The 57,671-nt window shown below is 66.3% G+C and carries 50 protein-coding genes, 1 tRNA gene and 1 rRNA gene (1 of these 52 running past the window's edge); 18 read left to right on the top strand and 34 right to left on the bottom strand.

The annotated features are described in order from the left end of the window. Window positions 1–539, top strand: the final stretch of a protein-coding gene (locus GD628_RS07230; RefSeq protein WP_152274285.1) for a lytic transglycosylase domain-containing protein. Its footprint begins 829 nt before the window's first position; the window shows 539 of its 1,368 coding nt (coding positions 830–1,368); its start codon lies off the left edge, out of view; its stop codon occupies window positions 537–539. 89 nt (window positions 540–628) lie between these two features. After that, window positions 629–2,710: a Stk1 family PASTA domain-containing Ser/Thr kinase gene (pknB, locus tag GD628_RS07225; RefSeq protein WP_226802395.1), complete on the top strand. Its 2,082-nt coding sequence runs from the start codon at window positions 629–631 to the stop codon at window positions 2,708–2,710. Window positions 2,711–2,768: 58 nt separating this feature from the next. Here pknB and GD628_RS07220 read toward each other — a convergent pair whose 3' ends face one another. After that, a complete protein-coding gene (locus GD628_RS07220; protein ID WP_091605690.1) occupies window positions 2,769–4,157 on the bottom strand; it encodes a class II 3-deoxy-7-phosphoheptulonate synthase in 1,389 nt (462 codons plus the stop codon). Window positions 4,158–4,236: 79 nt separating this feature from the next. Further along, a complete protein-coding gene (locus GD628_RS07215; protein ID WP_226802394.1) occupies window positions 4,237–5,157 on the bottom strand; it encodes a lysophospholipid acyltransferase family protein in 921 nt (306 codons plus the stop codon). A gap of 201 nt (window positions 5,158–5,358) precedes the next feature. Here GD628_RS07215 and GD628_RS07210 point away from each other — a divergent pair, with 201 nt between their 5' ends. Continuing rightward, window positions 5,359–6,123 (top strand): alpha/beta hydrolase, encoded by a 765-nt coding sequence (locus GD628_RS07210; RefSeq protein WP_091605692.1) that lies wholly within the window; start codon window positions 5,359–5,361, stop codon window positions 6,121–6,123. Continuing rightward, window positions 6,120–6,638 (top strand): hypothetical protein, encoded by a 519-nt coding sequence (locus GD628_RS07205; RefSeq protein ID WP_091605695.1) that lies wholly within the window; start codon window positions 6,120–6,122, stop codon window positions 6,636–6,638. Before GD628_RS07210 ends, GD628_RS07205 begins: the two co-directional genes overlap by 4 nt. 7 nt (window positions 6,639–6,645) lie before the next feature. Here the strand turns inward: GD628_RS07205 and GD628_RS07200 are convergent, their stop codons facing one another. Beyond that, window positions 6,646–7,719: an ROK family glucokinase gene (locus GD628_RS07200; protein ID WP_091605698.1), complete on the bottom strand. Its 1,074-nt coding sequence runs from the start codon at window positions 7,717–7,719 to the stop codon at window positions 6,646–6,648. Between the two features lie 140 nt (window positions 7,720–7,859). Between GD628_RS07200 and GD628_RS07195 the strand changes: the two genes are divergently transcribed. Next, window positions 7,860–9,668 (top strand): AMP-dependent synthetase/ligase, encoded by a 1,809-nt coding sequence (locus GD628_RS07195; RefSeq protein WP_091605700.1) that lies wholly within the window; start codon window positions 7,860–7,862, stop codon window positions 9,666–9,668. 79 nt (window positions 9,669–9,747) lie between these two features. Here GD628_RS07195 and GD628_RS07190 read toward each other — a convergent pair whose 3' ends face one another. Further along, window positions 9,748–11,175, bottom strand: a complete 1,428-nt coding sequence (locus GD628_RS07190) for a mycothione reductase (protein ID WP_091605994.1) — start codon at window positions 11,173–11,175, stop codon at window positions 9,748–9,750. Window positions 11,176–11,227: 52 nt separating this feature from the next. Further along, complete coding sequence (locus GD628_RS07185) at window positions 11,228–14,626, bottom strand: pyruvate carboxylase (protein WP_152274283.1); 3,399 nt, start codon at window positions 14,624–14,626, stop codon at window positions 11,228–11,230. 246 nt (window positions 14,627–14,872) lie between these two features. Between GD628_RS07185 and GD628_RS07180 the strand changes: the two genes are divergently transcribed. Continuing rightward, window positions 14,873–15,715 (top strand): ParA family protein, encoded by an 843-nt coding sequence (locus tag GD628_RS07180; protein ID WP_152274282.1) that lies wholly within the window; start codon window positions 14,873–14,875, stop codon window positions 15,713–15,715. A 92-nt stretch (window positions 15,716–15,807) separates the two neighbouring features. Here GD628_RS07180 and GD628_RS07175 read toward each other — a convergent pair whose 3' ends face one another. The 5 genes from GD628_RS07175 to GD628_RS07155 form a co-directional block, all read right to left on the bottom strand. Then, entirely contained in the window at window positions 15,808–16,398 is a 591-nt protein-coding gene (locus GD628_RS07175; RefSeq protein WP_091605709.1) for a MerR family transcriptional regulator, read from the bottom strand. A 233-nt stretch (window positions 16,399–16,631) separates the two neighbouring features. Further along, window positions 16,632–17,129 (bottom strand): bifunctional nuclease family protein, encoded by a 498-nt coding sequence (locus GD628_RS07170; RefSeq protein WP_091605997.1) that lies wholly within the window; start codon window positions 17,127–17,129, stop codon window positions 16,632–16,634. 5 nt (window positions 17,130–17,134) lie between these two features. Further along, entirely contained in the window at window positions 17,135–17,890 is a 756-nt protein-coding gene (gene ftsR / locus GD628_RS07165; RefSeq protein ID WP_152274281.1) for a transcriptional regulator FtsR, read from the bottom strand. 13 nt (window positions 17,891–17,903) lie between these two features. After that, the gene (locus GD628_RS07160; RefSeq protein WP_091605714.1) at window positions 17,904–18,374 is read right to left on the bottom strand and encodes an FHA domain-containing protein; all 471 of its coding nucleotides are present in this window, start codon (window positions 18,372–18,374) and stop codon (window positions 17,904–17,906) included. A gap of 218 nt (window positions 18,375–18,592) precedes the next feature. Further along, complete coding sequence (locus GD628_RS07155; RefSeq protein WP_152274280.1) at window positions 18,593–20,080, bottom strand: FAD-dependent monooxygenase; 1,488 nt, start codon at window positions 20,078–20,080, stop codon at window positions 18,593–18,595. Between the two features lie 345 nt (window positions 20,081–20,425). Here GD628_RS07155 and GD628_RS07150 point away from each other — a divergent pair, with 345 nt between their 5' ends. Continuing rightward, window positions 20,426–20,947 carry an alpha/beta fold hydrolase gene (locus GD628_RS07150; protein ID WP_338083409.1) on the top strand — a complete coding sequence of 174 codons (522 nt, stop codon included), beginning with the start codon at window positions 20,426–20,428 and terminating at the stop codon, window positions 20,945–20,947. Here GD628_RS07150 and GD628_RS07145 read toward each other — a convergent pair. After that, entirely contained in the window at window positions 20,944–21,504 is a 561-nt protein-coding gene (locus tag GD628_RS07145; protein WP_152274278.1) for a small multidrug efflux protein, read from the bottom strand. The two genes, GD628_RS07150 and GD628_RS07145, sit on opposite strands and share 4 nt — an antisense overlap. A 238-nt stretch (window positions 21,505–21,742) precedes the next feature. On the opposite strand from GD628_RS07145, the gene bsh reads away from it, so the two are divergent. Continuing rightward, the gene (bsh, locus tag GD628_RS07140; protein WP_152274277.1) at window positions 21,743–22,690 is read left to right on the top strand and encodes a choloylglycine hydrolase; all 948 of its coding nucleotides are present in this window, start codon (window positions 21,743–21,745) and stop codon (window positions 22,688–22,690) included. Between the two features lie 41 nt (window positions 22,691–22,731). Here the strand turns inward: bsh and GD628_RS07135 are convergent, their stop codons facing one another. Then, window positions 22,732–23,499: a MerR family transcriptional regulator gene (locus GD628_RS07135; protein ID WP_152274276.1), complete on the bottom strand. Its 768-nt coding sequence runs from the start codon at window positions 23,497–23,499 to the stop codon at window positions 22,732–22,734. 119 nt (window positions 23,500–23,618) lie between these two features. On the opposite strand from GD628_RS07135, the gene GD628_RS07130 reads away from it, so the two are divergent. Further along, window positions 23,619–24,767 (top strand): NAD(P)-binding domain-containing protein, encoded by a 1,149-nt coding sequence (locus GD628_RS07130; RefSeq protein WP_152274275.1) that lies wholly within the window; start codon window positions 23,619–23,621, stop codon window positions 24,765–24,767. A gap of 25 nt (window positions 24,768–24,792) precedes the next feature. On the opposite strand, the gene GD628_RS07125 is transcribed toward GD628_RS07130, so the two are convergent. The 9 genes from GD628_RS07125 to GD628_RS07085 all read right to left on the bottom strand — a co-directional run bounded on the left by GD628_RS07125 (window position 24,793) and on the right by GD628_RS07085 (window position 33,078). After that, window positions 24,793–25,542, bottom strand: a complete 750-nt coding sequence (locus GD628_RS07125) for an SDR family oxidoreductase (RefSeq protein ID WP_152274274.1) — start codon at window positions 25,540–25,542, stop codon at window positions 24,793–24,795. 268 nt (window positions 25,543–25,810) lie between these two features. Beyond that, window positions 25,811–25,884 (bottom strand) — tRNA-Pro (locus tag GD628_RS07120). A 137-nt stretch (window positions 25,885–26,021) separates the two neighbouring features. Further along, window positions 26,022–27,566 carry a ribosome biogenesis GTPase Der gene (gene der, locus GD628_RS07115; RefSeq protein WP_091605737.1) on the bottom strand — a complete coding sequence of 515 codons (1,545 nt, stop codon included), beginning with the start codon at window positions 27,564–27,566 and terminating at the stop codon, window positions 26,022–26,024. A gap of 182 nt (window positions 27,567–27,748) precedes the next feature. Further along, the gene (cmk, locus tag GD628_RS07110; RefSeq protein ID WP_152274273.1) at window positions 27,749–28,447 is read right to left on the bottom strand and encodes a (d)CMP kinase; all 699 of its coding nucleotides are present in this window, start codon (window positions 28,445–28,447) and stop codon (window positions 27,749–27,751) included. Then, the gene (locus GD628_RS07105; RefSeq protein WP_377956281.1) at window positions 28,447–29,550 is read right to left on the bottom strand and encodes a prephenate dehydrogenase; all 1,104 of its coding nucleotides are present in this window, start codon (window positions 29,548–29,550) and stop codon (window positions 28,447–28,449) included. Before GD628_RS07105 ends, cmk begins: the two co-directional genes overlap by 1 nt. Window positions 29,551–29,560: 10 nt before the next feature. Next, a complete protein-coding gene (locus tag GD628_RS07100) occupies window positions 29,561–30,667 on the bottom strand; it encodes a pseudouridine synthase (protein ID WP_091605745.1) in 1,107 nt (368 codons plus the stop codon). Window positions 30,668–30,691: 24 nt separating this feature from the next. Then, window positions 30,692–31,348 (bottom strand): SMC-Scp complex subunit ScpB, encoded by a 657-nt coding sequence (gene scpB, locus GD628_RS07095; RefSeq protein WP_152274271.1) that lies wholly within the window; start codon window positions 31,346–31,348, stop codon window positions 30,692–30,694. Beyond that, complete coding sequence (locus GD628_RS07090; protein WP_152274270.1) at window positions 31,317–32,201, bottom strand: segregation and condensation protein A; 885 nt, start codon at window positions 32,199–32,201, stop codon at window positions 31,317–31,319. Before GD628_RS07090 ends, scpB begins: the two co-directional genes overlap by 32 nt. After that, on the bottom strand, window positions 32,179–33,078 hold the full coding sequence (locus GD628_RS07085; protein ID WP_425546168.1) for a ParA family protein: 900 nt from the start codon (window positions 33,076–33,078) through the stop codon (window positions 32,179–32,181). Before GD628_RS07085 ends, GD628_RS07090 begins: the two co-directional genes overlap by 23 nt. Window positions 33,079–33,426: 348 nt before the next feature. Between GD628_RS07085 and GD628_RS07080 the strand changes: the two genes are divergently transcribed. Then, complete coding sequence (locus tag GD628_RS07080) at window positions 33,427–34,917, top strand: sodium:solute symporter family protein (RefSeq protein WP_226802467.1); 1,491 nt, start codon at window positions 33,427–33,429, stop codon at window positions 34,915–34,917. A gap of 89 nt (window positions 34,918–35,006) precedes the next feature. Here GD628_RS07080 and GD628_RS07075 read toward each other — a convergent pair whose 3' ends face one another. Next, window positions 35,007–36,407, bottom strand: coding sequence for a cation:dicarboxylate symporter family transporter (locus GD628_RS07075; RefSeq protein ID WP_091605755.1), 1,401 nt, complete (start codon window positions 36,405–36,407; stop codon window positions 35,007–35,009). Between the two features lie 189 nt (window positions 36,408–36,596). Between GD628_RS07075 and GD628_RS07070 the strand changes: the two genes are divergently transcribed. Further along, window positions 36,597–38,255 carry a sensor histidine kinase gene (locus tag GD628_RS07070; RefSeq protein ID WP_152274268.1) on the top strand — a complete coding sequence of 553 codons (1,659 nt, stop codon included), beginning with the start codon at window positions 36,597–36,599 and terminating at the stop codon, window positions 38,253–38,255. Next, window positions 38,252–38,947: a response regulator gene (locus GD628_RS07065; protein ID WP_338083408.1), complete on the top strand. Its 696-nt coding sequence runs from the start codon at window positions 38,252–38,254 to the stop codon at window positions 38,945–38,947. The genes GD628_RS07070 and GD628_RS07065 overlap by 4 nt, the downstream gene beginning before the upstream one ends. 81 nt (window positions 38,948–39,028) lie before the next feature. Here the strand turns inward: GD628_RS07065 and GD628_RS07060 are convergent, their stop codons facing one another. Then, the gene (locus tag GD628_RS07060) at window positions 39,029–40,945 is read right to left on the bottom strand and encodes an AMP-binding protein (protein WP_152274267.1); all 1,917 of its coding nucleotides are present in this window, start codon (window positions 40,943–40,945) and stop codon (window positions 39,029–39,031) included. 207 nt (window positions 40,946–41,152) lie between these two features. On the opposite strand from GD628_RS07060, the gene GD628_RS07055 reads away from it, so the two are divergent. The 5 genes from GD628_RS07055 (at window position 41,153) to GD628_RS07035 (ending at window position 45,969) form a co-directional block, all read left to right on the top strand. After that, the gene (locus GD628_RS07055) at window positions 41,153–41,800 is read left to right on the top strand and encodes a GntR family transcriptional regulator (protein ID WP_091605763.1); all 648 of its coding nucleotides are present in this window, start codon (window positions 41,153–41,155) and stop codon (window positions 41,798–41,800) included. Window positions 41,801–41,826: 26 nt separating this feature from the next. Beyond that, on the top strand, window positions 41,827–43,344 hold the full coding sequence (locus GD628_RS07050) for an MmgE/PrpD family protein (RefSeq protein WP_152274266.1): 1,518 nt from the start codon (window positions 41,827–41,829) through the stop codon (window positions 43,342–43,344). Next, window positions 43,345–44,259, top strand: coding sequence for a methylisocitrate lyase (gene prpB, locus GD628_RS07045; protein WP_152274265.1), 915 nt, complete (start codon window positions 43,345–43,347; stop codon window positions 44,257–44,259). Between the two features lie 82 nt (window positions 44,260–44,341). Continuing rightward, entirely contained in the window at window positions 44,342–45,478 is a 1,137-nt protein-coding gene (locus GD628_RS07040; protein ID WP_152274264.1) for a bifunctional 2-methylcitrate synthase/citrate synthase, read from the top strand. 20 nt (window positions 45,479–45,498) lie between these two features. Beyond that, a complete protein-coding gene (locus tag GD628_RS07035) occupies window positions 45,499–45,969 on the top strand; it encodes a DUF4188 domain-containing protein (RefSeq protein WP_152274263.1) in 471 nt (156 codons plus the stop codon). Between the two features lie 21 nt (window positions 45,970–45,990). On the opposite strand, the gene GD628_RS07030 is transcribed toward GD628_RS07035, so the two are convergent. The 10 genes from GD628_RS07030 to GD628_RS06985 form a co-directional block, all read right to left on the bottom strand. Then, window positions 45,991–46,458: an 8-oxo-dGTP diphosphatase gene (locus GD628_RS07030; RefSeq protein WP_338083415.1), complete on the bottom strand. Its 468-nt coding sequence runs from the start codon at window positions 46,456–46,458 to the stop codon at window positions 45,991–45,993. A gap of 35 nt (window positions 46,459–46,493) precedes the next feature. Then, window positions 46,494–47,489, bottom strand: a complete 996-nt coding sequence (xerD, locus tag GD628_RS07025) for a site-specific tyrosine recombinase XerD (RefSeq protein WP_152274578.1) — start codon at window positions 47,487–47,489, stop codon at window positions 46,494–46,496. Window positions 47,490–47,651: 162 nt separating this feature from the next. Next, window positions 47,652–48,320 (bottom strand): NUDIX domain-containing protein, encoded by a 669-nt coding sequence (locus tag GD628_RS07020; RefSeq protein WP_091605776.1) that lies wholly within the window; start codon window positions 48,318–48,320, stop codon window positions 47,652–47,654. 4 nt (window positions 48,321–48,324) lie between these two features. Continuing rightward, window positions 48,325–50,019, bottom strand: a complete 1,695-nt coding sequence (locus GD628_RS07015) for a CTP synthase (RefSeq protein WP_091605779.1) — start codon at window positions 50,017–50,019, stop codon at window positions 48,325–48,327. An 18-nt stretch (window positions 50,020–50,037) separates the two neighbouring features. Further along, on the bottom strand, window positions 50,038–51,762 hold the full coding sequence (gene recN, locus GD628_RS07010; protein WP_152274262.1) for a DNA repair protein RecN: 1,725 nt from the start codon (window positions 51,760–51,762) through the stop codon (window positions 50,038–50,040). Further along, window positions 51,759–52,703, bottom strand: coding sequence for an NAD kinase (locus tag GD628_RS07005; protein ID WP_091605784.1), 945 nt, complete (start codon window positions 52,701–52,703; stop codon window positions 51,759–51,761). The genes recN and GD628_RS07005 overlap by 4 nt, the downstream gene beginning before the upstream one ends. 24 nt (window positions 52,704–52,727) lie before the next feature. Beyond that, complete coding sequence (locus GD628_RS07000) at window positions 52,728–53,600, bottom strand: TlyA family RNA methyltransferase (protein WP_091605787.1); 873 nt, start codon at window positions 53,598–53,600, stop codon at window positions 52,728–52,730. Window position 53,601: 1 nt separating this feature from the next. Beyond that, on the bottom strand, window positions 53,602–53,865 hold the full coding sequence (locus GD628_RS06995) for a hypothetical protein (RefSeq protein WP_091605790.1): 264 nt from the start codon (window positions 53,863–53,865) through the stop codon (window positions 53,602–53,604). 9 nt (window positions 53,866–53,874) lie between these two features. After that, the gene (locus GD628_RS06990) at window positions 53,875–54,870 is read right to left on the bottom strand and encodes an HAD-IIA family hydrolase (RefSeq protein ID WP_152274261.1); all 996 of its coding nucleotides are present in this window, start codon (window positions 54,868–54,870) and stop codon (window positions 53,875–53,877) included. Next, the gene (locus GD628_RS06985; protein ID WP_091605796.1) at window positions 54,863–55,684 is read right to left on the bottom strand and encodes a tetratricopeptide repeat protein; all 822 of its coding nucleotides are present in this window, start codon (window positions 55,682–55,684) and stop codon (window positions 54,863–54,865) included. The genes GD628_RS06990 and GD628_RS06985 overlap by 8 nt, the downstream gene beginning before the upstream one ends. A 6-nt stretch (window positions 55,685–55,690) precedes the next feature. Here GD628_RS06985 and GD628_RS06980 point away from each other — a divergent pair, with 6 nt between their 5' ends. Further along, window positions 55,691–56,269 (top strand): hypothetical protein, encoded by a 579-nt coding sequence (locus GD628_RS06980; protein ID WP_152274260.1) that lies wholly within the window; start codon window positions 55,691–55,693, stop codon window positions 56,267–56,269. Between the two features lie 1,300 nt (window positions 56,270–57,569). Here the strand turns inward: GD628_RS06980 and rrf are convergent. Next, a 5S ribosomal RNA gene (rrf, locus tag GD628_RS06975) occupies window positions 57,570–57,671 on the bottom strand; the annotation flags it as partial.

Raw genomic sequence — 57,671 nt, 5'->3', positions numbered from 1 at the left:
CGACCGTCACCACGGCTTCCTCGGCGCCGGCAGCTCCCGCGGCCGCACCCACGGACCTGGTGCCGAGCACTTTCCTGCACTACACCTACCCGCAGCACGTTGTGGCCAACGCCAACCTGAACAAGCAGGCGCTGAACTCCGTGGCGGTGCCTTCGCGGGCACAGATGCAGCAGATGGTTGCCGACACCGCCGCCTCCATGGGCGTTGATCCGGCACTGGCCCAGGCCTTCGCGCTGCAGGAATCCGGTTTTGACCAGCGTGCCGTGTCCCCGGCAAACGCCATCGGCACCATGCAGGTCATCCCCTCCTCCGGCGAATGGGCCTCCGGACTGGTGGGCCGCGAGCTCAACCTGCTTGACCCGCAGGACAACGTCACCGCCGGCGTGGCGATCATCCGGGCGCTGGTCCGCACCAGCCCCAGCCTGGAGGTTGCCATTGCGTCCTATTACCAGGGCCAGTACTCGGTGACCACCCAGGGAATGTACGAGGACACCAAGGCATACGTGGCGTCCGTCCTGGCCCACCGGGCCGGGTTCTAGCACGCACGGAACTGGAGCCGGGAGGCGGATCGGGTGTCGATCCGCCTCCCGGCTCCTTCCGCTTATAGGATCAAAGGGTGCATGAGCCCGTGAGTGACCCTCTCCTGGAAACCCTGGTAGACAACCGCTACCTGGTGCGGTCCCGCATCGCGCGCGGCGGAATGTCCACTGTCTATCTGGCAACCGATACCCGGCTGGACCGCGACGTCGCCCTGAAGGTCCTGTACCCCCACCTCGCGGCGGACCGCGGATTCCTCGACCGTTTTGAGCGGGAGGCCAAGTCCGCTGCCCGCCTGTCCCACCCGCACGTCGTCGGCGTCCTGGACCAGGGCGTCACCGACTCGCTGTCCTATCTGGTCATGGAATACGTTCCCGGCCGCACGCTGCGTGACGTCCTCAACGAGCGGCACAGGCTCTCCCCCCGCCTGGCGCTGGCCATGATGGATGCCGTGGTGGACGGGCTCGCCGCCGCACACGAAGCGGGGCTTGTGCACCGCGACGTCAAGCCCGAAAACGTGCTGCTGGCCAGCAGCGGTGCCATCAAAATAGCGGACTTCGGCCTGGCCCGTGCCGTGACTACCAGCACGAACACGGGCACGCTGGTGGGCACCGTCGCTTACCTGGCCCCTGAACTTGTCACCGGTGCCGGCGCTGACGCACGCAGCGACATCTATTCCGCCGGCATCATGCTCTACGAGATGCTCACGGGTTCCCAGCCCTTCACCGGCGAAGTGCCAATCCAGGTGGCATTCGCCCACGTGCACTCCTCGGTCCCGGCGCCTTCCGCCGCCTGCCCCGGACTGGCTGAGGACCTGGACGAGCTGGTGCTCTGGTGCACCTCGCAGGACCCGGAGGGCCGGCCGGTGGACGGCCGCGCCCTGCTGGGGGAACTGCGCCACATCCGCACGTCCCTCACCGACGAACAGCTGGACTTCCATGCCCCGGGCAGTCCCCCGGCACAGCATCCGGGCCAGGGCGACCGGACAACCGTCATGACACCGACGCCTTCCGGCGCCACGGAAGTGATCAGCCAGGCGCAGCCCCACGCCACCGAAGTCCTGCAGCGCACGGACAACGCCACCACCGTCCTGGGGCACCCGCTCACCGCGGAGGGCTACCAGGACGACGATGGTTATGACGGGCACGGCGACGACGACGACGGCGACTACCCTGAGCTCTCCCCACGGGCAGGCCGGCGGCTTGCCAAGAAAGACTTTAAGGCAAGCCAGAAAGAGGCCAGCCGGGCAGCGCAGCGTCCTGAGGTATCCCTGCGTCCGGGCCGTCCGCGCAGGCGGGGCGTCCTGCTGGCGCTCCTGGTTACCCTGCTGGTTGCCGCGGCTGCCTTCGCCGGCTGGTTCTTCGGAGCCGGTCCCGGAGCACTGGTGTCCATCCCGGAGGTCTCCAACACATCGGTCGAGGCCGCTGGAAGCAGGCTTGGCGAGGAAGGACTCCGCTATACCACCAGCGAGGTGTATGACGAGGTGATCTCGGCCGGAATGGTGGTGGGAACCGATCCCGCCGCCGCGCAGCAAATCCGCCGGTTCCAGCCGGTGACGCTGCTGGTGTCCCGCGGACCGGAACTCTTCAGCGTCCCCAACGTCATCCAGCGTTCGCTGGAGGACGCCCGGGAGAAGATCACCGAGGCCGGTCTCGCCACCGGAACCGTCACCGAGGAATTCAGCGAGGATGTTCCCGCAGGGCAGGTCCTCGCGCAGGTACCCGCAGCGGACGCTGACCTTCGCCGCGGCACTCCCGTGGACCTTACGGTGTCCAAGGGCCCGGCACCTGTCGAGGTCCCGGTGGTGGCCGGGAAGACCGAGCAGGAGGCGGTACGGCTAATCCAGGAGGCCGGATTGTCAGCCACCGTCTCCCCCGAGCGCATCAACAGCGTGGATGTTCCCAAGGGATCCGTGGCAGTGCAGACGCCGTCCTCCGGGCTGGTGGAGCGGGGCGGAACGGTGACACTGACCATTTCCGACGGGCCGCGCATGGTCCAGGTGCCCAGCTATGTGGGCAAGCAGGCGGACACCGCACGCGAGGAACTTGAACGCCTGGGCTTCCGCGTCGAGGTCAACGAAATCCTGGGCGGTTTCTTCGGAACGGTCCGGGCCCAGGATCCGGCGGGCGGCACGGCCCCGGAGGGTTCGGTCATCAAGCTGACCGTCGTCTGACAGGACGCCGGCACAGGAACGGGGACTGCCCAGGCAGTCCCCGTTCCTGTTTGGAAGGTCAGCTCTTTTCCGCGAGGGCTCCTGCCACCAGGAATGCCATCTCCAGGGACTGCATGTGGTTCAGGCGGGGGTCGCAGACCGACTCGTAGCCTTCCACGAAGGCCTCCTGGTCCACGGGATCTGCTCCGCCCAGGCATTCGGACACGTCATCGCCCGTCATCTCGACGTGCAGGCCGCCCGGGAAGGTGCCCAGCTCGTTGTGGACCTCGAAGAAGCCGCGGACCTCGTCCATGACGTCGTCGAAGTTGCGGGTCTTGTATCCGTTGGGGGACGTTACCGTGTTGCCGTGCATGGGATCGGTTACCCAGAGTACCTGGGCACCGGAGGCGGTCACCTTCTCCACCAGGGTGGGGAGCTTTTCGCGGATGTTGCCGGCACCCATGCGCGTGATGAAGGTCAGGCGCCCCGGTTCGCGTTCGGGATCCAGTTTCTCGATCAGGGCCAGTGCGTCCTCAGCCGTGCTGTTGGGGCCGAGCTTCACGCCAATGGGGTTGCGGACGCGGGACAGGAAGTCCACGTGCGCCGAATCCAGGTCGCGGGTACGCTCACCGATCCACAGGAAGTGGGCGGACGTGTCATAGGGCTGGCCGGTCCGCGAATCGATCCGGGTCAGCGCCCGCTCATAGTCCAGCAGCAAAGCTTCGTGACTGGCGAAGAACTCAACGCGTTTCAGGGCCTCGAAGTCGGCGCCGCAGACGTCCATGAAGCGCACTGCGCGGTCGATGTCCCGGGCGAGGGACTCATAGCGGGAGTGCGCCGGGTTGGCGGTGAAGCCCCGGTTCCAGTGGTGGACCAGCCTAAGGTCTGCGAAGCCGCCCTGGGTGAAGGCACGGATCAGGTTCAGGGTGGATGCGGAGGTGTGGTAGGCCCGCACCATGCGTGCCGGGTCATGCCGGCGGGACTCGGGGGTGAACTCGAAGCCGTTGACCATGTCTCCCCGATACGCCGGGAGCGTCACACCGCCACGCGTTTCATCATTCGAGGAACGCGGCTTGGCAAACTGGCCGGCCATGCGTCCCATCTTGATCACGGGCAGGGACGCCCCGTAGGTCAGCACCACGGACATCTGAAGGATGGTGCGGACTCGTGCGCTGATCTTGTCCGCCGTCGCAGCCTCGAATGTCTCCGCGCAGTCGCCTCCCTGCAGGAGGAATGCCTTTCCCTGGGCAGCCTGGGCAAGCCGTTCACGCAGGATGTCCACCTCGCCGGCGAATACCAGCGGAGGGACCATGGAGAGTTCCGCTACGGCGGCCTCATAGCCGGGGTCTTGGTGCCAGGTGGGCTGCTGGGAGATGGGCAGCGAACGCCAGTCATCGAGGCCGGGATATACGGCGGCACCCGAGGACGGCGGGAAACTGGGATCAAGGTCAGCAGGTTTTTGGGTCACCCCTTAACCCTACGTCGCGGCGTCCGCCCTCAGCGATCCAATATGTCCTGTTACGCAGGAATCGGGTGCGGCAGGGCCCTCAGGCACCCCGCGGGGACTGCTGCGACCCGCCGGAGCTATTGTCTCCGCTGCCGCCGTCCGCAGGGGTCTGCCCTTCCGCCTGCTTGGCCTTGTCCGGGGAACCGATGACGGTAACCTCGCCGGGTTCCTTGTGGCCCTTTCGGCGGCCGGTACCCGGACCTACCCCGGTGTCAGGAGTATCGGCATGCGCCAGGCGGACAGCCGCGCTGCGGGACTCTGCCGACTTTGACGCCTTGCGTGCCGCCGCCATCTGGTCCTTAACGGTGCTGGCGTACACGTCCACGTACTCCTGGCCGGAAAGGCGCATGAGCTCGTACATGATTTCGTCAGTGACCGAACGCTGCACAAAGCGGTCGTTTTCCATGCCCGCATAGCGGGAGAAATCCAGCGGCTCACCGACAATAATGCCGATCCGGCGGATATTCGGGATGCGCCGCCCGATGGGCTGGACCTTATCGGTTCCGATCATTGCCACGGGGATGACGGGCACACCGGTCTGCAGTGCCATCTTCGCCACACCGGTCTTGCCGCGGTACAGCCGGCCGTCGGGGCTGCGGGTGCCTTCCGGGTAAATGCCCAGGAGGTTGCCGCTCTCCAGCACCTTCACGCCGGCACGCAGCGCCGCCTCGGAGGCAGCACCGCCCGAACGGTCGATGGGCAGCTGGTTGGAAAGGCGGAAGAACGCTGCAGTGAGTTTGCCCTTCAGGCCCCGGCCCGTGAAGTATTCCGACTTGGCCAGGAAGCTCACCGGACGCGGTACGGCCAGCGGCAGGAAGATGGAGTCCGAGAAGGAGAGATGGTTGCTGACGAGGATCGCCGGCCCAGTGGCGGGAACATTGTCCATACCTTTGACCCACGGCCTGAACAGGAGATTCACCACCGGTCCGATGAAAATCGTCTTCATCACCCAATAGAACACGCGGCCAGCTCTCCCGTCGGACAAGACAATTAAGGAACCAATCAAGGAACCAATTGAGGAACACAGTGGGGAACCCGAATGGCACCCCCTGGTACTACTGTAAGCGCCGCGGCGGCAGCGTAGAATTTCTGCCGCTCCTGACACGGCCGACTTTGTTTCCGGCGGGGTGGAAAAACGCGCGCCTAATGCAACCATAGAGACATGACTTCCCCCGGGGGCCCGGCACCATTTTCAAGCGCCGGAGAAGGCCCGAACGCATCCACCGGCGTGCTCCTCAGCCATGGCTTCACCGGTTCAACGGTGAGCATGCTGGGCTGGGCCCGCTATCTGGCCGAGGCCGGGTATGCCGTCAGCCTTCCCCTGCTGCCCGGCCACGGAACCACCTGGCAGGAGCTGGCACGCACACCCTGGCAGCACTGGTACCGGGGCTATGAGGACGCGTACACGGAACTGGCCGCGCGGACAGACCGGGTATTCGCCGCCGGACTGTCCATGGGCGGCGCCCTGGCGCTGCGCCTTGCTGCCCGGCAGCCGGTAGCCGGAGTCGCCGTCGTCAATCCCGGCCTGACCGTCGCCGACCCCCGGGCCCGTTACGCCCACCTGCTGAAGTATGTGTTGCCCTCCGTTCCCGCGATCGGGAACAGCATCCGCCTGCCGGGACAGGACGAGGGAGCGTATTCCCGCACTCCGGTGGGGGCCGTGGCCCAGCTCCTTCGGCTCTTCAAGGACACCGCAGAGCACCTGCCCGAGGTGAAGGTGCCTGTGATCGCCTTCCGGTCGACCGTGGATCCGGTGGTGCCGGAGTCCAGCATGGACCTGGTGCGCAGGCAGCTTGGCACCACGGAGCTTGAAGTAGTGCCCCTCCCCAACAGCTATCATGTGGCCACGATGGACCATGATGCACCGCTGATCTTTGACCGTTCCCACGAATTCATCCAACGGGTGAGTGCAGGTGCCGCAGCATGAATGAACGCGAACCGGACCGTAACGAGTCCACGGACGAGGCCACCTGGCTGGACCTGGTCGCCCGCCTGCAGGAAACTCCGGACACTGATCCCCGGCAGCCTTCCCCCGAGCGCCAGGCTCCCGACGGCGACTCCGCCCAGGCGCCTGGCCCCGCCGCCCCGCCCGCGGGGCCGCGCTCCGCGGCGGACCGCACCCGGGCCATTTTCGAGAACCAGCCGCTGCGTGCGACCCCACCCGCCGGACCCCGTGACTACAGCCCGGAAGAGGACGAGTCAGACGGCTCATTCGTCCCGGAGGAACCGCCGCCGCTGGGAAGCGGCGAACCGCTGGTGATTTTGGCCTGGCTGGGTGCCGCGGGAGGACCGCTGCTGCTGCTCCTGTTTGCCATGTTCTGGCGCGGCGCACCAATGGCCGTGGTGCTGGGCGTCGTCGCCATTTTCGTCACCTGCGCCGGCTACCTGCTGTTCCGGCTCCCCCAATCGAGGGATGAGGGCGACGACGGCGCAGCGGTCTAGCGGTGAATCACCGCCGGGCGGCAACCCGGGAAAGGTCTGCTGCGCCGATCAGCCCGGCTGCCGGCCCGAGCGCCGCCTTTTCGATGCGGGCTTCCGGACGGAAACCACGGCCCGTGAGGTTCCGCGAGTAGGCCCTGCGGGCCGGTTCCAGCAGCAGCTCACCGGCGTCGCTCAGACCCCCGCCAATCACGAACATCCCCGGGTCCAGGGCCGCAGCGAGGTTGGACAGTCCCAGTCCCAGCCATTCGCCAACCTCTCCTACCAGCTCAATGGCAGTGCGGTCCCCTTCGAGCGCCAGCCTGGTCACTACGGCACCGGTAATGTCCGGGATGTTGCCGCCTACACTGCCCAGGATCTCCTGCGCCACCGGCGAATTGGCGGCAGCGAGCTCACGGGCTTCGCGTCCCAGGGCGTTGCCCGAAGCGTACTGTTCCCAGCAGCCGCGGTTGCCGCACTCACAGCGCTGCCCCTGCGGCATGATGATTTGGTGGCCGAACTCCCCCGCAACGCCGAAGCGTCCGCGTTCCAGGCGGCCGTCCATGATCATCGCGCCGCCGATTCCGGTGCCGAGCGTGATGCAGACGAGCCTGCTCTCTCCCCTGCCTGCCCCGAAGCGCCACTCAGCCCAGGCGGCGCCGTCGGCGTCGTTGGCGAGATACACCCGGCGGCGCAGCAGCCGTTCCAGGTTCTCCTGGAGGGGCTCGTTGCGCCAGGCCAGGTGCGGACTGAAAAGCACCGTGCTGCCGGAGAGGTCCATCCAGCCGGCGGCACCGATGCCCACCGACCACACGTGCTTGTGCGCGGAAAGTTCCCGGACCAGTTCAACGATGACGTTCTCGACCTCTCGCGGGTCCTGTCCGGGCGTGGACCGGCGGAGGACTTCCAGTACCCGTCCGCTGGCATCAACCAGTCCGGCTGCCACCTTGGTTCCGCCAATGTCGATCCCGATGGCCAGGCCGCGCCGTCGCATCGGAGACGAAAGCCGCACGCTCCGCCGCGGACGCAGGGGGTCTGAGGGCCTGCGGGACCACCGCGCGGCAGGAGCGGAAAAAGGAATCGGAGCTGGGTTAGGGGCATGCATCAAAGACCCATTGTAGGCAACGGGCAGCCGGCGAGGACGCAAGCGTTATGCATTCGAAAGTTACCCGCGAGTATAAAATGTGATCTAGGTTATAGGCTTAGGAGCAACCCGCCGTCCAAACAGATACCAAAGGAGCTATCGTGCGCGAATACAGCGTTCCGGTCCTGGTGGAAACCGCACCGGAAACGAACACTACGGACCTGCTTCTGGAACAGGCTGCCAAGCCCTCCAATCCGGCCCTCTTCGCCGTGCGCTCCACCGGTGACGAGTGGAAGAACATCACCGCCACGGAGTTCCTTGCCGATGTCTCCCGCATTGCCAAGGGCCTCATCGCCAGCGGAATCGGACAGGGCGACCGCGTAGGCATCATGGCCCGTACCCGCTACGAATGGACCCTCGTCGATTTCGCGATCTGGTTTGCCGGAGCAGTCTCCGTTCCGGTCTACGAGACGTCCTCCCCCGCGCAGGTTGCCTGGATTCTCGGCGACTCCGAGGCTGTCGGCGTAGTGGTGGAGGCCGCACGCCACGAAAACGTGGTCCGCCAGGCAGGTGCGGATGAGGATCTCTCCGCCGTCAAGAACGTCTGGCAAATCGACGGCGGCGGGCTGGACGCGCTGCGCGAGGCCGGGGCGAAGGTTCCGGACGAAGAACTCGAAGCCCGCCGTTCCTCGGCCGGGCTGGCGGACACGGCCACGATCATCTACACCTCGGGCACCACCGGAAAACCCAAGGGCTGCGAGCTGACCCACGGCAACTTCGTCAACCTCTCCCGCAACTCGACGGCAGCGCTGCCGGAGGTTGCCAAGGAGGGCGCCCAGACCATCATGTTCCTGCCCCTGGCCCACGTCTTTGCACGGTTCATCTCCGTCCTCGCCGTCGCGGCCGGTTCCACCGTGGCCCATACCCCGGATGTGAAGAACCTGCTCCCGGACCTGCAGAGCTACAAGCCCACCTTCCTGCTGGTGGTCCCCCGCGTCTTTGAAAAGGTCTACAACTCCTCGATGCTGAAGGCCGAGGACGGCGGCAAGGGCAAGATCTTCCATGCCGGCGCCAAGACGGCCATCGAGTACTCCAAAGCCAAGGAAACCGGCAAGGTGCCCCTGGGACTGAAGCTCCGCCACGCCCTGTTCGACAAGCTGCTCTACTCGAAGATCCGCACCGCCATGGGCGGACGGGTTCAGTACGCGATTTCCGGCGGCGCACCGCTGGGAGACCGGCTGGGACACTTCTTCGACGGGATCGGTGTGATGGTCCTGGAAGGCTACGGCCTGACCGAAACCACGGCACCGATCAGCGTCAACACTCCGCAGCTGATCAAGATCGGCACCGTAGGCGCACCGCTGCCGGGCAACGCGGTGAAGATCGCGGAGGACGGCGAAATCCTGACCAAGGGCATCAGCGTCATGAAGGGCTACTTCAAGCGCCCTGACCTCACCGAGGAAAACTTCGCCGACGGATGGTTCCGCACCGGCGACATCGGCCAGCTCGACTCTGACGGCTTCCTGCGGATCACAGGGCGGAAGAAGGAGATCATTGTCACCGCCAGCGGCAAGAACGTCATCCCGGCCCTGTTGGAAGACTCGATCCGCGCGGATGCGATCGTCTCCCAGTGCGTGGTTGTGGGTGACCAGCGGCCGTTCATCTCCGCCCTGATCACCATCGACGAGGAAGCTCTGCCCGGCTGGCTGGAACGGCACGGCATGCCCGCGTCAACCACCGTGGCCGAGGCAGCACAGTCCCGGCAGCTCCAGGATGAGCTTCAGGCCCTGGTGGACCAGGCCAACAAGGCGGTTTCCCAGGCTGAGGCCATCAAGGTGTTCAGGGTAGTCAGCACCGACTTCACTGAATCCAGCGGCCACCTCACTCCGTCCCTGAAGATCAAGCGGGCCCAGGTGCTCAAGGACTTCTCCGACGTGGTCGAGGATATTTATTCAGGCCAGAAGGTCTAGCCGGCGCCACACTGCCGGCTGGCACAAAGGCAGGAGCCCCGGATGTTCCGGGGCTCCTGCCTTTTTGGCGCTCGGCGCCTTAGGGCCGCAGCGCTGTGTCCTGGGGGTTTGTTCCGAGGGAAAGGAGCGCATTCTCCACTACCTCGGTCAGTGCCGGATGGATCCAGTACTGGCCGCGCGCCATGGAGGCGGCGTCGAGTCCGAAAGCCATGGCCTGGATCAGCGGCTGGATCAGCATGGAGGCCTCGTGGCCCATGATGTGGGCACCGAGCAGCTGCCCGGTGGTGCGGTCAGCGAGCAGCTTGACGAAGCCGGTGCTGTCCTCCATGGCCCAGCCGTACGCCGTCGACCCGTATTCCTGCACCGCCATCACCAGGTCCATGCCGTTGGCCAGGGCGTAATCCCGTGCCTCGGCTTCGGTCAGGCCCACCGAGGCGATCTGCGGATGGCTGAACACGGCGGAGGGAACAAAACGATGGGAGGAAGCCTGCAGGTCATCACGGTGGACGAGGTTGTGGGCCACCGTGCGTGCTTCAAGGTTGGCGACGTGCTTGAGCTGATCGGCACCGCTCACGTCTCCCAGCGCCCAGAGCCCTGGAACCGGCTGGCCGCCGCTGAGTACCCGCTGGTATTCGTCCACGGCCAGGCGGCCGTCGGGCTCCACGTCAAGGCCTGCCGCCGCGGGGTCCAGCCGGTCCGTGTTCGGGACCCGGCCGGTGGCAACCAGGACCAGGTCGACGTCGAGCTCCGACGTTCCGGCGGGTCCCTCCAGGACGGCGCGGACTGATCCGTCCGCGTTCTCGGCCAGGGAGGCAAGCTGTGTGTTCAGCCGGACGTCCCACTGTCCTGATGCTGCGGCAGTGAAACGCTCGGAGACAGTTTCGTCCTGCGCACGGAGCAGCGCTCCGGACCGCACGGCCATGGTTACTTCTGATCCGAAGGCCGAGAAAACGAAACCGAATTCGGCGGCAATGTAGCCGCCACCGAGGATGAGCACCCGGTCCGGCAGCTCGTCCACGCGCATGACAGTGTCAGAGGTGTGCACCTGGGGCAGGCCAATACCCGGAATGTCCGGGAGGACCGGCCGGGAACCGGCTGCAACCACAATCTGGTCCGCGGTGATTTCCTTCCCCGATGCGGTCTCCAGCCGGTGCGGGGAGGTGAATCGCACGTACTCGCTGTAGAGGGTGACGTTCTCCAGCTCTTCCGCCCGGTAGCGCCGGCCGCCCTCGGAGATCGCATCGATCCGGCTGAAGATGCGGTCCCGGATTTCGCGCCAGCGGACTTTTTCCACCCGCTGGTCCACTCCCAGCCGGGCCGCTTCGGCTGCCGAAGCGGCGAGCTGGGCGGGATAAACGAACATCTTCGTAGGAATGCAGCCAACGTTCAGGCAGGTGCCGCCGAAAGTGCCGCCGTCAATGACGGCTACCTTGCGGTTGTCCCAGTCGGGAGTGATAAGGGAATTGCCGGAGCCGGAGCCGATGATGGCGAGATCGTAATGGGTCACCATCCCAGTCTATCGGCGCCGGTTCCGGCATCCCCGGGTGTTCTCTGCTGCCTTAACCCTGCTCGATAACCACCAGCAGGTCACCGCCGTCCACCTGCTGCACGCCGCTGACGGCGAGGCGCTTGACGGTACCGGCAACGGGTGCCGTAATGGATGCTTCCATCTTCATGGCTTCGATCGTCGCCACCGTCTCGCCGGCGCCCACCTGGGCACCTTCCTTCACCGTCACGGTCACTGCCCCGGCAAACGGTGCTGCGACGTGGCCCGGCTGGGCGGGGTCCGCCCGTTCGGAAACCTTTGCGTCCGTCGTGACGCTGCGGTCCCGGACCATGACCGGACGCATCTGGCCGTTGAGGGTGGTCATGACCGTGCGCATGCCCTTCTCATCCGGCTCGGACACGGCCTCCAGGGTGGCAATGAGCCGCACGCCCTTTTCGAGTTCCACCACGTGTTCTTCCCCGGGGCGCAGCCCGAACAGGTAGTCCCGGGTGTCCAGCACGGAGAGGTCTCCGTAGGTTTCCCGGACGGTGGCGAACTCCCGGGCCGGCCCGGCAAACAGGAGCCGGTTCAGGGTGTCCCGCCGCGTGGCGGAGTCCCCGGCCAGGCCCTGACTGTCCACCTCGGTCAGTTCCACCTGGCGGGCCTTGGGCTTGCGGCCCTGCAGCGCCTTGGTACGGAAGGGCTCCGGCCAGCCTCCGGGAGGATCGCCCAGCTCTCCGCTGAGGAAGCCGATCACTGAATCCGGGATGTCATAGTTCTGCGGGTTTTCTTCGAAATCCTCCGGAGCGACATTGCTGCCCACTAGCTGCAGTGCAAGGTCGCCCACCACCTTGGAGGACGGGGTGACCTTGACCAGCCGGCCCAGGATCTTGTCTGCTGCCGTGTACATGTCCTCGATCGCTTCGAAGCGCTCCCCCAGACCCAGGGCAATGGCCTGCTGGCGGAGGTTCGAGAGCTGTCCGCCGGGAATTTCGTGGCGGTAGACCCGCCCGGTGGGCCCGGCCAGCCCGGATTCGAAGGGCGCATAGACCCGGCGCACGGCTTCCCAGTACGGTTCCAGCGAGCTCACGGCTGCCAGGTCCAGGCCGGTGTCCCGTTCGGTGTGCGCCAGCGCCGCCACCAGCGAGGATGCCGACGGCTGGCTGGTGGTGCCGGCCAGCGTTGCGCTGGCTACGTCGACGGCGTCGACGCCGGCTTCCGCGGCGGCGAGGAGCGTCGCGAGCTGGCCCCCGGCCGTGTCATGCGTATGCAGGTGGACCGGCAGGTCGAACCGTTCCCGCAGGGCCGCTACGAGTTTCGCGGCCGCCGCGGGACGAAGCAGTCCTGCCATGTCCTTAATGGCCAGGATGTGCGCGCCGGCGTCCACCATCTGCTGGGCCAGGTCCAGGTAGTAGTCCAGCGTGTAGAGCTTCTCCTGGGGATCGAGCATGTCCGAGGTGTAGCAGAGCGCTACCTCGGCCACGGCGGTCCCGGTGCGGCGGACGGCTTCGATGGCCGGGGCCATCTGGGACACGTCGTTGAGCGCGTCGAAGATGCGGAAAATGTCGACGCCGGCAGCGGCGGCCTCCTCGACGAACGCATCAGTGACTTCGGTGGGGTATGGCGTGTATCCCACCGTGTTCCGGCCGCGCAGCAGCATCTGGATGCAGATGTTGGGCAGCGCCTGGCGCAGCGTGTCCAGCCGTTCCCACGGGTCCTCGCCCAGGAAACGGAGTGCGACATCGTAAGTGGCACCGCCCCAGGCTTCGACAGAGAGCAGTTCGGGTGTCAGCGCCGCGACAGCCGGAGCTGCTCCGGCCAGGTCGCGGGTGCGTACCCGGGTGGCGAGCAGGGACTGGTGTGCGTCGCGGAAGGTGGTGTCAGTGACAGCCAGTGCCTGCTGCTCGCGCAGTGCGGCCGCAAATTTCTCCGGGCCCAGTTCCAGCAGCCGCTGGCGGGACCCCGGTTTCACTTCAGGGAGGTCCGTCGGCAGTTTTTCCCGCGGGTCGATCTGGGCCGGCAGTTCACCGTTGGGCTTATGGACGGTGACGTCGGCGAGCCAGTTCAGCAGTTTCGTGCCCCGGTCCGCGGGACCGCGGGCATTGAGCAGTTCGGGACGCTCTTCAATAAATGAGGTGGCAACATCTCCGGCGACGAAGTCCGGATCCTCGAGGACTGCCTGCAGGAAGGAGATGTTGCTGGAGACTCCACGGATGCGGAATTCTGCCAGCGCCCGCCGTGCCCGGTTGACGGCCGCCGGGTAGTTGCGCCCGCGGCAGGTGAGCTTCACCAGCATCGAGTCGAAGTGCGGGCTGATGTCCGCGCCGGCGTAGACGGTGCCGCCGTCCAGCCGTACGCCTGCACCGCCGGCGGACCGGTAGGCGCTGATCTTCCCTACGTCCGGCCGGAACCCGTTGGCCGGATCCTCGGTGGTGATACGGCACTGCAGGGCCGCCCCGCGGATCTGCAGCTCCTCCTGCACCAGGCCAAGGTCAGAGAGATTCTCGCCGGCAGCAATGCGCATCTGGGACTGGACCAGGTCAACGTCGGTGATTTCCTCGGTGACCGTGTGCTCTACCTGGATGCGCGGGTTCATCTCAATGAAGACGTGCTGTCCGGCACGTTCCCCAATGGTGTCCACGAGGAACTCCACGGTTCCGGCATTGACGTACTTCAGCGACTTGGCGAAGGCCACGGCGTCACGGTAGAGCGCCTCGCGGATGCTTTCATCCAGGTTCGGCGCAGGCGCAATTTCAATGACCTTCTGGTGCCGGCGCTGCAGGGAGCAGTCACGCTCAAAGAGGTGGATCACGTTACCGTCATTGTCCGCGAGGATCTGCACCTCGATGTGGCGGGGGCGCAGCACAGCCTGCTCCAGGAAAACCGTGGGGTCACCGAATGCGGAATCGGCTTCCCGCATGGCAGCCTTCAGAGCTTCAGGGAGGTCATGCGCGGTGTCCACCCGCCGCATGCCGCGTCCGCCGCCGCCGGCAACCGCCTTGACGAAGATGGGGAACCCGATTTCCTCCGCTTCAGCCAGCAGGGCTTCGGCGTCAGCGCTGGGAGCGGTTGAGCGCAGTACGGGGATGCCCGCCTCGCGGGCGGCGTTGATGGCATGGACCTTGTGGCCGGCCAGTTCCAGGACGTCTGCATCCGGGCCGATGAACGTGATGCCGTTGGCCTTGGCGGCACGTGCCAGCTGCGGATTTTCGGACAGGAAGCCGTAGCCCGGGTAGATCGCATCGCAGCCGGATTCCTTGGCCACGCGGATGATCTCGTCCACGTCCAGGTATGCGCGGACCGGATGCCCCTCACTGCCGATCAAATACGCCTCGTCAGCCTTCTGGCGGTGGATTGAATTGCGGTCCTCATAGGGAAAGACGGCGACGGTCTTGGCCCCAAGTTCATAGGCCGCGCGGAACGCACGGATGGCAATTTCGCCGCGGTTGGCTACCAGGATCTTCGAGAACATTGCACTCCTGCGTCGTTGCGTCGGGATGGAACGGACCGTTCAGTGCTAAGTCTTCAGTTTCTGCACGGCCCGAACATTCGGCAAGCGGGTAATTCACATCACATCGAACATAGTTCAGTGCACGGCTCAGATGTGCAAACCCGCGCCTGCCCGGCCTGTCGGGTTGTGTCACATAGAATGATTACGGTTCCCTGGCACGGACCCGGCGCCCGTGATCCCTCGACACGTTAGGTTTTGGTTCAACAAGTGCAAGTAGTGAGCATCAGCAGCCTGAAGGGCGGCGTCGGCAAGACCTCCGTAACGCTGGGTTTGGCCTCAGCGGCCCTGGCCGCCGGCATTCCTACCCTGGTGGTTGATCTTGATCCGCATGCCGATGCCACCACGGGCCTGGCCGTGTCCCCCGGCAACAACCTGGGCATCGGGGACATGCTCCGCAGCGCGCGCCGTGCAGACCTTGCTGCCAATGTGGTGCCAAGCGGATGGGTTGAGACTGCCCGAAAGCAGCCCGGAAACGATCCCAAGCGCCGCCCCGTGCTGGATGTAGCCATGGGTTCCGCCTACTCCGGCATCTACGACCGCCCGGACCTCGGCAAGCGGGATCTGCGCCGCCTCTCCACCCTGCTCGGCAAGGTCACCGGTTATGGCCTGGTGCTGATCGATTGCCCTCCGTCCCTGAACGGCCTCACCCGGATGGCATGGAGCGCCAGCAACCGGGTACTTCTCGTCGCTGAGCCCGGGCTCTTCTCCGTCGCCGGCACCGAACGCACCATGCGCGCACTGGACCTGTTCCGCCAGGAGTTCGCCCCGAACCTCGCCCCGGCAGGTATCGTTGCCAACCGCGTCCGCCCCACCTCCAACGAACACACGTTCCGGCTCGCCGAAATGAAGCAGATGTTCGGAGACCTGCTCATGGAACCGAACATCGCCGAGCACGCCAACTGGCAGCAGATCCAGGGCGCTGCACACTCTGTCCACCACTGGCCCGGTGACTCCGCGAAACAGGCGGCGGGGTCCTTTGACGCGCTGCTCAAGAACCTGGTCCAGACGGGCAGCATGCGCAACCGGGTCATGCGACGGCCGGCGGGCTAGTTCCTCGGCCGCCCGCCCTCATGAGAGCAGGACGCCGGACAGCAAAAAAAGGCCGCTTCCCTTTCCGGGAAAGCGGCCTTTCGCTTTAGATTTTAGCTGATCTTGCGCGCGGCCCTGCGGCGGCTGAGCTCGTCTTCCGGGAAGGAATGGTCTTCGGCGTGTTCGCTGGGAAGCTGCGCCAGGCTGCCTTCGACTTCGCGCCATACACGCCCGACTGCGATGCCAAACACGCCCTGGCCACCCTGGACCAGGTCAATGACCTCGTCCGCGGAAGTGCACTCGTAGACGCTGGCGCCGTCGCTCATGAGGGTGATCTGGGCCAGGTCCTCCACACCGCGTTCGCGCAGGTGTTCGACGGCGGTGCGGATCTGCTGCAGGGACACTCCGGTGTCCAGAAGCCGCTTGACGACCTTCAGGACGAGGATGTCTCGGAAGCTGTAGAGGCGCTGGGTGCCGGAACCGGAAGCTCCGCGCACGGCGGGCTCCACCAGTCCGGTGCGTGCCCAGTAGTCGAGCTGGCGGTAGGTGATGCCTGCTGCCTTGCAGGCAGTGGGGCCGCGGTAGCCCGCGTCCTCATCGAGAACCGGCAGGTCTTCGGTGAACAGCAGTCCCTGGGCACTTGCCGGCAGAACCTTTCCGGGTGCTACGGCGCGGTTTTCGCCGGCATCGCCTTTCGGACTCACTGTTCCTCCTAGTAATGGTTCCCGCAACGTCTCTAGCCGCTTGGTTACCACAGCGGAGACGGACGGCCAGTGCCCTGCCGGGCCTGGCAACCTGCCGGCGCTGATGCCTGCAGTTTTCCTAGTGTGTCTCCGGTAACCCATTGGCGCAATGGGAACTCTATGCTTCGACGTTAGATCCGTGCGCGGGCTAGGTCAAAGATGCGGCGGGTATTTTTTGGAGCGTGTCGAATCCGTCAGCGCTCAAAGTCCTCAGGCTCGACGTCGGCGAGGAACTCCCGGAACTGCCGCAGCTCCTGCTCGGCGTTCTCCGCTTCGTCCTCATCGTCATCCGTATCGGACTCGGTAATGCGCACGCCGGCCTCTTCCAGGACGGTTTCGGCGCACATGATGGGGCACGGGACCCGCAGTGCGACGGCGATGGCGTCCGAGGCGCGGGACCCCACCCGGGTGCCGTCGTCAAACACCAGTTCAGCGTGGAAAACCGTGTCCTCGACAGAGACCAGCCGGACTTCGGTCACCCGGCGGCCCAGCGCCTTGATGACGGCAGCCAGAAGGTCATGGGTCATGGGTCGAGGGGGCACGATCCCCTGCTGCACGAAGGCGATGGCGCTTGCTTCGGGCGCACCGATCCAGATGGGCAGGTGCCGCTCCCCTTCCGTTTCCTTGAGAAGGACCAGGGGCTGGTTGGACGGGAGTTCGATCCGAACACCCACCACTTCGACTTCCTGCATCGGCTTCAGCTCTCCATCCGGGCTATTTGTCCGTGGACCAGGGCGCTGTGCAGGCTCAGGCAGAGATCGCTGATCTCCCGGGCCGTCTCCGCGGCCCTCGCCTGCGAGGCGACGTCCCGCCGTGAGGCAACCGGGGCAATGGCACGTTCCACCAGTCCAAATTCCCGGTCCGCTGCCGCCCGGAACGGCCGCAGGTGCCTTGGTTCGATGCCGTGGGCTTCGAGCTGGCGGCACGCTTTGGCGACTTTCAGGGCGTGTTCATCATACTGCTGCGCCTCGGCGCTGATAAGTCCGTAGCTGATGAGGCTGCGGACCAGTTCGGCGGCGGCGCCGGACTCCGCCACGAGTTCGTCGAAGGAAAGCAGGCGCGCGCGGCTTCGTGCAGCCAGTTCCCCGGCGAGCTGGTCCGAGACGGCACGGGGTGCCAGGGTCAGGCCCCCGGGGAGGGATTCGGGCCGCTCCCCGCGGTCAACGGCGTCAAGGTAGTCCTTGATGACTTTCAGCGGCAGGTACTGGTCCCGCTGGAGGGCCAGGACAAAGCGGAGCCGCTCGACGTCCTGGGAAGAGTACTTCCGGTACCCGGCAGCGGTCCGCTGCGGTGAGACGAGTCCCTTTTCTTCCAGGAACCGGATCTTGGAGGCGCTAATGCCGGGAAACTCGGCACTCAGGTCCGCGAGGACCTGGCCGATGTTGAGTACACGCGGGCGCGCCCGCTCCGCAGCGGAGCCGATAGCCCGCCGCGCTGCCTCTGGTCCTGGCATCCGCGTGCGCCTTTTACGCCGTGCCGGCAGCCGGGCGCGCAGCGTAGAAGGTGAGCCGGAACTTGCCGATCTGCACTTCATTTCCGGTACGCAGGAGCAGGTTGTCCACGCGGTCGTTGTTGACGTACGTGCCGTTCAGGCTCATCGAGTCCACTACCCGGAAGCCCTCCGGCGTGCGGCGGAACTCAACGTGCTTGCGGGAAACCGTCACATCGTCCAGGAACACGTCCGCGTTGGGATGGCGTCCGGCAGTGGTGACGTCCTGGTCGAGGAGGAACCGTGCTCCGGCGTTGGGGCCCGAGTGCGCAATGAGCAAAGCTGAACCGGCCGGCAGGGCTGCTACGGCAGCCCGCTCGTCCGCGCTGAGCTTGGGCTCGATCGTCGTTGCGTCGGAGATTGGCGGAAGGCTGATCGACGTCGTGTCCTCCGCGCTGAAGCCACGCTGATCATCCGCTGCTGCGGCGTTGTAGTCCTCGCCCGCCATGGTGTTTCCTCCCCAAAAAGAACCGGCCAACCCGCCCAGGCGGCGGCTGGCCAAATGTACACTCACTTACCGTTCGTGCCTTACCGGCTGTCTTAGCCTACCTGCTATGAGCCGTCTGCGGCACAGAGGATCCGGGCCCCTCTTCCAGCCCGGGCATCCCGGCCGGACGAATCGCCGGTTCACACCCTGACGTGGACCTTCACTGATTGGCTGCGCCCTCAGTCCAGAACCGCCAGCTGCACCATGCTCGGCAGGCTTGCCGGACCAAACCAGGCCTCCAGCGCGTCGACCAGGTCTGCCTGGCTGTCCGCAGAGCTGCCGCCGCCCTCAACCGGTTCGGACTCCAGCCAGACGATGTGCCCGTCCGGCCGCAGCAGCCGCGAGGGCACCTGCGGATGGAGCCCCGCGCCGGCGATTGAATCCACCCGGTCTTCCCAGCCCTCCAGCAGCAGCTCGCCCGTCCGGTCCAGCAACACTCCCCGCCCGGTATGCATCCGGTCGTACAGCGTTCCCTGGTCCAGCGGGATGTCCCGCTGGCGGCGGCCTACGAGGTCCGGACCGGGGCCAAAGTCATACCGGATATCCAGCGCGGTGATCTTGCCGATCAGGTGCCGGTTGACGGCGTCGAACTCCATGAGTTCCGTGAGCAGTTTCCGCACGGCCTGCGGGCCCGGCTCCGTGGAGACGAGTTCTGACTGCGCGCGGGTGGTGTTCAGGACGTCCGCGGCGACCGGGTGCCGTTCAGTGAAGTAGGTGTCCAGCAGCTCATCAGGCGCCCACCCGTTCACCGCTGCGGCGAGCTTCCAGCCCAGGTTCAGGGCATCCTGCAGTCCCAGGTTGAGGCCCTGGCCGCCGAAGGGAGGATGCACATGGGCGGCATCTCCGGCCAGGAACACTCTTCCGGACCGGTAGGCCTCCGCCAGCCTCGTCGCGTCCCCGAAACGGGAAATCCAGCGAGGCGAGTGGGCTCCGAAGTCCGTGCCGGCGTAGCTGCGCAGCTGCTGCTTCAGTTCGTCCAGACCCGGCGGGACGGTGCGGTCTTCGGCAACGCCGTCGGCCGGAACCACCACCCTGAACGCACCGCCGTCCACGGGGCCTGCACCGAAGTCGCGGTGGGTTTCGCGGACGCGGGAAGACACCGCCGCCACCTCATCGGGCGGCGCCGTGAACTCCACTTCCCCCAGCAGGAACTCCCGCCTGCTGGGCTCGCCCGGGAAGCCGATCCCCGCCAGGGACCGGACTGTGCTGTGGCCGCCGTCGCAGCCAACGAGGTACCGCGCCCGGAGTTCACTGCCGTCCGCGAGCGCTGCCGTGACGGAGGCTTCGTCCTGCGACAGGCCGGTGAGTTCGGTTCCCCGGCGGATATCCACGCCCAGTTCAAGTGCACGCCGGGTCAGCAGGGTTTCGGTCTCAGTCTGCGGAATGCCAAGGACGTAGGGATGGGTGGTGTCCAGTTCCGGGGCACTCCGCAGGATTCCCGCGAAGAATCCGTCCAGCGGATACCGGGTGCCGGCTGCTGCGAACTGCGCCCCGAGTCCGCGCTGGTCCATGATCTCGATGCTGCGGGAGTGCAGTCCCAGGGCACGGATAACGGTGTTCTGTTCAGGCTCCTTATCCAGCACCACCACGTCCACTCCGTGCAGGCGGAGTTCACTGGCCAGGAAGATTCCCGTAGGGCCAGCTCCGGCGACGATTACTTCGGGCACAGGCGTCCCCCTCGATCCCTCTGGACTGTCATCTCAGCGAAGCGTACGTCCGTACCGGGAAAATGTTGAGGGAACAGGTTCAGGGCAGGATCTCCAGACGCAGAATGCGGTCGCCCTCCGGAGCCGGGAGTCCCCGGCCGTCCGTATCGCTGCTCAGGCCCCACAGGCTCCGTCCGGCGCGGCCACTGCGTCACGCAGCTGACCTTTGCCTGCAAGCGATCAGGTGTCCTGGGCGCTGTCCCGGTTCCCGGCATCGCCCGTGGTGGGGACTTCAGTTCGGCCCTGTCATCAATCCGTCTCCTGCGGCACAGTAGAAGGACGCCGAGAGGAAGCAGGTGGTACGCCGTGGAGGTTCTTTTTCTGCATGGAGCGGGCGGATGGAAGGACGATCAGCAGATTGCCGGGGAACTGCGCTCACGCTTAAGGGTTCCAGTGTCCATGCCGCGCTTTCCTGATGACGGAATGACCGCGGATTCCTGGCTTGACGGCATTGATGCGGCGTTGGAACCGCTGGGTCCGGAGACGGCCATCGTCGGGCATTCGTTTGGATCCTCAATGGCGCTGCTGCGCTTTGCGGAGCTCCCGCCGGAACCGATGCCCCTGGGGATGGTGCTGCTGGCCACGCCGTTCTGGGGATCTGAAGGCTGGCAGGGAGAGTATGCCCTGCCAGCCGGCTTCGCCCTTCCGCCGGGGCTGCCCGTATTCCTGCACCACTGCCGCGACGACGACACAGTGCCATTCGAGCACCTGGACCGCTACGAGGCGCTGCTTCCCGGTGCGGTGGTCCGCCGGCATGAAACCGGCGGCCACCAGTTCGGGGACCAGCTGGACACAGTGGCCCGGGATGTCGCCGCCCTGGGTTCCTAGACCCCGACGACGAACCTGAGCGCGCTCCAGACCAGGACCGTGGTGATGGTGGTCCAGAGCACGATCGCCACGCCCTGCCAGAGCAGTACCCAGCGGCGCGAGGTGCCGCCGGCTACGAGGATCGAAGCCGTGAACTGGGTGGGGATGGCCAGCGGACCCAGGATGCTCGCCCCCGGGACGCCGAAGCGGACCAGCCAGCGCTTGAAACGCAGCCGTCCCTTCGATTCGGGTTTGGCGGCGGGCACCGTTACCAGAGTGGCGGTGCCGGCGGCTGCGGCGGCAGCGGACTCTGCCCGTGCATCCACCCGGCTGGTGACGGCGGCGCGGGCCCGGGCGGTCACCAGGACTACCAGTGCAACGCTGGCAAAGTTGCCGACGGCGGCCGCGGCAGCGGCAAGGACGGGGTTCAGCCCGCCGACGACGCCGATCATGGCGCCCGCTTCGCCTTCCAGGAAGGGGACAGCGGCAGCGAGCACCAGGATGAAGGGCTGCATGAATTCAGGCACCTGGCCTAGCAGCTCCTGGAAGTTGTGGACGAGTTCCTGGGTGGGGTTCATCGAGCTGGTTCCTAGTCTCCTCAGCGGGGGCCTCTCCCCCGGCTTGTAGAAGCAGTAGAAACCGTGTTCCCGGAACAGGGTCAACCCCTGGGCCGAACGGCCTGCCGGCACGCTTTCCGGCTGATCCGCTCATCCGGCTTCCCGTTTGTCCCGGGCACCTGCCGCAGACCCGCCAAACAGGCCTACCCTGAAAGACCGCGGGTGGACGAGCGGCAATCCAGGAACAGGGAGCATCAGCATGTGCACAGGCATTCGGTACACCGACGGCAGCGGCAACCTTTATCTCGCACGGAATCTGGACTGGACGTTCGGTTATGGCGAACGGGTAGTAGTCACGCCCACCGGATATGCGCCGAAGTCGCCCTTTGGCGCAGTCCGGGACATCAAGCACGCGGTCATTGGCATGGGGATCGTGGAAGAAGACACCCCGCTCTATTTCGACTGCGGCAATGACGCCGGCCTGGCGGTAGCCGGGCTGAACTTCCCCGGATACGCCAGCTATGCCCCGGACCAGGTGACCGGAGCGGTCAACGTGGCTGCGTTCGAATTCCCGCTGTGGGTCGCCGCCCAGTTCGCCACCGTGGACGAGGTGGAGGCAGCGCTGGGCAACGTGGCTATTGTTGACCGGCCCATCAACGAAAAGTATCCGAGTTCGCTGCTGCACTGGATCATCGGCGACGCGAGCCGGTCCATCGTCGTGGAGTACACGGCTGCGGGCATGCAGGTCTTCCATAACGATGTGGATGTCCTGGCGAACCAGCCCGGGTTCACCTGGCACCACGAAAACCTGCGCAACTACCTCAACCTGTCCCCGGAGTTCCCCGAGGAGGTGGTGCTGAACCAGGCGCACCTGACCCCGTTCGGCTCCGGCTCGCTGATGCGCGGCATTCCCGGTGACTACTACTCGCCGTCGCGCTTTGTCCGGGCTGCCTACGTGCACGCCCACTATCCGCAGAAAACCAGCGAGGCGGACAACGTCAGCCGCGCCTTCCACACGCTGCAGCAGGTAGCCATGGTGGAGGGCAGCGCGGCCATGGGCAGTGGAGACTTCGAAAAGACCATCTACACCGGCCTGTTCTCGTCCAAGACCATGACGTACTACTGGAACACCTATGAGGACCCGGCCATCCAGAGTGCGGCGCTCGCCGACCACAAGCCTTCGGGACAGGACCTGGTGGTCGTCTAGCGGCGGCGATTAGCGGGCGCCCCGTTCCCCGGGGCCCGCATTCAGTCGGGAGTGCGGGTGGTCCGTTCCCCGCCCGCGGGCTGCGCGCCGCCCATCATCTGCTCGGCGATCCTGTTGGCCCGGACCAGCACGTCCAGCTGGGCCTTGTTGTACAGCTCCGTCAACGCATTCCCGAACGTCTCCGTGCTGAGCTGGTGCCCCTGGGACAGGTGCCCGGCGGGATTCCTCAGCCAGGGGTAGTTGGCGAGGTGCTTGACGACGACTGCTGCCACCCTCTCGGCAAGGGCCTGCCGGGTCTGCTCGTCGGCGTCCGCGGGAAGGTTCTCGATGTCCGGCCCCGTGTCGTCACTCTCATCGGCGGACATCTCCCGGATATCCTCAAGCGCCTCCTCGTCATAGAACCGGGTCATAAGGTGGACGATAGACCGGTCGCTTTGGGACAGCCGTGCAGCAACCGCTTCGAAGCCCGCCGGCACATCCGCCGGCGCCTGGTGTTCAATGATCGCGGCAATGTGCGCCCGGGCCTGGTGCAGCGCATCGATGCGCTGCTGGAGTTCGGCATCCACTTCGCGCAGCACCTCTGCCGTTCCCGGGTCGGCATCCGCGGCATTGCCCAGCCGGGACAAGGGGATGCCCAGGACGGCGAGTCGTCGGATGCGCAGCAGGCTGACCAGGTGCCGCACCTCGTACTGTTTGTAGCCGTTGTAGCGCCGGTCAGGCTCCTCGAGCAGGCCGAGGCGGTGGTAGTGCCGCACGGTGTTCACGGTGGTGCCGGCAAGATCGGCGAGTTCGCGCGTACTCCAGGACATGCGCCTCATCTTTCCCTCCCGCGAACCCGGTGTACAGCGCTTCCGCATCCCTCCAGGGGAATGTTTCCCAGCGTTCGGGCATTTACCCAGTGACCCCAGCACCCAAGGAGTTCTCCCATATGCACACCGCTTCCTCTTCTTCCCGGGGACAATCCGAAACCGGACCCGGCCGGATCCGGCGGGCCGGCGTCGTCGTCATCGGAGCCGGGCAGGCAGGCCTGTCCGCCGGCTACCACCTGGCCCGGCGGGGCTTTGCCAGTGCCCTGGCCGAGCGGGACGCCGAGCGGAGCTTCGTGATGCTCGACGCCGGGACGGCGCCCGGAGGAGCCTGGCTGTACCGCTGGGATTCGCTCACCATGGCCACTGTCAACGGAATCTTCGATCTTCCTGGATTCCGGCAGGCCCCTCCTGATCCCGGCACCCCTGCCAGGATTGCGGTCCCTGAATATTTCGCGGTGTTCGAGGAACGCACGCAGCTTCCAATCCTCCGTCCCGTCACGGTCTTCTCAGTGCGTCCGGCAGACGATGACCCCGACGGTGAGCTCCTGGTCGAATCCGACGCCGGTACCTGGGCTGCGCGGGCAGTGATCAATGCCACGGGAACCTGGGACAACCCCATCGTGCCCGAGTATCCCGGCCGTGAGGGCTTCATCGGCCGCCAGCTGCATACCCGGGACTATTCCTCGCTGGAGGAGTTCGCGGGGCAGCGGGTCGCCGTTGTCGGCGGCGGCATCTCAGCCATCCAGCAGCTGGAGGAGATCTCCCGGGTGGCCGAGGTTTTCTGGTACACGCGGCGGGAACCGGTTTTCCGGGACGGACCCTTCGATGCGGAGGCAGGAAAGGACGTGGTGGCCCGGGTTGCGGCGGATGTGGGAGCGGGCAGGCCCACCGGCAGCGTGGTTTCCTACACGGATCTGCTGTGGACCCCGTACGCACTGGCCGCGAGGGAACGCGGTGCGCTGGAACGGAGGCCGATGTTCACCGGCATCGAGCCGGATGGCGTGCGGGAGGCCGACGGCTCGCTGACCCGTGTGGATGCCATCCTGTGGGCCACGGGTTTCAAGCCGTCACTGGCGCATCTTGATCCGCTCCGGCTGCGCAATGAGCGCGGCGGAATAGAGGTTCACGGCACGGTGTCCGCGGCGGATCCGCGCGTCCACCTGATCGGGTTCGGCCCCTCGCAGTCCACCGTCGGAGGGAACAGGGCCGGGAGGGACGCTGTCCTATCCGTTGCCGAACAGCTCGGCGCCGTGGCTGTCCGCAGCTAGGCAACCGGCAGCGGTTCGCTGCACCTCAGGCGAGTCCGCCGTTGGGATAGATGACCTGACCGTTGATCCAGCGCGAGGGACCGGCCAGGAACGCAGCAACTTCGGCAATGTCCTCCGGGGTGCCGAGGCGCTCCAGCGGAGCCAGCTGGGCGAGCCTGTCGATGGCCTCCTGGTCCTTGCCGTCCAGGAAGAGCGGTGTGGCGGTCGGACCGGGAGCAATCGCGTTGACTGTGATGTCCCTCCCCCGCAGTTCACGGGCCAGCACCGGAGTCAGGGCCTCAACTGCAGCCTTGCTGGCCGCGTACGGCGCGTAGGTGGGATGCTGCAGGCGGGTCTGGCTGGTGGACACATTCACCAGCGCCCCTCCGCTCCGAAGCCGCCGGGCGGCCAGCTGGGAGACCACGAAGCTTCCGCGGATATTGGTGCGGTGCATCCGGTCGAGTTCATCCAGGTCCAGGTCCACCACCGTTGAGAGGACCATGATTCCCGCGGTGTTGATGACGACGTCGATTCCCCCGAAGGCGGCCTCGACATCGTCAAAGAGCCGGGTCATGGCTGCGGAGTCTGCGACGTCCCCGCCCACGGCGATGGCACGGCCGCCGTCGGCGTTCACTTCCTCAACCAGCTCCGTGGCCCTGTTGACGTTCCCGGCGTAATGGACCGCCACGGCAAAGCCGTCCCTGGCGAGGCGCCTGGCGATCGCCCGGCCGATTCCCCCTGATCCGCCGGTGACGAGGGCAATCCTTGGATCCCGGGATGTGCTGGATTCAGACATGTTGTGCTCCGATCGAGGAGGGACGTAAGTACATACAGCCACGAAGAGGGCCGCCGAGTCCACTAACTTGCCCGTGGCGGCTTGCTGTGAACAACTTCAACGCCAGAGAACGCGCAGCCGAAGCCGGACCTCCCACACTGCGTTGCTCCTGTCACCTCCGGTGACCACTCGTACCTCTTCAGTAACGAAGAATGGGAAGGATGGCCGTTCAAGGGCACAAAAAAGCCCCGGCCGGACATAGTGTCCGCCGAGGCGATTTTAGTTTCTGTCGGGTTGACAGGATTTGAACCTGCGACCCCTTGACCCCCAGTCAAGTGCGCTACCAAGCTGCGCCACAACCCGTTCCGCTGATCCGTGTGGCCGGTTTGTTTCCGGCCGAACCAACTCAAATACTCTACATCATGGTTTGCGTTTTCCCCGCATCGGCGCCGCCCCGGAGTTCACATTGGCTCCGGGGCCGGCGGCCGTGCTAGCGCGTGTTAGCGCTTGCCTGGCTTACCGCGCTTCTCGCGGACGCGCATTGACACCTCAATCGGTGTTCCTTCGAACCCGAAGGTCTCCCGCAGACGGCGGGTGATGAAGCGCCGGTAGCCGGGATCCAGGAACCCCGTGGTGAACAGGACAAACTTCGGCGGCCGGGAGGACGCCTGGGTGCCGAAGAGGATGCGGGGCTGCTTGCCGCCGCGTACCGGGTGCGGGTGCGCGGCGACGAGCTCGCCAAGGAAGGCGTTCAGCTTGCCGGTGGGAATGCGCTTGTCCCAGTTCTCCAGGGCCAGGTCCAGGGCGGGAACGAGCTTGTCCTTGTGCCAGCCGGTCTTGGCGGAGATGTTGACGCTCGGAGCCCACTCAACGTGGGCCAGGTCGCGCTCAATTTCGGTCTTGAGGTAGCGGCGGCGTTCGTCGTCGAGCAGGTCCCACTTGTTGAAGGCCAGGACCAGCGCACGGCCGGAATCGATGGCCAGCTGCAGGATGCGCACATCCTGCTCGGAAAGGACTTCGTCCACTGCCAGGAGCACGACGGCGACCTCCGCCTTTTCAAGCGCGGCCTGCGTACGCAGCGAGGCATAGAAGTCTGCGCCCTGGGCCATGTGCTGGCGGCGGCGAATGCCTGCGGTATCCACGAAACGCCAAGTGCGCCCGCCCAGTTCGATCAGCTCATCCACCGGGTCGCGCGTGGTGCCGGCGAGGTCGTCCACAACTACGCGGTCGCTGCCGGCCAGCTTGTTCAGCAGGGAGGACTTGCCCACGTTGGGGCGGCCGATGAGCGCAATGCGGCGCGGGCCGCCGCTGGATTCCAGGCCGCCGTAGGCGGAGTACTCCGGCAGCACGTCCAGCACGGCGTCGAGCATGTCTGCGGTGCCGCGGCCGTGCAGCGCCGAGACCGGGTAAGGTTCGCCGAAGCCCAGGCCCCAGAGCACCGAGGCGTCCGCTTCGTTCTGGATGTCGTCCACCTTGTTGGCGACGACGATGACCGGTTTGCCCTTGCTGCGCAGCATGCGCACCACGGCTTCATCGGTGGCGGTGATGCCAACGGTTGCGTCGACAACCAGCATCACGGCGTCGGCGACGTCGACGGCGATTTCGGCCTGGTCGGCTACGCGGGCATGGATACCGCGGGCATCGTGCTCCCAGCCGCCGGTGTCCACCAGCGTGAAGTTCACGCCGTTCCAGGTGGCGGGGTAGGACACGCGGTCGCGGGTAACGCCGGGGGTGTCTTCAACCACGGCTTCGCGGCGGCCGAGGATACGGTTCACCAGGGTGGACTTACCCACGTTGGGGCGGCCCACAATGGCGACGACGGGGTCCAGCCGCAGCGGGGCGTCTTCGTCATACTCGTCGTAGCCGCCGGCCAGCAGGGCGGCGTCTTCGTCGTCGAGTTCGTAATCGGAGAGCCCGGCGCGCAGGGTTTCGGCGCGCAGGTTGGCTTCGTCGTCGTCGAGGGCCGCAAGCCGCTCGTCGATCTGGTCCTCGCCTGCCGGGATGTACTCTTCGGAGTCACCGTCAAAGGTCGGGTTGGCGTTCATAAACTATTGCTTTCTTTCCGTTGAGGCCGTCGGCGCAGCTGCGCACGGCCGTCTCCGGACGTTCAGCCCGGGTAAGTGTTGGGGTGCCGGCACGGAAAATCCCATGCGGCCACCAGTCCATTGAAACACGGCAAGGCGCCGGGACCCCATTGGAGTCCCGGCTGTCCGCCTGCCGTCAGTACTTAGTGCGTGCTTGAAAAAACCACATCCAGCACGGCCCGGACCGTTTCTTCGAAGTCCAGGTCAGAGGAATCAACGGTGATGACGCCGTCGGCCGCGTGCTGGAAATTCACCACAGTCGAGTCCTTCACGTCGCGGGTGAGTACCTGCTCCCGCAGCGCCGCGGCGGACTGGGAGCCGCCCAGCTGCACGCCCCGGCGGCGCAGGCGCGCCTCCTCGGATGCCGTGAGCAGGATCCGCACCTCGGCAGTGGGCGCCACCACCGTGGTGATGTCCCGGCCTTCAGCCACGATCCGGAGCCCGGAGTCCTTGATGAGCTGCTGCTGGCGGCGCACCAGTTCGGCGCGGGCACCGAGCGTGGTGGCCACGGCGGATACATTGGAGGACACCTCGGGTTCGCGGATCGCCTGGGTGACGTCCTCTCCCCCAACCCGGACCCATTCGGCATCCGGTGAGGTACTCAGGTCAATGTCCGCGTTCCGGGTCGCGGCTTCAACGGCCACTGCATCCGCCAGGTCAATGCCCGACCGCATGCAGGCGATGGTCACCGCCCGGTACATGGCACCGGTGTCCAGGTAGTTGGCGCGCAGCCGGCGGGCCACTTCACGGCTGATGCTGGACTTGCCGGACCCTGACGGTCCGTCGATTGCCACCACCAGGGGCTTGCCCAGCCGAAACTGTGCCGGATCCTGCTCTGTCATCACTGAACTACCTTCCAGCCGCGCGCGGTCAGTTCGCTGACCAGGCCATGCACTTTGCTCGGCAGCACCGAGATTTCCACCCGTCCAACCTGGCGTCCGGAGGCGTGCTCCAGCCGAAGGTCTTCGAGGTTGACGCCAATTTCGCCGATCTCCGTGAGGAGCCGGGCGATCTGTCCGGGGGTGTCGTCCACCAGGACGGTGAAACTGACGAAGGACTGCGGGGGCGTACCGTGCTTGCCCGGAATCCGTGCCTGCCCGGTATTCCCCTCGGCGATGAGCTGGGCCATATCCAGGCGCGCGCCGTCGGCGGAGGGGTTTTCCAGCGTATTGATCAGTCGGTTCAGGTCCTCCCGCACCCCGTGCAGGATGCTGACCAGGCGCGGTGCGTTGCCGCTGAGGATCTGGACCCAGAGCTTGGGGTCGCTCGCCGCAATCCGGGTGACGTCCCGCAGTCCGTTGCCGGCCAGGGCCAGCGCCGGAGACGGGGTGTCCTGCAGCCGGCTGGCTACCAGGGAGGACATGACCTGCGGAAGGTGGCTGATCAGCGCCACCGAACCGTCGTGCTCTTCGGCGTCCATGCGCGAAACAACGGCACCGAGGTCGATCGCCAGGGCTTCGGCGGTCTTCACGGCTTCCGGGGTGCTCTCCTCGGCGGCGCAGATAACCCAGGGCATCGAGGTAAACAGGTTCCCCAGCGCCGCCACCGGTCCGGACTTTTCCCGTCCGGCCATCGGGTGGGTGCCAACATACCGGGACAGGTCCGTCCCGGTGGCCCGCAGGTCCGCCAGGACGGCAGCCTTGATGCTGGCGATGTCCACGACGACGGCGCCCGGCCAGTCCGCCAGTGCCTGCGCCGCCAGGGACGCAGTCACGTCCGGCGGCGCGGCGACGACTACCAGCTGGGGCGCGAAGCCGGGCCCTGCGTCCTGGAGCAGGCGTCCGGCGCCAATGTCCTTCGCCACCGCGGCGGTGGAGGGGGAAATATCTGAAAGCACGACGTCGATGCCGCGGGCCCGCAGGCCCAGGCCGATGCTCGCACCCAGCAGTCCGGTGCCGATGACCAGCACCGGTCCGGACAGGTGTGTGCCCCCGTTGGCCAGCACGGTCACGGGACTAGAGGCCCACGACGGCCATCAGGTGGCCGACTTCGTGGCGTCCCAGGACACGGATGCTGCCCTGGCGCTGGTCATTCAGGCGGATCGGGCCCATCTGGGTGCGGACAAGCCGCTCCACGGGGTGGCCAACGGCGTCGAACATGCGGCGGACAATGCGGTTCCGGCCGGAGTGGAGTACCACCTCCACGAGGATGTGGCCGGGAGTCGAGTCCACCAGACGGAACGAGTCAACCTTGGCGAAGCCGTCCTCCAGCTCAATACCTTCACGCATCTGGGCGCCGATGCCGTGGGCCATGGGCCCGCGCACCTGCACCAGGTAGGTCTTGGGCACCTCGTAGGAGGGGTGGGTCAGGCGGTTGGCCAGCTCGCCGTCGTTGGTCAGCAGCAGCAGGCCTTCAGTGTTGGTGTCCAGGCGGCCAACGTGGAAGAGGCGCTCATGCTTGTTGGTGCTCTTGAGGTAATCGCTGATGCACGGCCGGCCTTCCGGGTCCTCCATCGTGGAGACGACGCCGCGCGGCTTGTTGAAGACGTAGTACTTCTGCGTCTCGTCGAGCTGCAGGCGCATGCCGTCCACGTGGATGGCCACGGTCTTGGGGTCCACGCGCACGCCGAGCTCGGTGACGACTTCGCCGTCGACCTCCACACGGCCCTCGGTGATCATTTCCTCGCAGACACGGCGCGAGGCTACGCCGGCGCTGGCCATGACCTTCTGCAGCCGGATGCCCTCGGGATCGTGGTGCTCGGAAATGACGGGCTTGCCCGGACGGCGCGTGTGCGTGCGCTTGGTCACCGGGCCCAGGTTCTTGCCGAAGCGTTCGTTGCGGAAAGCCCGCTCGCCGCCGCCCTTGCCCTTCGGGGCGCCGGTGCGGGGACCGCCGGGCTTGAAGCCGCCTTCTTTGGGCGCGCTTCCCTTGAAACCGCCGGACTTTGGTGCGCCGGACTTGAAGCCTCCCTGCTTGGGGGCGCCTGCTCCGCCTGAGGACTTCGGGCCTCCGGTGCGTCCGGTGGCGGGCTTGGAGCCCTTGCCGAAGCTGCGGCTGGAGCCTGCTCCCCCGCCGCTGCGCGGATTACTGCGGCCTGAGCCGGAACGGGGTGCCTGTGTCATTGAGAAGTCCTTCGGGTGTAGCGGTTAGTAAGTAGTTTCTTCAAATTCCGGGAGGTTTTCCAGCCCGGGCAAGTGCGGTGCGATCTGCGGCAGTTCCTCTACGCTGCCCAGACCCAGCTTTTCCAGGAAAAGCGGGGTTGTCACGTAGAGCAGTGAACCGGTTTCGGGTTCGGTTCCGGATTCAGTTACCAGCCCCCGCTGGATCAGCGTCCGGACCACGGAATCCACGTTGACTCCACGGATGGCCGAAATTCGTCCGCGGGTGACCGGCTGCCGGTAGGCAACCACTGCCAGGGTTTCCAGCGCGGCCTGGGAAAGCCGGGCGCTCTGCCCTTCGAGAACGAACTGCCCAACGACGTCGGCGAAGGCGGGGCGGGAGTAGATTCGCCAGCCGCCGGCAACTTCCCGGAGCTCAAAACCGCGCGGTTCAACTGCGCGCAGTCCGTCAGGTCCGTCCCCAGTATAGCCGTCATACTCTTTGCGCAGACCGTCAAGGAGTTCTTCGGCCGCCGCGGCGCCAATTCCCAGTGCTGCGGCAAGGCTCGCGGCGCTCACCGGCTCGCTGGCCACCATCAATACCGCTTCGGCTGCGGCACGTACGCCGCCGGGCCGGCCCCCGACGCCTCCACCGTTGGCCGCGGAGGTGTTTTCAGTGCCCTGGTTCGAGAGCTGCGGCTGCATCGGTCTCCTCGTCAGCGTCGTCGTATTCATCGGTGAGGGTGGAGGCGGACCAGTCAAGGAAGCCGGTTCCGGTCCAGGTGATCTTCAGCTCGCCCAGCGGCTCAGGCTGGTCGAAGGCCAGCACTCCGTCGCGGAACATCTCCAGGAGTGCGAGGAAGCGGCCAACAATTTCCAGCGGTGTGGCCCCTTCCGCCAGTTCCAGGAACGTCAGCGGGCTGCCCTGCCGGAGCCTGGCCCCGATAATCCGCGCCTGTTCCCGCACGCTGACGCGCGGTGCGTGCAGGTGTGCCAGGCCGACTTCGGTGGGCAGACCGGGTTTGGGTTCGAGCGCCTTCCGTGCCAGCTGACCGAATTCACCGGCACTCGTTTTCCAGACCAGTTCCGGGAGCATGGCAGCCAGGTGCGGCTCCAGCGCGGTGTCCCGCGGGAAGCGGAGGCCTTCTTCCTCGAGCCGGCGTTCCATCAGGGAGGCAACCTCTTTGAAGGCGCGGTACTGCAGTAGCCGGGCGAAGAGCAGGTCCCGCGCCTCCAGCAGGGCGATGTCGTCGTCGTCCTCCACGTCTCCAGCCGGAAGCAGGCGGGCTGCCTTCAGGTCAAGGAGCGTTGCCGCGATCACCAGGAACTCACTCGCTTCGTCCAGCGCCCAGCCCTGGCCGGAAGCCGTCAGCGCGCGGATATAGCCGATGAATTCGTCGGTGACCGTGGCAAGGGCAATTTCAGTGATGTCCAGCTCATGCTTGCTGATGAGCCCAAGCAGCACGTCGAACGGGCCGCGGAAGTTCTCCAGCCGGACCTCGAACCCGGCCGCGGCGGCCGTATCCCCTGCGGCGCTAGGGAGCGCCGCCGCGGGCAATCAGTTCCTTGGCCAGCCGGCGGTAGGACTCAGCGCCGGCGTGGTTTCCGGCGTAGGAGGTGATGGGTTCGGCAGCGACGGTGGCATCGGCGAACTTGATGGTGCGCTTGATGACGGTTTCGAAGACCTTGTCCCCGAAGGCTTCCACCAGGCGGCCAATGACCTCGCGGCTGTGCAGCGTGCGCGCGTCGTACATCGTGGCGAGAACGCCGTCCACCTGCAGGCCCGGGTTCAGCCGGTCCTGGACCTTCTCGATAGTCTCCACCAGCAGCGCCACGGCGCGGAGGGCAAAGAACTCGCAGATCAGCGGAATGATCACGCCGTGGGCGGCGGTGAGCGCATTAACGGTCAGGAGGCCCAGGGAGGGCTGGCAGTCGATGAGGATGACGTCGTAGTCGTCCGAGACACGGCGCAGCGCGCGTTCCAGGACCTGTTCGCGGGCAACTTCGTTGACCAGCTGGACTTCGGCGGCGGAGAGGTCGATGTTCGCAGGCAGGAGGTCGATGTTCTCAACGTGCGTTTCCTGGATGGCATCGCGGATGTCCACCTTGCGGTCCATGAGCACGTTGTAGACGGTGACATCCAGTTCGTGCGGGTTGGTGCCCAGCCCGGCGGACAGGGCGCCCTGCGGGTCGAAGTCCACCAGCAGGACCTTGCGTCCGGCCTCTGCCAGTGCGGCACCGAGATTGATGGTGGACGTAGTCTTGCCGACGCCGCCCTTCTGGTTCACCATCGCGATGATGCGGGCCGGACCATGGGAAGTCAGGACCGGAGGCTCGGGGAACTCAGTCAGCGGCCGGCCGGTAGGACCCATGGCTTCGCCGGCTGCGCCCTGTGCCTCGTCCTGCAGAGTTGTGGAACTCTGTTCGCTGCTCACGTATAAATCCACGCTTCCGTCTCTAGCTGTCCTGCTGGCTGTCCTTTCCAAGGTTACAACCGTGCAACACGGATACCGCGAATCCGGGCGCGTAACGCCTGCGAGCCTTGACGCTCAACCTTAACTCGAACCTTGATCCACGGGACGGCGGGCCGGTCCGGCCGGGCGGGATCAGTTTCGCCGAAACCATTGACGCATTTTCCGCTCGGCGGTTAGCGTCTAGGTAAACAGATGTTGACTGTGAGGCAATACGAGGCGCAGGTCCACGTCAAAGCCCAGTCCGCCGAACCGACAGGACCAAATGTGGAATACATAAACGCCGCGATCGTTGTGGCTTATCTCGTAGGGATGCTTGCTTTCGGATGGTGGGGAAAGTCCCGCACCAAGAATGAGAGCGACTACCTCGTAGCCGGCAGGCGGCTCGGCCCGCTCTTTTACACGGGAACCATGGCTGCCGTAGTCCTGGGCGGCGCGTCAACCGTGGGCGGCGTGGGCCTTGGCTACCAGTACGGCATCTCCGGAATGTGGCTCGTAGTGGCCATCGGCGCCGGTGTCCTGCTGCTCAGCCTGCTCTTCGCCTCGAAGCTGCAGAAGCTGAAGATCTACACGGTCTCCCAGATGCTCTCGCTCCGTTACGGCCCGGGTTCAACCCGCATGTCCTCCGTTGTCATGCTGGCCTACACCCTGATGCTGTGTGCCACCTCCACGGGCGCGTACGCCACCATCTTCGTCGTGCTCTTCGGCTGGGACCGTTGGCTGGCAATCGCCGTAGGCGGCGCCGTCGTACTCATCTACTCCACGATCGGCGGCATGTGGTCCATCACCCTCGCGGACATGGCGCAGTTCATCATCAAGACCATCGGCGTGTTCGCGCTGATGCTGCCCTTCACCTTCGCCAATGCCGGCGGCATCGACGGAATCCGCGAACGCGTGGACGCTGAGTTCTTCAGCATCACCGGCATCGGCGCGCAGAGCATCATCACGTACTTTGTGGTCTACACCCTTGGCCTGCTGATCGGCCAGGACATTTGGCAGCGCGTCTTCACAGCCCGCACACCCCTGATTGCGCGCTGGGGCGGCACCGCGGCCGGCATCTACTGCATCCTGTACGGCGTGGCCGGAGCCCTGATCGGCATGGCAGCCTCCGTCGTCCTGCCGGCCATCGAATCCAAGGACGATGTCTACGCGGACGTCGCCATGAACATCCTGCCGGTGGGATTGGGCGGGCTGGTCCTGGCTGCCGCCGTCGCGGCCATGATGTCCACTGCCTCGGGTTCCCTCATTGCGGCCGCCACGGTGGCGCGCACCGACGTCGTGCCCTACGTCCGCAGCTGGTTCGGCGGTTCGAAGGCCACCGGCACCGACGCTCCGTCCGCCGAAAACCCGGAGCACGACGTCGCCCGCAGCCAGGCCTGGGTCCTGGGCCTGGGCGTCGTGACGATCCTGCTGGCCATTGTGGTCCAGGACGTCGTGGCGGCCCTGACCATTGCGTACGACATCCTGGTGGGCGGCCTGCTGGTCGCGATCCTGGGCGGACTGTTCTGGAAGCGGGGCACCGGCTTCGGCGCAGCAGCCTCCATGGTCGCCGGAACCGTGGCAACCCTCTCCACCATGATCTACCTGGAAATCACCGGAGATGCTCCGTATGACGGCGTATACGCCAACGAACCCATCTACTTTGGCCTCATCGCCTCCGCGGCGGTGTACTTCGTGGTCTCGTTGCTGACGCCGCGGACAGACCCCGCAGTGATGTCCGCCTGGGAGGACCGCGTGGCGGGCCGGGCGCAGCTGGACGCGGCAGATGCAGGCGAGACTGTGGACGCTTCCCGCGCCCAGTAGCTGAGCAGACAAAACAGACAAAAGGAACGCTCCCGCCAGGTGCGGGAGCGTTCCTTTTGTCTGCCGGTTTCTAGGCCTTCGGGCGCGGGCTAGGACCGGCCGCCGGCTGCGGGAACGGCGCTCTCCACTTCCCGGGATTCCTCCGTGGGTTCCGGTTCGCCGGACCCGGCGTCGACGTTCATGCTGGCTTCGTCGAACGGAAGTTCCTTGTCCAGGACCCGGCGGACCTGGTCCTTGTCGATTTCCTTGGTCCAGGTGCCGATCAGCACGGTGGCGACGGCATTGCCGGTGAAGTTGGTCAGGGCGCGGGCTTCGGACATAAAGCGGTCGATGCCCACGATCAGGCCAACACCTTCGATCAGGTCCGGGCGGTGGGACTGCAGGCCGCCGGCGAGGGTCGCGAGGCCCGCACCGGTAACACCGGCAGCGCCCTTGGAGGCGATGATCATGAAGACCAGCAGTGAGATCTGCTCACCGAGCTCCAGCGGCTTTCCCATCGCGGAGGCGACGAACAGTGCGGCCATGGTCAGGTAGATGGCCGTGCCGTCCAGGTTGAAGGAGTAGCCGGTGGGAACGGTGACGCCGACGACCGGCTTGGAAACTCCCAGGTGCTCCATCTTTGCGATAAGCCGCGGCAGGGCCACCTCGGAGGACGAGGTGGAGAAGATCAGCAGGTATTCCCGGCCGAGGTACCGCATCAGCTTGAAGATGTTGAACCCGGTGACAATCTTCAGCAGTCCGCCGAGGATGACGGCGATGAACAGCACGCAGGTCAGGTAAAACGCGATCATCAGGGTGGCCATGGAGACGATCGCCTGCACGCCGGTTTCGCCGACGACGGCGGCGATGGCTCCGAAGGCGCCGATCGGGGCGAGCCACATGATCATCATCAGGATGCGGAAGACCAGCACCTGGATGTAGCCGATGCCTTTGAGGATCGGGGCGCCGCCCTTGCCCATTTTCTGCAGCGCGAACCCGACGAGCAGTGCCACGAAGAGGGTCTGCAGGATCGACTCACCGGTCAACGAAGCGAGCAGTGTGGTGGGAATGATCCCCAGCAGGAACCCTACGGTCCCGCCGTCCTCTTCCGGTGCGGCCGGTGCAGCGGCTCCGGACGACTGGAGGTCCAGGCCTTCACCGGGGTGGATGAAGTTGCCTACGACCAGCCCGATGGCCAGCGCGAAGGTGGACATGACAATGAAGTAGCCCAGCGCCAGGCCGCCAACCTTGCCGACAGTGGCAGCCTTGGCGATCGAGCCGATGCCCAGGACGATCGTGCAGAAAATCACCGGTGCGATCATCATCTTGATCAGGCCGATGAAGGCTGTACCAAGAGGCTTCATGGACTTGCCGAGCTCGGGAGCTACCAGTCCAATAACTGCACCCAGGATCACGGCAGCGATCACGGCTATGTAGAGGACGTGTGTCCGGTCCTTCTTTTTGGCTTTGACCGTGGGCTGGTCGCCGCCGGGTATGGTGGCAGAGGCCATCGCATGCTCCTAGCTTCGTTGATAGCTGGGCCCCGGCGGCGAATCGCAGCAGGAACCGGAAGTAATCCGGCTACATCCTCTCCGCCCCGTGTGACGGTGGTCACGGTTGTGTTCATACTGTTCACGGAGATCCCCCGGGAACCAGCCGCCGGGGAACCAGAATGCGCGTTGCCGCACCGAAGGAGATACTTGCGCAAGTGGAGCCTGGCCAGCCGGCTGCTTATTGGCCAGCTGGCGTTTATCCTCTGCCTGTCCGCCGGGCTGTCCTGGGCGCTCTACGTCCAGGCGGAACAGCACAGCTACGAGGAAACCGCGGACCGGATGCTCTCCGTCGCGGAGACGATCGCCGCGGACCCGTTCGTGCTTGAATCGGTCACGGGCGAGAACCCGAGCGCCGCGCTCCAGCCCTATGCCGCAGAAGTCATGGGCTCTGCGCACGTGGACTTCCTCACGATTATGGCTCCGGACCGGACGCGCTTTACGCACCGAAACGAGTCCGAGATCGGCAGGCAGTACATCGGGTCCGTGGACCAGGCCCTGGCCGGCACCTCCTTCACCGAGGTCTACACGGGCACCCTGGGTCCCTCGGTCCGGGCCATGGTGCCGGTGCTGGACAGCCGCGGCGAGGTTCGGGCACTGGTGGCTGCCGGGTTGACCGTGGACCGGGTAGCGATCGCCCGCGATGCCGAGCTGCCGGGACTGTTCATCATCGCGACTGCCGCCCTGGCCTGGGGAACCCTGGCCTCCCTCCTGCTCACCCGCTACCTGCGGCGGACCACGCAGGACCGCCGCCCGGATGAGCTGGCAGGCGTCTTCGCCTTCCACGACGCCGCGCTGCATTCGCTGCGGGAGGGCCTGCTGCTGATCAACAACGACGGCGAACTGGTGCTCCGCAACGACCAGGCCGCAGAGCTGCTGGGGCTTCCGGACGGGGCGGCGGAGGGCCCCACCGATTTCCGCGGCCTGGGCCTTCCCGAGCCGCTGGCGGAGCTGCTGCGCTCCGGGCGCACCGCCGTCGACGAATTCCACTTCACGAAGGACCGCATCCTGGTCATCAGCCAGTCCCCCGCCGTGGCCGCGGGGGCGGCGGGTGCCGGCCGCGGCAGGAAAACTGGTGAACCCAGGCGGCTGGGAACAGTGACCACCCTCCGGGACCACACGGAGGTGGAGGCCCTGACCGGTCAGCTGCAGTCAATGCGGACGCTCACCGACGCACTCCAGGCCCAGGCACACGAACATGCCAACCGCCTCCATACCGTCGTGTCGCTGATCGAGCTGGACCGCCCTGCGGAGGCACTCGAGTTCGCCACCCGGGACCTGGAGCAGTCCCAGCAGCTGGCCGATGACGTCGTCAGCGCTGTTGGCGAGCCTGCGCTGGCCGCCCTGCTGGCGGGCAAGAGGGCACAGGCGCGGGAGCGCGGAATCGATCTGGAGCTGGTGCTGCAGCCGGAACCGGAAGACGGGACCGGGCCTGCCCTGCTGGACTCCGGCGAACTGGTGACCATTGTGGGGAACCTCGTGGACAACGCCATGGATGCCGTCCAGGGCCTGCCCGACCCGCACATCACCGTGCATCTGGCGGTGGTGGACGACGGCGGACGTCCGGGTTTCCGGCTCTGCGTCCAGGACAGCGGGCCGGGGGTACCGGCTGAAGCACGCCAGCGCATTTTCGAACAGGGATTCAGCACCAAGGCCTCCCTGCCCGGCACCGGCCGCGGGTTTGGCCTCGCCCTGGTGAACCAGGCCGTGCTCCGGCTTGGCGGGACGCTTCAGCTGGACCCAACGGCGGAAAGCGGCGGCGCGCGCTTCACGGTGCTGCTGCCCCTGCCCGAGGGAGCACACCGGTGATCGCGGAACGGCTTATCCGGGTCCTGGTGGTGGAGGACGAACCGGTGGTGGCGGAGGTGCACTCGGAGTATGTGCGCCGCACCGACGGGTACACGCTGGCCGGCGTTGCCCACACCGCGGCCGAAGCCCTGAAGTTCCTGCAGGCACCGGAGGCGGACGTTGACCTGGTGCTGCTGGACATGAACCTGCCGGACCTCCACGGGCTCGACCTGCTGCGCCGCATCCGCGGTGCGGGGATCCCGTCGGACGTCATTGCCGTTACCGCGGTGCGTGAACTCCCGGTTGTGCGGCAGGCGATGTCTGCGGGAATTGCCCAGTACCTGATCAAGCCGTTCACCTTCGCAGCGTTCAGCACCAAGCTCGGGGCCTACCGTGAGTTCCACGCGAACCTGGCCGGTCAAGGCTCCTCCGCCACTCAGTCCGAGGTGGACCGTGCGCTGGCCGCCCTCCGTCCGGCGGTACCGGCAGTCCTGCCCAAGGGGCTGTCCCCGGAAACACTCCAGACCGTGTCCGAAACCCTCAAGCAGGCCGGGGCCCCGATGTCCGCCTCGGAAGTCTCTGCCGCACTGTCCATGTCACGGATCACCGTGCGCCGGTACCTCGAGCACCTCACGGCCCAGCGGGCGGTCCTGAGGACCCCGCGCTACGGGTCTCCCGGGCGGCCCGAGCTCGAGTACGCCTGGCGCCGCTGATTCCCGTTGCCGTCCGGCGAGAGGGCAGTTACGGCTCTTTTGAGCGCTCTAAACAGCCGTAACTGGCCTCTCGGCGATGGGTCAGGATGCGGCGGGATCGGGACGCAGCAGCGGGATGAGGTCATCGAGCACTGAACGGTCTTCGATGGTGGAGGGCACGGTGAAGTCATCCCCGTCAGCAATTTGGCGCATGGTCTTGCGCAGGATCTTTCCGGAACGTGTCTTTGGCAGCGCCTCCACCACCCGGACCTCGCGGAAATCGGCCACCGGGCCGATCCTGGTGCGGACCAGGTCCGCGAGCGCAGCCTGGATTTCCTCCTCCACAGCTTCCGCTCCGGCCTTGAGGACCACGTACCCACAGGGCCGCTGTCCCTTAAGGCTGTCCTTCACCCCGATCACGGCGCATTCGGCAACGGCAGGGTGCGAGGCAACAATCTGCTCGATCGCTCCGGTGGAAAGCCGGTGGCCTGCCACGTTGATGACGTCATCAGTCCTCCCCATGACAAACACGTAGCCGTCCTCGTCCAGGTAGCCCGAGTCGCCGGTGGCATAGCTGCCCTCAAAGGCTTCCAGGTAGGAGGCACGGTAACGGTCATCGCTGCCCCACAGCGTTGCGAGGGTTCCCGGCGGCAGCGGCAGGTCCAGGACAATGTTCCCCTCTGCCCCGGGCGGAACCTCCGCGCCGGCACCGTCGACAATCCGCACCCGGAAGCCCGGGACAGGGAAGGTCGGCGAACCGGCCTTCAGGGGCTGCGCGTCCAGTCCCATGGGGTTCGCGCAGATGGCCCATCCGGTTTCGGTCTGCCACCAGTGGTCCACCACCGGGATGCCCAGCGATTCGGAGGCCCACCGGTACGTCTCCGGGTCCAGCCGTTCCCCCGCGGCGAAGAGGGTCCTGAGGCCGGAGAGGTCATATCCCGCGGTGAGGGCGGCATCGGGGTCTGCCCGGCGTATGGCCCGCAACGCTGTGGGCGCGGTGAAGAGAACGTCGACGCCGTGTTCGGCCGCCACCCGCCAGAACGCACCGGCGTCGGGAGTCCCCACCGGCTTGCCCTCGTACAGGACTGTGGCGGCACCGGCAATCAGCGGTCCGTACACAATGTAGGAGTGCCCCACAACCCAGCCGACGTCGGAGGCCGTCCACATTGTCTGGCCCGGAGCGACGTCGTAGATATTGGCCATTGACCAGGCCAGGGCCACTGCGTGGCCACCATTGTCCCGCACCACGCCCTTGGGTGAACCCGTGGTTCCGGAGGTGTAGAGAATGTACAGCGGGTCTGTGGCGGCAACGCTGACTGGTCCCTGTGGACGGGCAGAGGCGGCCAGCATGGCCCAGTCCAGCCAGGCTGCGCCGCCCGCGCCGTCGAACTCCGCTGCCGTGTGGGCAAAACCCTCGCGGGCCGTGACGACGACGGCGCGTACCGGGTGGGCTGATGCCTCCAGTGCCTGGGCGACGGTGGGGAGGTACTCCACGCGTCGCTTGGGCTCTAGTCCCCCGCTGGCGGTCACCACGGCGTCAGGACGGGCGTCGTCAATCCGTGCCGCCAGCTCAGTGGCGGCGAAGCCGCCAAACACTACCGAATGCACCGCGCCCAGCCGGGCGCAGGCCAGCATGGCAATCACTGCCTCGGGGATCATCGGCAGGTAGATGACCACACGGTCCCCGGCACGGATACCCTGCCCGTGCAGTACTCCGGCGAAGGTCTCCACCTCCGAGAGCAGTTCGGCAAAGGTGTAGGTGCGCTGGCTGCCGAGCATCGCTGAGTCGTACACGAGCGCAGTCTCGCTGCCGCGCCCGGCCAGTACGTGGCGGTCAAGGGCGTTGTAGCTGGTATTCAATGCACCGTCCGGGAACCAGCGGAACAGCGGGGCGCCGGAGTCATCCAGCGCCCGCTGCGGCCGGACATCCCAATCGATGAGGTCCGCTGCCTTCAGCCAAAACGCCTCCGGGTTATTGACGCTGGCGGCATAGGTTTCGGCGTAGCCGGCAGTTCCCATGAATCCTCCTCGATTCGCGGTCCGTTCGCGTGGTCGCGGCGCACGCAACCGTGCGTACCGGCCATCGTAGGCGACCGCGAGGGTTGTGGAAACCCCCATGTGTATACACAACGTGCTCACGGCCGGAGCAAACGGGAGACTTGCTGCACGATAACCCTTTCTGTGTATACACTGAGGCGAGCAAGAGACATCGTGGGAAGGGCTACCATGCGGGCCAGCGACAAGGCTTACGCCATGCTGCGGGAGGACATCGTCGAATGGCGGCTGCCCCCGGGAACCGTGCTGGGAGAAGTTGAACAGTCCCAGCGGCTGGGCGTCTCCCGGACTCCGCTGCGCGAGGCCCTCGCCAGGCTTACCGCGGACGGGCTGACCGCTCCGCACAACGGACGCGGCGTCGTCGTCACGCCCATCTCCCCTGAAACCGTGCTCGCGCTCTTCGAACTGCGGCAAGCCCTGGAATGCCAGGCGGCCTCGCTCGCGGCGGTAAGGGGCCGGCCCGAGATCTTCCGCGGACTGCGGAGCGATTTCCAGGAAGCGGCGGCGCGGCTGGACGCGGATCCCGGCGAAGACCCGGCGCGGCGCGGGTACTACGCCCTCGTGGCGCGGCTGGACGCCGGAATCGACGAAGCTGCCGCCAATCCCTATCTGGCGCAGGCCCTGGTCAACGTGCGGCTGCACCTTGCACGGGTGCGCCGGCTGGCGAAGGACAACCCGGCGCGGCTGCGCGAGACGGCCGGCGAACACGCCACGATTGCAGCGGCCATCGCATCCGGGGACCCCGCCCTCGCAGCAGCCGCCACCAAAGTCCATCTGCACAAGAGCCTTGAACACTTCACCACCGTCAACCACCCCTGAGACGAACCACCCGAGAGGACCACGCCTTGAAAACGCATCACGTACGTGTTTACCGCAGTGAGGAAAACCTGCCCCGCGAGGAGCAGCTGGCCTGGAAGATCGCCGCTGTTGCCGCCGACCCCGTGGACGTCACGGACGACGTCGCAGACATGGTCATTAACCGCATCATCGACAACGCCTCCGTGGCCGTGGCATCCCTGAACCGCGGACCGATCGTCGCCGCCCGGGCGCAGGCGCTGTCCTTCACGCCGTCTTCCGGGGGTTCCGGAGCCTCTGTCTTCGGTGTCCAGGAAAAGACTTCCCCCGAGTGGGCCGCCTGGGCCAACGGGGTGGCCGTCCGTGAACTGGATTACCACGACACCTTCCTCGCCGCGGAATACTCACACCCCGGAGACAACATTCCTCCGATCCTGGCCGCTGCCCAGCACACCGGCGCATCCGGCGCGGACCTGCTGCGCGGCATCGCCACCGGCTACGAAATCCAGGTGGACCTGGCTAAGGCCATCTGCCTTCACAAGCACAAGATCGACCACGTCGCCCACCTCGGTCCCTCCGCCGCGGCCGGCATTGGAACCCTCCTGGGCCTGGACACCGAGACCATCTTCCAGGCCGTGGGCCAGGCACTGCACACCACCACCGCAACGCGGCAGTCCCGCAAGGGTGAGATCTCCACCTGGAAGGCGCACGCACCCGCATTCGCCGGGAAGATGGCCGTCGAGGCCGTGGACCGTGCCATGCGCGGCCAGACCTCCCCCACCCCCATCTACGAAGGCGAAGACGGTGTCATTGCCTGGCTGCTCGACGGGCCCGATGCCTCCTACGACGTGCCGCTGCCGGCCCCGGGCGAGGCGAAGCGTGCCATCCTGGACACTTACACCAAGGAACACTCAGCCGAGTACCAGGCCCAGGCCTGGATCGACCTGGCCCGGAAGATCCACCGCGAGCACCCCGAGACGGCCGACCCGGCCAACGTTGCCTCGGTGCTGATCTCCACCTCGCACCACACCCACTACGTCATCGGCTCCGGCGCCAACGACCCGCAGAAGTACGATCCCACTGCGTCACGCGAGACCCTGGACCACTCGATCCCGTACATCTTCACGGTCGCCCTGCAGGACGGCGCCTGGCACCACGTTGATTCCTACTCCCCCGAACGTGCCGGGCGCCCGGATACCGTAGCGCTCTGGCACAAGGTCACCACGGTGGAGGATCCCGAGTGGACCCGCCGGTACCACTCGGTGGACATTGCGGAGAAGGCCTTCGGCGGCCGGGTGGACATCACGCTGGCGGACGGCACCGTGATCACGGACGAGATCGCCGTGGCCGACGCCCATCCGCTTGGTGCCCGGCCGTTCGTCCGCGCCGACTACATCCACAAGTTCCGCACGCTGGCGGCGGGACTGGTCTCGGAGGAGGAAATGGACCGCTTCATTGCGGCCGCCGAGCGCCTCCCCGAACTCGCGGCCGGGGAACTCGGCCAGCTCAACATCAACGCCGCAGCAGGCGTCATCGACCCCGCCGCCGCACCGAAGGGACTGTTCTAGATGCTGTACTCCTCCACTACCCCTGAGCAGAAGCGCATCGCGATGCGCGAAGGCCTGGCATCAGGCACCCTCCAGCAGTACCCGGGAGCGTTCAACCCGCTGTCCGCACGGCTCATCCAGGAAAAGGGCTTCTCCGGCGTCTACATCTCCGGCGCAGTCCTGGCCAATGACCTGGGCCTGCCGGACATCGGCCTGACGACGCTGACCGAGGTGGCTGCCCGCGCCGGACAGATTGCCCGGATGACGGACCTGCCGGCCATTGTCGACGCCGACACCGGCTTCGGCGAGCCGATGAACGTTGCCCGCACCATCCAGGAGCTGGAGAACGCCGGGCTGGCCGGCTGCCATATCGAGGACCAGTTCAACCCGAAGCGCTGCGGCCACCTGGACGGCAAGAACGTGGTGGACCTGGACACCGCCACCAAGCGGATCCGCGCTGCCGCCGATGCCCGCCGGGACCCGAACTTCCTGATCATGGCCCGTACGGATATCCGCGCGGTCGAGGGCCTGGAAGCCGCCCAGGAACGGGCCCGCGCCCTCGTCGAGGCAGGCGCAGATGCGATCTTCCCTGAGGCCATGAAGACGGTGGAGGAATTCGCCGCCATCCGCGCCGCCGTCGACGTCCCGATCCTGGCCAACATGACCGAGTTCGGCAAGAGCGAACTATTCACCTATGACCAGCTCGCTTCCGCAGGCGTGAACATAGTCATCTACCCGGTGACGCTGCTGCGCAGTGCCATGGGCGCTGCCGAGCGGACGCTGGAGACCATCAAGGCCGACGGCACCCAGGCCGCCAGTGTTCCCAGCATGCTCACACGTGCGCGCCTGTACGATCTGGTGGATTATGAGGCGTACAACCGCTTCGATACCTCGGTATTCAATTTCCAGGTCCCCGGCACCCCGGCGTCGGCCTGACCCCGGACGTTCCATTCCGGCATACTCACCAAAGAAGGCACTGCACCACCGCTGACCTGCGCACCACGACGAAGGAGTCCCAATGACCGACACCACGATTCATAAGGGCCTGGCCGGAGTGCTGGTGGACACCACCCGCATTTCCAAGGTCAACCCGGAAACGAACTCGCTGCTCTACCGCGGCTACCCTGTCCAGGAGCTGGCCGCCAAGTGCTCGTTCGAGGAAGTTGCCTACCTGCTCTGGCACGGAGAGCTGCCCTCGGCGGATGAACTCGCGGTGTTTACCGACGCCGAGCGTTCCCAGCGGGCACTGTCTCCGGAGCTGAAGGCGGTCATCGACGCGCTGCCGGTCACCTGCCATCCGATGGATGTGTGCCGGACGGCTGCCTCGGTCCTGGGTGCCCAGCACGAGGCTGCGGACGATTCCAGCGCAGAGGCCAACCTCGCAAAGTCCGTGAGCCTCTTCGCCGGCATGCCTGCCGTCGTCGCCTATGACCAGCGGCGCCGGCGCGGCGAGGACCTGGTGGAGCCACGGGAAGACCTGGGGTACTCGGCCAACTTCCTCTGGATGACCTTCGGTGAGGAAGCCGCCCCCGAGGTGGTGGACGCTTTCAACGTCTCGATGATCCTGTACGCGGAGCACTCCTTTAATGCGTCCACGTTCACGGCGCGGGTGATCACCTCCACGCTGGCGGACCTGCATTCGGCGGTTACCGGAGCCATCGGTGCACTGAAGGGTCCGCTGCACGGCGGAGCCAACGAGGCCGTGATGCACACCTTCCAGGAGATCACCGAGGCCACCGCGGAGGAGGACGAAGCTGCCGCCTACGCCGCTGCCTGGTTGGATGAGGCGCTGGCCGAGAAGAAGAAGATCATGGGCTTTGGCCACCGGGTCTACAAGAACGGTGATTCCCGCGTTCCCACGATGAAGGCTTCACTGGACGCGATGATCAAGCACTATGACCGTCCGGACCTCGGCGAGCTCTACACGGCGCTGGAAACGGCGATGGCGGAGCGGAAGAACATCCTGCCCAACCTGGACTATCCGGCGGGACCGGCCTACCACCTGATGGGCTTCGACACGCCAACCTTCACTCCGCTGTTCGTAGCGGCGCGGATCACCGGCTGGACCGCGCACATCATGGAGCAGCTGGAAGCCAACTCGCTGATCCGTCCGCTGAGTGAATACAACGGCCCGGACGAGCGCCACCTGGCCTAAAGGCCCGGTTCAAAACACGAATGCCCGCCGCAGGTTTTCCTGCGGCGGGCATTCGTGTCTCATCCGGGAAGCTCCTGATCGGCATGCGGGTGAACCGCCTGCACCGCCCGGATCTCTGGATACCGGTATTTATGGCCATGCCGCGGATGCTCGCGGAGCTGTCGGCCGACGCCGGTTCAGGACTGCTGGGCTACCGCATCACTATGGGTGCAGGCGGCCCGCTGGTGGTCCAGTACTGGCGAACCCCCGAGGACGCCTACGCCAGTGACACCGGTGCCGAACACCGGCCGGCCTGGGCGGAATTCAACCGCCGGGCACGCAGCGCACCCGGTGCCGTAGGTATTTGGCATGAGACCTACGTGGTGAACCGGGCAGAGCCGATGTACGTGGGCATGCCGCTGACCGGTCTGGCCGCCGCAACCGGCAGCCGAGAAGCCGGGACAGGAAGCCGGGCTGCACAGCGGCCGGGACCGGCGCGCAGGGCTGCCTGAACGGCGGGGCCATCCAGCCCTCTAGGTGGAGGAAAAGACGACGCTTGCCACGCACTCATTGTCCGGCGCCAGCGTGATGACGGCGGCGAAGTAGTCGCCATCGAGCACGCGCGGCAGCCAGTGCGCCGAATCTTCCCACATGTGCGGGTACGGAATGGAGCCTGCGGGGTACCAGGCAGGATCGATTTCCGACGACGGGGACGGCTCCCCCAGCCAGTTCCAGCTGCGGTAGACCACCGTGGACATGTCCCATTCGGGTTTCGCGGGAAAGACGAATTCGATGGTCCCGGCCGGTTCAAGATCAGATTCCGCCATCCTGACCCCGGATTCCTCGAAGACTTCCCGGACGGCGGCCTGCTCGGGGGTCTCTCCCGGCTCCACGTGTCCGCCCAGGCTCACGATGCGGCCAACACCGAATCCGGTCTTCTTCAGCCCCAGCAGAACTTCCTGCCCGCCGCCGCGGGTTTCGCGCATCAGGAAGCACAGCACCACCGGGGTTGCCCGCGGCGACTGCCCGGCCGGGTTCACAGTGCCCGCGGATGGGCCGCGGCATAGACTTCACGCAGCGTGTCGGCCGTGACCAGTGTGTACACCTGGGTCGTCGTGACGGACGCGTGGCCAAGCAGCTCCTGGACTACGCGAACGTCCGCACCGCCCTCCAGCAGGTGCGTGGCGAAGGAATGGCGCAGGGTGTGCGGGGAAACATCCCGGTCGATCTTCGCCCGTTCGGCGGCGGTCTTGAGGATCGTCCAGGCGCTCTGCCGGCTCAGCCGTCCGCCACGCGCATTGAGGAAGAGTGCCGGGGTGCCTTTCCCCTTGGCCGCTGCGCCGGGCCGGCCACGGACGAGGTACTCGTCCAATGCCCGTGCAGCGTAGGAGCCGAGCGGCACCAGGCGTTCCTTCGACCCTTTGCCGAACAGGCGGACGACGTCCGGGCCGTTGGCCGGGATGCGTTCAAGTGAGAGGTCGTCGATATCCAGGCCCACAGCTTCGCTGATGCGTGCGCCGGTGGAATAGAGGAACTCAAGCAGGGCCCGGTCACGCAGCCCGGTGGGGGTGTCCAGCGGAACGGCTTCCAGGATGCGCGTCACCTCATCCACGCTAATGGCCTTGGGCAGGCGTTTGCCCGGAAGCGGCGGATGTACGTCTGCGGCGGGATCCTGCTCCGTCAGCCCTTCCAGCGCCCAGAACTTGTGAAGTCCGCGCACGGCAACGATGGTCCGGGCGGCTGAGCGCACGCTGAGGGCGGAGGCGCCGTCGGACCCCTCCGCGATGGACCTGGCAAAGGCAGTGACGTCGTGCCGGGTGATATCGGTGACGGAGGTGCGTCCGCCGGCGGCAAGGAAACGCGCATAACGCAGCAGGTCGCGGCGGTAGGCATCCACCGTATTGCGGGCCAGCCCTCGTTCGACGGCCATGTGCTGCAGGTAGGCACCAATGGCACGGCCGACGGCGGTGGAACGCAGTTCCTCCTCTGCGGACCGGGAACTGCGGGCTGCCGGGGCGGGAGCCTTGGGCATTTCCGCCTGCTCCTGGGCTGCGAGTTCTGCCCGGTCGAGGACGAGGGTGGGGTTCAGCTGGGCGGAAAGGTCCAGCTCGACGGTGTCATTGTGCCGGGGCACGGCCTGGGCGCCGTCCGTTCCGGCACTGGATGGAGGAACGTTTGACGGCATTGGTTCCCCCTAGCGGACGGAACCGTTGGGCCAGGCGTGATGCTCCGAATGGTGTTCCGGCCAGGGCGCATCCCCCGGACGCAGGCCGGCGTAGCCGGTACTGCGCGCCGCAGCAGCCGCAAGTACTGCCGCTGCCGCCGAGGGGCTGTGGATCCGCCCTTCCAGGACCGCCTTCACGGCGTCGTCGAGATCCACCCAGAGCATCTTGATTTCCGCTTCCTCGTGGAAGCGTTCGTGCCGCTCGGCCTCGGGGACCTCGTGCAGGCCGCGGGCAAGGTAGATGCGGAGCTCCTCTCGGGAGGACCCGGGAGAGAGGAAGAGGTCGGTGAGGACGTTCCAGTCCTCGGCAACGAGGTCTGCTTCCTCGGCCAGTTCACGGACAGCGGCGGTGAGGTAGTCCTCGCCTTCGACGTCCAGGAGCCCGGCGGGGATTTCCCACAGTGTCATCCGTACCGGATGGCGGTACTGGTTGATGAGCAGGATCTGGCCCTGTTCGTTCATTGCCAGAATGGCCACGGCACCTGGGTGCCGGATGAAGTCGCGGACCAGGGGTTCACCGTCGTCGGTCAGGGTGAACTTTTCGCTCACCACGTCCCAAATGGGACCGCTGTAGGCCACGGAAGATTCCAGCAGCCGTCGCGGACTCTGTTCGTCGGCGAACCCCCGGTCCTCGCTCATGTCCTTACGCCTCCGCGCCCTGGTGTGCCAGCGCAGCCTTGATCAGGCCGGCGAACAGCGGGTGGGGACGGGTGGGCCGCGAGCTCAGTTCCGGGTGCGCCTGGGTGGAGACGTAGTACGGGTGGACTTCTTCGGGGAGTTCTACGAACTCCACGAGCTGGCCGTCCGGGGACGTTCCGGAGAAGACCAGGCCGGCTTCGGCAATCTGCTCGCGGTAGGCGTTGTTGACTTCGTAGCGGTGCCGGTGGCGTTCGGCGACGGCGGTCTTGCCGTACGTCTTGGCCACAACGGAACCTTCGTCCAGCTTGGCGTCCCAGAGACCCAGGCGCATGGTTCCGCCCATGTCTCCCTGACCTGCAACGATGTCCTTCTGCTCGGCCATCGTCGCGATGACCGGGTACTTGGTATCCGGCTCGAACTCGCTCGAGGACGCGCCCTCCAGGCCCACCACGTTGCGGGCGTACTCGATGACCATGCTCTGCAGGCCAAGGCACAGGCCCAGGGTAGGCATCTTGTTCTCGCGGGCGAACTTCAGTGCGCCCAGCTTTCCTTCGAGGCCGCGGATCCCGAAGCCGCCGGGAACGCAGATCGCGTCCACGCCGTCCAGTGCCTTGCGGGCACCCTCTTCGGTAGCGCAGTCATCGGAGGGAACCCAGCGGATCTTCACCTTGGTGTTGTTGGCGAAGCCGCCGGCCCGCAGGGCTTCGGTCACCGAGAGGTAGGCATCCGGCAGGTCGATGTACTTGCCGACCAGCGCCACCTCAAGGTGGTGCCTGGGGTTGTGGACGGCCTCGAGCAGGCGGTCCCACTTGGTCCAGTCGACGTCCTTGAACTTCAGTCCCAGGTGCTGGACGATGTACGCGTCCAGGTTCTGGGAGTGCAGGGTCTTGGGAATGTCGTAGATGCTCGGAGCGTCCGGGCAGCCGATGACGGCATCAACGTCGACGTCGCACATGCGGCCGATCTTGTCCCGCATGGAGTCCGGCACGGGCCTGTCGGAGCGGATGACGATCGCGTCCGGCTGGATACCGATGGAACGGAGGGCTGCCACCGAGTGCTGGGTGGGCTTGGTCTTCAGTTCCTGGGACGGGCCGATGTACGGAACCAGGGAAACGTGCAGGAAGAAGACGTTGTTGCGTCCTACGTCCTGGCGGACCTGCCGGGCCGCTTCGAGGAACGGCTGGGACTCGATGTCGCCTACGGTGCCGCCGATTTCCGTGATGATGACGTCCGGGGACTTCTTCGCCTCGGAGGGCAGGCGCATCCGGCGCTTGATCTCGTCGGTGATGTGCGGAATGACCTGGACGGTGTCACCGAGGTATTCGCCGCGGCGTTCCTTGGCAATCACGGTGGAGTACACCTGGCCGGTGGTCACGTTGGCGGACCCGTCGAGGCTCTCATCGAGGAAGCGCTCGTAGTGTCCAATATCGAGGTCGGTCTCGGCACCGTCATCGGTGACGAAGACCTCTCCGTGCTGGAAGGGGTTCATTGTGCCCGGATCCACATTCAAGTAGGGATCGAGCTTCTGCATGGTCACCGAGAGGCCGCGTGCCCGAAGCAGGTGACCGAGGCTGGAAGCCGTCAGACCCTTACCGAGGGAAGAAGCCACACCGCCGGTGACGAAGATGTGTTTGGTCGTAGAAGACGACTTGGGAAACCTGGAATTTGATCGCTGCACCACGGAATTCGAGCCTATCACCTTTTGTTGGTTGGGGTATTACTCACCGGGGACGGCAGCCGTCGCCAGCAGTTCCTCGGCGTGGGCACGGGCCGACTCCGAGTCCTCATGGCCCGCGAGCATCCGGGCCAGTTCCCTGATCCGGGCCTCGCGGTCCAGCACGACGACGTCGCTGGCGGTTACGCCGGTTCCGTCGCCTGCGGAGGAAGAGGTTTTGATTACGCGGATGTGGTGGCCGGCGAAGGCAGCCACCTGGGGCAGGTGGGTGACCACAATCACCTGGACATGCCGAGCGAGCATCGCCAGCCTGCGCCCGATTTCAATGGCCGCCTTGCCGCCGACGCCGGCGTCCACCTCGTCAAAGACGAAGGTGGGCACCGGGTCCACCTCCGCCAGGACCACTTCGATCGCGAGCATGACCCGCGAGAGTTCACCGCCGGACGCTCCCTTGCCCAGCGGGCGGGGCGGGGCGCCGGGATGCGGCGCGAGCAGGAACTCAATGGCATCGGCACCGTACGGACCAAGCTCACCGGTTGGCTCTACGTTGATGACCAGCCTGGCGTCCGGCATGGCCAGCGCGGTCAGTTCCGCACTCACGCGTTCTCCGAGTTCGGCTGCGGCTTCGGTGCGGAGCTTGGTCAGGCCGGCTGCCTCGTCCCGGAGCCGGGCTTCGAGTTCGGACAGTTCGGCTTCGAGGGATTCGATCCGGTTGCCGTCGTCTCCCAGGTCGGCCAGCCGCGCACGGCTCGTTTCGGCCCATTCGAGCACCTCATCGATGCTGGGAGCGTACTTCCGGACAAGGGTGGCAAGCTCGGCCCTCCGGGCTTCAACTTCCGCGAGTCTCCCGGGTCCATCGGAGTCAAGGGATGCGCTGTAGCTGGACAGTTCGGCAGCAATGTCCGCGAGGATGTAGCCTACCTCGGCGAGCCGGCCGGCTGCGGCAGCCAGCGCCGGGTCGTGTTCACCGGCAAGTTCCAGCTGGCGCTTGGCGGCGTCAACCAGCGACGTGGCGTCCGAGCCGTCGGAGAAATCCCCGGCGACCAGTGCGGAATGCGCGCCGACTGAGGCTGTCCGCAGCTCCTCGACATTGCCCAGGCGCATCGCCTCGGTTTTCAGGTTCTCGTCTTCGGCCGGTTCCGGGGCAACGGCGTCGATCTCTTCAAGTGATGCGGCAAGGTACTCGGCTTCGCGCAGGCGTTCCCGGGCGGTCTCGCGCAGCTCAGTCAGCTCGGCTGCTGCGGCGCGCCAGCGGTCATAGCCCTGCCGGTAGGCAGCCATGGCTGCGGCGAGCGTTTCCCCGGCGTACTTGTCCAGGGCTTCCCGCTGGGCCGTGGTGCTCTTGAGCCGCAGCTGGTCCGTTTGCCCGTGCACCGCCACCAGGTGGCTGCCCACCTCTGCCAGCACGCCCACCGGAGCGGATCGTCCGCCCAGGTGTGCGCGGCTGCGGCCGTCGGCGTTGACGGTGCGTGCCACCAGGAGTTCAGTGCCGCCGTCGTACTCCTCCAGCTCTGCGCCCGCGTCCGCGGCGCGGACAAGGGCCGGGCTGTCCGGCGAGAGCCGCACGACCGCTTCCGCCAGCGCGGATTTGGCGCCGGTGCGGACCGCACCGGCGTCCGAGCGGGCGCCCAGGAGGAGTCCGAGGGCGGTGATGACCATGGTCTTGCCGGCGCCGGTCTCACCGGTGACCACGGTGAAACCTGAACCAAGTGTCAGCGTCGCATCGGTGATGACGCCCAGGTCCCGGATGCGGATTTCTTCGATCACGGGAGCACTCCTCCGCTCTCGGCTACGTCTGCGGGATGGTTCGCCGGTCCGCGCCAGCCCTGGGTGGGCAGCTGGAATTTGCGGACCAGGCGTTCGGAGAACGGCGTCTGGTGGGTTCGTGCCAGCCGGACGGGAACATCCGACCGGGTGACTTCCACGCGGGCACCCGGGGGCAGGTCGAGGCTGCGCCGGCCGTCGCACCAGAGCAGGCCGTTGGCGGCGTTCCGGGTCAGGATCTCCACCGCCAGAATTGAGTCCGGGGCCACCACCAGGGGCCGGGAGAAGACGGCATGGGCGCTGATCGGGGTGATCAGCAGGGCTTCCACCTCCGGCCAGACCACCGGTCCCCCGGCGGAGAAAGCGTAGGCTGTGGATCCGGTGGGGGTGGCCATGACAACGCCGTCGCAGCCGAAGGATGAAATGGGGCGGCCGTCCACCTCCATGACTACCTCGAGCATGCGCTGGCGATCCGCCTTCTCGACGGCGGCTTCGTTCAGGGCCCAGGTGTGGGCGAGCAGGGTGCTGTCCAGCCACACCTTCACGTCGATGGTGAGGCGTTCCTCCACCGTGTACGCCCGGTCCACGACCCAGCCGACGGTCTTCTCCAGGTCTTCGCGTTCACTTTCGGCCAGGAATCCAACGTGGCCCAGGTTCACGCCGAGCAGCGGGACTTCGGTGTCCCGCACCAGCTCGGCGGCGCGCAGGATGGTTCCGTCTCCGCCCAGCACCATGCCGAGATCCACATCCGCGAGCTGCAGATCTTCGAAGAGGATTTCGGTGGGGACGGTGAGCTGTCCGTATTCGGCCTGGATGTCCTCGAGATCCTTGCGCCGCATCACCGGCACCAGGCCGGCGGCGTGCAGCTGGGTGCAGACTTCCTGGGCCGCAGCCATGGCGGCCTTCCGGCCGGTGTGCGCGAGCACCAGTATCCGTCTGCTCATCTTGTCCAGTCCTGTTCTGCCCCGTTACGGAGCAAGTGTGTTGCCGTCCCGCCAGTCTTCTACGCCCTGCGGCGCCTCCGCAAACGCGCCGGGTCCGCCAAAGACCCCGTTGACGAGTACCGCCGCCGCTGCGGCCCGGTCTGCCGCGTCGCGGGGAGTCCCCTGGGGGACCGTCATCCACATAAAGAATTCCACATTCCCGTTCTGCCCGGGCAAAGGACTGCGGGCGATTCCGCTGATTTCCAAACCCGCGTCCAGCGCGGCGCCGGCCACCCGCTCGACTGCGAGCCGGTGGCGTGCCGGATCGGTCACGACGCCGGTGCGGTTCAGCAGCTCCCGGCCCACCTCGAACTGGGGTTTCGCCATCAGCAGCAAGCTGCCTCCCGGCCGTGTGGCGGCTGCCAGCGGAGCGATCACCATGGTCAGGGAGATGAAACTCAGGTCGGCCACGGTGAGGTCCACGGTGCCGCCAATGTCCGCGGGTGTGAAGTAGCGGACGTTCATGCCCTCGAAGACCCGGACCCGTGGATCCGCGCGGAGGGAATCCACCAGCTGGCCGTGCCCTACGTCCACCGCCGCCACTTCCAGGGCCCCGGCGCGCAGCAGCACATCGGTGAACCCGCCGGTTGATGCACCGGCGTCCAGGCAACGCAGACCGGTAGGGTCCACGCCGGGGAATGCCGCCAGTGCACCCGCGAGTTTATGCCCGGCCCGGCTCACGTAGTCGGGTCCGCCGTCGTCTGCCACGCTCAGCGGTTCCTCCGGCCGGATGGGTGCAGACGCCTTGGTGAGCACGGTCTGGCCGCGCTGTACGCGTCCTGCGGCGATGAGCTTGGCGGCATGCGTGCGCGAACGGGCCAGGCCGCGGGTCACCAGTTCCTGGTCAAGCCGGGCCATGCTAAGCGGGTCCCTGTCCAGGAAGCGGCGCCGCGGTTGGAGTCACGCCCGTGGAACCTGCGCCAGGCACAGATCCGCGGCTTTGGCCTGGTTCCTCGTTGAGCGCCGCGAGCAGACCGTCGTGCAGTCCTGCGTAGAGGGCAGCGTGATCACCCACCGGCGTCTCGGCGATGTCTGACAGGCCGGACAGCACCTCATCGACAGCCGGGTCCCCGGTCAGTTCCGGTTTCGGGGAGTCCCCGCCGGTCTCTGCTCTTTCTTCCACGGGCACAGCCTAGCGCCCGGCGCTGACAGTCCAGCGGACCTGTGGATTCGTTGCCTTCTCAGCATCCGGGTGTTCTTCCCACCAGGCAGCACACGCCGCCCGCCATCCGTCCAGATCCCCCTCAGGGGCCGCGATGAGTACCTCTTCCCCGCGAACACGGGCCGTCGCCGAGCCGCAGCGGACTCCACCTTCAACGGTTTCGACGGCCGGGTACGGCTCGTACAAGGCTGCCAGGGATGGAAGGAGATAGCTGGGCCGCTCCGGCGTCCGCGCGGCCAGCGCCGCGGCCGGGCTGTCGACGCCGGTGAGGACCAGGGCAGTCGCATAGCCGGCATTGGTGCCGCCCAGGATGTCGGTGTCCAGCCGGTCCCCGACGACGAGCGGCCGGGCCACACCCACATGGCGTGCCGCCGTCGTAAACAATGGTGCTTCCGGCTTACCGGCCACCACGGGACGCTGACCGGTGGCGGCAGCGACGGCAGCTACCAGTGTGCCGTTGCCCGGGGCGATGCCTCGTGCCTGCGGGATGGACAGGTCCGTGTTCGTGGCAACCCACACGGCTCCGGCAGCGACCGCAAACGCAGCTTCGGCAAGGTCCTTCCAGCCGAGCGACGGGTCGAAGCCCTGGATCACCGCCGCCGGATTCTCTTCGGCCGAGTCGACCGGTTCCAGGCCCTGGGCCCGCACCTGGTCCCGCAGCGTTGCGCTTCCGGTGACCAGCACCCTGCTGCCGGCCGGAACCAGTCCGGCCAGCAGCTCTGCCCCGGCCTGTGCGGAACCGAAGACATTCTCCGCGGTGGCGGGCGCACCAAGATCACGCAGGTGCTCAGCGACCGCCGCTGAGGAACGCGAGGCATTGTTCGTGATGTAGGCGAGTTTTACGCCGGCACCCTCCAGCCCCTGCAACGCCTCTGGCGCTCCGGGAATGGCATGGGGGCCGGCATAGACAACTCCGTCCAGGTCCGCGAAGACGGCATCGAACCTGCCGAGGAGCGGCTCAGTCATTGCTGTCCGCGCTCGAACGGGCGTCCTCATCCTCGCTGTCGGACTCGGTTTCCTCGGCTCCCAGGAGGGATTCTCGCTCGTCGCTGGGGAGGGCGTCGTCCTCCTCTGCGTCGACGTCGACGTCGGCCGGGTTGGCTTCGGTTTCAACGCGCTCAGCGTAGTTGCCGGAGCGGTCCTCTCCCGTGCCGGCGTCGGGACCCGTGCTGTCACCGTCGCTGTCGCTGTCGCGGCGGAAGCGCGGCTTGCCTGCCGGTTCATCGTCCTCACCGAGGTCCATGATCTCCGGCTCAGCGAACGCGCCAACGCCCAGGACGCTTTCTGCCAGCAATGCCTGACGGCGCCACGGCTCGGCTTCGTTGCCCCGTCCTGCCAGTTCAAGGGCATCGGCGTAGGCACGGAAGAGCCTTGGGCTGTAGGAGAAGGCGCGGTTCTTGTCCAGCTGCGGGATCTCGAGTGCGCTGACAGCGGCGTCGTACTGTTCCATGTCCATGCGGGCACCGGAGGCAACGATCGCGATGTCCACCTTGCCGGCATTGTCCAGTCCCGCAGCTTCCTCGGAACGGACCAGGTCCAGGGCACGGTCCGGGCGGCCCAGTCCACGTTCGCAGTCCGCCATCATGGCCAGGTATTCATTGGATCCGCTGATCCGGCGGTGGGTGCGGAACTCGCGGAGCGCATCACCGAACTCCCCCGCCGCGTAAGCGGTCAGGGCCACTGCTTCACGGACGGCTGCAAGGCGGCCGCCGCGGCGGCTTGCTGCCAGGGCGTGCTGGAAGGCAAGCTCGGGATCGGTATCGATCAACCGGCCCGCCATCACCAGGTGCTTGGAAACCCACTCACCGTTGACCTCTTCGAGGTTGCGCAGCTGGGCGCGGGTGACCTTGTCCAGCTCCTGGCCCGTGACGTCGTCGTCAATCTCCGGAGAACGTTCGCGGCCGGCACGGTTGGCGCTGCGCAGGTCCCGGGCGTTGTGCTTGCGCTCAGTGACGGGAGCTTCCTCGGTGCCGTGGCGCTGGGGGCGGTCATTGCTCCGATGCGGACGGTCGTCCTTGCGGAAAGGCTTGCGGTCGCCATCGCGCGCCGGCCGGTCACCAAACGGCTTACGCTCACGGGAATCCTTGCTGAACGGCTTACGCTCACCGCGATCCGAATTAAAGGACCGACGCTCACCATCACGTCCCGGCCGATCACCCCGGTCATTGCTGAACGGCTTACGATCACCGTCACGCGCCGGACGGTCATTCCAGGATTTCCGCTCCCCGCGCTCACTGCTGAACGGCTTACGATCATCACGATCCGAATTAAAGGACCGACGCTCACCATCACGTCCCGGCCGATCACCCCGGTCTTTGCTGAACGACTTACGCTCACCATCGCGTCCCGGACGATCATTCCATGACTTCCGCTCCCCGCGCTCACTGCTGAACGGCTTACGCTCACCACGTCCGGCAAACGGCCTACGCTCACCACGATCCGAATTAAAGGACCGACGCTCACCATCACGTCCCGGCCGATCACCCCGGTCACTGCTGAACGGCTTACGATCACCGGAATCCGTGCTGAACGGCTTACGCTCACCGTCGCGTCCGGCAAACGGCTTACGCTCACCGCGCTCACTGCTGAACGGCTTACGCTCACCACGATCCGAATTTAAGGACCGACGCACACCATCACGTCCCGGACGATCACCCCGGTCTTTGCTGAACGACTTACGGGAAGCGCCTTCTTTACCAAAAGGCTTACGCTCGCCGTCACGAGCGGGACGACCGGAGGAAGACTGCCGGTCGTTGTAGGACTTGCGCTGCGGGGGCTTACGATCGTTCGCGCGGGGTCGTCCCTGGCTGTCGCGCTCTTCCCGGTTGTTCTGCTCGGACATGCTGAGTTCCTCTCGTCGTGAGCCGACCAACGGAATTTAACTGCAGTCGCTCGTCACTATGTATGTGTAGGTAATTGGCAGGACTACACCTGCAAAAGTCTTGGGGACCGCACGGGGTCCTCCCCAATTCTACGGCAGAGCGCGTGCACCACGATCCGATCGGCTGTCTACGGCGTGTGACACACAGTGAAGCTCCCCACTTTCCACCCCCGTGCTCCGATGAAAAGACAGCGAAGGGTGGGTGGTTCCCAGCCCTCGTGACCGCTGTTTCTGATGAGACCGGGTTCCTGCTGTGGTTCCCAGTCGTCGTGACCGGTGTTTCCCATGAGACCCGGTTCCTGCTGTGGTTCCCAGCCCTCGTGGCCGGTGGTGCCCCTGGGACCCGGTTGTTGCGGTGGTTCCCACCCGTCGTGGCCGGTGGTGCCCCTGGGGTTCCGCACCGCGGTGGTTCCCACCCGTCGTGGCTGGTGGTGCCTGGTGTGGTCCCGGGAAGGGCCAGGAGTCACAGGAGCTGGGAAACCCCGTCCCGGCCAGCTGTTCCAGTCCCCTGGTTCAGGCCAGACCCCGAGGACAGGGGCAACGGCTGGTTAAACACGGAAAGGGCCCGCACCAGGGTGCAGGCCCAAAGAACACACCCGATCAGCGCGGGCCGCCGGCCCCGGTACCCGCGCCCGTCCCCGGCAACTTGTCCGGGCAAACGGTCCGGGCCGGCAACCATCCCCCAGACCAGCCCCCCGACCCACGAGCCCACGGCTGTGGGTGTTCGGTGGTGTTAAAGCAGTTCAGGCCCCGCAACCCTGCGGGGCCTGAACCTGTAATGATTGTCCGGCGGTGACCTACTCTCCCACACCCTCCCGAGTGCAGTACCATCGGCGCTGCGGGTCTTAGCTTCCGGGTTCGGAATGGGACCGGGCGTTTCCCCCGC

Origin of the sequence: Arthrobacter koreensis, assembly GCF_009193255.1 — a bacterium.
In the GTDB taxonomy this organism is placed as follows: Bacteria; Actinomycetota; Actinomycetes; order Actinomycetales; family Micrococcaceae; genus Arthrobacter_B; species Arthrobacter_B koreensis.
The sequence above is the reverse complement of the archived record's forward strand: the minus strand, read 5'-3'. Positions and strand labels throughout refer to the sequence as shown.

Excerpts from the sequence above, each read along its gene's own strand:
- GD628_RS07210 (WP_091605692.1), top strand. The coding sequence starts at position 5,359 with ATGACTTCCCCCGGGGGCCCGGCACCATTTTCAAGCGCCGGAGAAGGC.
- GD628_RS07205 (WP_091605695.1), top strand. The coding sequence starts at position 6,120 with ATGAATGAACGCGAACCGGACCGTAACGAGTCCACGGACGAGGCCACC.
- GD628_RS07200 (WP_091605698.1), bottom strand. The coding sequence starts at position 7,719 with ATGCATGCCCCTAACCCAGCTCCGATTCCTTTTTCCGCTCCTGCCGCG.
- GD628_RS07185 (WP_152274283.1), bottom strand. The coding sequence starts at position 14,626 with ATGTTCTCGAAGATCCTGGTAGCCAACCGCGGCGAAATTGCCATCCGT.
- GD628_RS07170 (WP_091605997.1), bottom strand. The coding sequence starts at position 17,129 with ATGCAGGAAGTCGAAGTGGTGGGTGTTCGGATCGAACTCCCGTCCAAC.
- ftsR (WP_152274281.1), bottom strand. The coding sequence starts at position 17,890 with ATGCCAGGACCAGAGGCAGCGCGGCGGGCTATCGGCTCCGCTGCGGAG.
- GD628_RS07160 (WP_091605714.1), bottom strand. The coding sequence starts at position 18,374 with ATGGCGGGCGAGGACTACAACGCCGCAGCAGCGGATGATCAGCGTGGC.
- GD628_RS07145 (WP_152274278.1), bottom strand. The coding sequence starts at position 21,504 with ATGAACCCCACCCAGGAACTCGTCCACAACTTCCAGGAGCTGCTAGGC.
- bsh (WP_152274277.1), top strand. The coding sequence starts at position 21,743 with ATGTGCACAGGCATTCGGTACACCGACGGCAGCGGCAACCTTTATCTC.
- GD628_RS07135 (WP_152274276.1), bottom strand. The coding sequence starts at position 23,499 with ATGTCCTGGAGTACGCGCGAACTCGCCGATCTTGCCGGCACCACCGTG.
- GD628_RS07130 (WP_152274275.1), top strand. The coding sequence starts at position 23,619 with ATGCACACCGCTTCCTCTTCTTCCCGGGGACAATCCGAAACCGGACCC.
- GD628_RS07125 (WP_152274274.1), bottom strand. The coding sequence starts at position 25,542 with ATGTCTGAATCCAGCACATCCCGGGATCCAAGGATTGCCCTCGTCACC.
- der (WP_091605737.1), bottom strand. The coding sequence starts at position 27,566 with ATGAACGCCAACCCGACCTTTGACGGTGACTCCGAAGAGTACATCCCG.
- cmk (WP_152274273.1), bottom strand. The coding sequence starts at position 28,447 with ATGACAGAGCAGGATCCGGCACAGTTTCGGCTGGGCAAGCCCCTGGTG.
- GD628_RS07100 (WP_091605745.1), bottom strand. The coding sequence starts at position 30,667 with ATGACACAGGCACCCCGTTCCGGCTCAGGCCGCAGTAATCCGCGCAGC.
- scpB (WP_152274271.1), bottom strand. The coding sequence starts at position 31,348 with ATGCAGCCGCAGCTCTCGAACCAGGGCACTGAAAACACCTCCGCGGCC.
- GD628_RS07080 (WP_226802467.1), top strand. The coding sequence starts at position 33,427 with ATGCTTGCTTTCGGATGGTGGGGAAAGTCCCGCACCAAGAATGAGAGC.
- GD628_RS07075 (WP_091605755.1), bottom strand. The coding sequence starts at position 36,407 with ATGGCCTCTGCCACCATACCCGGCGGCGACCAGCCCACGGTCAAAGCC.
- GD628_RS07060 (WP_152274267.1), bottom strand. The coding sequence starts at position 40,945 with ATGGGAACTGCCGGCTACGCCGAAACCTATGCCGCCAGCGTCAATAAC.
- GD628_RS07055 (WP_091605763.1), top strand. The coding sequence starts at position 41,153 with ATGCGGGCCAGCGACAAGGCTTACGCCATGCTGCGGGAGGACATCGTC.
- prpB (WP_152274265.1), top strand. The coding sequence starts at position 43,345 with ATGCTGTACTCCTCCACTACCCCTGAGCAGAAGCGCATCGCGATGCGC.
- GD628_RS07040 (WP_152274264.1), top strand. The coding sequence starts at position 44,342 with ATGACCGACACCACGATTCATAAGGGCCTGGCCGGAGTGCTGGTGGAC.
- GD628_RS07035 (WP_152274263.1), top strand. The coding sequence starts at position 45,499 with ATGCCCGCCGCAGGTTTTCCTGCGGCGGGCATTCGTGTCTCATCCGGG.
- xerD (WP_152274578.1), bottom strand. The coding sequence starts at position 47,489 with ATGCCCAAGGCTCCCGCCCCGGCAGCCCGCAGTTCCCGGTCCGCAGAG.
- GD628_RS07020 (WP_091605776.1), bottom strand. The coding sequence starts at position 48,320 with ATGAGCGAGGACCGGGGGTTCGCCGACGAACAGAGTCCGCGACGGCTG.
- GD628_RS07005 (WP_091605784.1), bottom strand. The coding sequence starts at position 52,703 with ATGAGCAGACGGATACTGGTGCTCGCGCACACCGGCCGGAAGGCCGCC.
- GD628_RS07000 (WP_091605787.1), bottom strand. The coding sequence starts at position 53,600 with ATGGCCCGGCTTGACCAGGAACTGGTGACCCGCGGCCTGGCCCGTTCG.
- GD628_RS06990 (WP_152274261.1), bottom strand. The coding sequence starts at position 54,870 with ATGACTGAGCCGCTCCTCGGCAGGTTCGATGCCGTCTTCGCGGACCTG.
- GD628_RS06985 (WP_091605796.1), bottom strand. The coding sequence starts at position 55,684 with ATGGCGGGCCGGTTGATCGATACCGATCCCGAGCTTGCCTTCCAGCAC.